The 56429-nt window shown below is 64.6% G+C and carries 55 protein-coding genes (2 of these 55 only partly in view); 30 read left to right on the plus strand and 25 right to left on the minus strand.

Annotated features, from left to right (window positions below):
- The 4 genes in view from paaG to SPO_RS03750 are tightly spaced (at most 15 nt apart) and all read left to right on the plus strand, a layout consistent with a single transcriptional unit that may run on beyond the window.
- Window positions 1-86, plus strand: partial view of a 2-(1,2-epoxy-1,2-dihydrophenyl)acetyl-CoA isomerase PaaG gene (gene paaG / locus SPO_RS03735; RefSeq protein WP_011046489.1) — the final stretch only. The gene continues 700 nt to the left of window position 1, outside the view; only the last 86 of its 786 coding nucleotides appear in the window; its start codon lies beyond the left edge, outside the window; its stop codon occupies window positions 84-86.
- A gap of 2 nt (window positions 87-88) precedes the next feature.
- Window positions 89-517: a hydroxyphenylacetyl-CoA thioesterase PaaI gene (paaI, locus tag SPO_RS03740; RefSeq protein ID WP_011046490.1), complete on the plus strand. Its 429-nt coding sequence runs from the start codon at window positions 89-91 to the stop codon at window positions 515-517.
- 15 nt (window positions 518-532) lie between these two features.
- On the plus strand, window positions 533-1843 hold the full coding sequence (gene paaK / locus SPO_RS03745; protein WP_011046491.1) for a phenylacetate--CoA ligase PaaK: 1311 nt from the start codon (window positions 533-535) through the stop codon (window positions 1841-1843).
- A 3-nt stretch (window positions 1844-1846) separates the two neighbouring features.
- Window positions 1847-2443, plus strand: coding sequence for a TetR/AcrR family transcriptional regulator (locus SPO_RS03750; RefSeq protein ID WP_011046492.1), 597 nt, complete (start codon window positions 1847-1849; stop codon window positions 2441-2443).
- 958 nt (window positions 2444-3401) lie between these two features.
- Here the strand turns inward: SPO_RS03750 and SPO_RS22755 are convergent.
- From SPO_RS22755 to SPO_RS22125, 3 genes are read right to left on the minus strand one after another with little or no spacing between them, the layout of a single operon-like run.
- Window positions 3402-5123: a hypothetical protein gene (locus SPO_RS22755; RefSeq protein ID WP_011046493.1), complete on the minus strand. Its 1722-nt coding sequence runs from the start codon at window positions 5121-5123 to the stop codon at window positions 3402-3404.
- Window positions 5124-7280, minus strand: coding sequence for a hypothetical protein (locus SPO_RS03760; RefSeq protein ID WP_044027903.1), 2157 nt, complete (start codon window positions 7278-7280; stop codon window positions 5124-5126).
- 19 nt (window positions 7281-7299) lie between these two features.
- Window positions 7300-8409, minus strand: coding sequence for a vanadium-dependent haloperoxidase (locus tag SPO_RS22125; RefSeq protein WP_144083952.1), 1110 nt, complete (start codon window positions 8407-8409; stop codon window positions 7300-7302).
- A 242-nt stretch (window positions 8410-8651) separates the two neighbouring features.
- Between SPO_RS22125 and SPO_RS03770 the strand changes: the two genes are divergently transcribed.
- Entirely contained in the window at window positions 8652-10454 is a 1803-nt protein-coding gene (locus SPO_RS03770) for a peroxidase family protein (protein ID WP_144083953.1), read from the plus strand.
- Window positions 10455-10510: 56 nt separating this feature from the next.
- Here SPO_RS03770 and SPO_RS03775 read toward each other — a convergent pair whose 3' ends face one another.
- Window positions 10511-11452 carry a hypothetical protein gene (locus SPO_RS03775; protein ID WP_044027904.1) on the minus strand — a complete coding sequence of 314 codons (942 nt, stop codon included), beginning with the start codon at window positions 11450-11452 and terminating at the stop codon, window positions 10511-10513.
- Window positions 11453-11513: 61 nt separating this feature from the next.
- On the minus strand, window positions 11514-11993 hold the full coding sequence (locus tag SPO_RS03780) for a hypothetical protein (protein ID WP_044027905.1): 480 nt from the start codon (window positions 11991-11993) through the stop codon (window positions 11514-11516).
- Between the two features lie 720 nt (window positions 11994-12713).
- Between SPO_RS03780 and SPO_RS03785 the strand changes: the two genes are divergently transcribed.
- On the plus strand, window positions 12714-13472 hold the full coding sequence (locus SPO_RS03785) for a nuclear transport factor 2 family protein (RefSeq protein ID WP_011046499.1): 759 nt from the start codon (window positions 12714-12716) through the stop codon (window positions 13470-13472).
- 82 nt (window positions 13473-13554) lie between these two features.
- Here the strand turns inward: SPO_RS03785 and SPO_RS03790 are convergent, their stop codons facing one another.
- The 11 genes from SPO_RS03790 to SPO_RS03840 form a co-directional block, all read right to left on the minus strand.
- Complete coding sequence (locus SPO_RS03790; protein ID WP_011046500.1) at window positions 13555-14727, minus strand: adenylate/guanylate cyclase domain-containing protein; 1173 nt, start codon at window positions 14725-14727, stop codon at window positions 13555-13557.
- Window positions 14728-15004: 277 nt separating this feature from the next.
- Entirely contained in the window at window positions 15005-15763 is a 759-nt protein-coding gene (locus SPO_RS03795; protein WP_011046501.1) for a Phenylacetic acid catabolic protein, read from the minus strand.
- Window positions 15764-15773: 10 nt separating this feature from the next.
- Window positions 15774-16847: a 1,2-phenylacetyl-CoA epoxidase subunit PaaE gene (gene paaE, locus SPO_RS03800; RefSeq protein WP_011046502.1), complete on the minus strand. Its 1074-nt coding sequence runs from the start codon at window positions 16845-16847 to the stop codon at window positions 15774-15776.
- A gap of 10 nt (window positions 16848-16857) precedes the next feature.
- A complete protein-coding gene (paaD, locus tag SPO_RS03805; RefSeq protein WP_011046503.1) occupies window positions 16858-17319 on the minus strand; it encodes a 1,2-phenylacetyl-CoA epoxidase subunit PaaD in 462 nt (153 codons plus the stop codon).
- 4 nt (window positions 17320-17323) lie between these two features.
- A complete protein-coding gene (paaC, locus tag SPO_RS03810) occupies window positions 17324-18085 on the minus strand; it encodes a 1,2-phenylacetyl-CoA epoxidase subunit PaaC (protein ID WP_011046504.1) in 762 nt (253 codons plus the stop codon).
- Window positions 18085-18369, minus strand: coding sequence for a 1,2-phenylacetyl-CoA epoxidase subunit PaaB (paaB, locus tag SPO_RS03815; protein ID WP_011046505.1), 285 nt, complete (start codon window positions 18367-18369; stop codon window positions 18085-18087). Before paaB ends, paaC begins: the two co-directional genes overlap by 1 nt.
- A 93-nt stretch (window positions 18370-18462) precedes the next feature.
- The gene (paaA, locus tag SPO_RS03820) at window positions 18463-19455 is read right to left on the minus strand and encodes a 1,2-phenylacetyl-CoA epoxidase subunit PaaA (RefSeq protein ID WP_011046506.1); all 993 of its coding nucleotides are present in this window, start codon (window positions 19453-19455) and stop codon (window positions 18463-18465) included.
- A 15-nt stretch (window positions 19456-19470) separates the two neighbouring features.
- Window positions 19471-20673, minus strand: coding sequence for a 3-oxoadipyl-CoA thiolase (gene pcaF / locus SPO_RS03825; protein WP_011046507.1), 1203 nt, complete (start codon window positions 20671-20673; stop codon window positions 19471-19473).
- A 221-nt stretch (window positions 20674-20894) separates the two neighbouring features.
- Window positions 20895-21113, minus strand: a complete 219-nt coding sequence (locus SPO_RS03830) for a DUF1127 domain-containing protein (RefSeq protein ID WP_051420314.1) — start codon at window positions 21111-21113, stop codon at window positions 20895-20897.
- Window positions 21114-21255: 142 nt separating this feature from the next.
- Window positions 21256-21651, minus strand: coding sequence for a carboxymuconolactone decarboxylase family protein (locus tag SPO_RS03835; protein WP_011046509.1), 396 nt, complete (start codon window positions 21649-21651; stop codon window positions 21256-21258).
- 3 nt (window positions 21652-21654) lie between these two features.
- Window positions 21655-22473 (minus strand): cyclase family protein, encoded by an 819-nt coding sequence (locus SPO_RS03840; RefSeq protein WP_011046510.1) that lies wholly within the window; start codon window positions 22471-22473, stop codon window positions 21655-21657.
- Window positions 22474-22667: 194 nt separating this feature from the next.
- Between SPO_RS03840 and SPO_RS03845 the strand changes: the two genes are divergently transcribed.
- Window positions 22668-23318 (plus strand): GntR family transcriptional regulator, encoded by a 651-nt coding sequence (locus tag SPO_RS03845; protein WP_011046511.1) that lies wholly within the window; start codon window positions 22668-22670, stop codon window positions 23316-23318.
- Window positions 23319-23399: 81 nt separating this feature from the next.
- Here SPO_RS03845 and SPO_RS03850 read toward each other — a convergent pair whose 3' ends face one another.
- On the minus strand, window positions 23400-24113 hold the full coding sequence (locus tag SPO_RS03850; protein ID WP_011046512.1) for a type 1 glutamine amidotransferase: 714 nt from the start codon (window positions 24111-24113) through the stop codon (window positions 23400-23402).
- A gap of 98 nt (window positions 24114-24211) precedes the next feature.
- Between SPO_RS03850 and SPO_RS03855 the strand changes: the two genes are divergently transcribed.
- The 4 genes from SPO_RS03855 (at window position 24212) to SPO_RS03870 (ending at window position 28002) form a co-directional block, all read left to right on the plus strand.
- Complete coding sequence (locus SPO_RS03855; RefSeq protein WP_011046513.1) at window positions 24212-25471, plus strand: cytochrome P450; 1260 nt, start codon at window positions 24212-24214, stop codon at window positions 25469-25471.
- Between the two features lie 39 nt (window positions 25472-25510).
- Window positions 25511-26800: a glutamine synthetase family protein gene (locus SPO_RS03860; protein WP_011046514.1), complete on the plus strand. Its 1290-nt coding sequence runs from the start codon at window positions 25511-25513 to the stop codon at window positions 26798-26800.
- Window positions 26801-26810: 10 nt separating this feature from the next.
- Window positions 26811-27125: a 2Fe-2S iron-sulfur cluster-binding protein gene (locus SPO_RS03865; protein ID WP_011046515.1), complete on the plus strand. Its 315-nt coding sequence runs from the start codon at window positions 26811-26813 to the stop codon at window positions 27123-27125.
- 184 nt (window positions 27126-27309) lie between these two features.
- Window positions 27310-28002, plus strand: coding sequence for an FkbM family methyltransferase (locus tag SPO_RS03870; RefSeq protein WP_011046516.1), 693 nt, complete (start codon window positions 27310-27312; stop codon window positions 28000-28002).
- Between the two features lie 2 nt (window positions 28003-28004).
- On the opposite strand, the gene SPO_RS03875 is transcribed toward SPO_RS03870, so the two are convergent.
- On the minus strand, window positions 28005-28778 hold the full coding sequence (locus SPO_RS03875) for an IclR family transcriptional regulator (protein ID WP_011046517.1): 774 nt from the start codon (window positions 28776-28778) through the stop codon (window positions 28005-28007).
- 169 nt (window positions 28779-28947) lie between these two features.
- Between SPO_RS03875 and SPO_RS03880 the strand changes: the two genes are divergently transcribed.
- From SPO_RS03880 to SPO_RS03925, 10 genes are all read left to right on the plus strand, one after another.
- Window positions 28948-29892 carry a tripartite tricarboxylate transporter substrate binding protein gene (locus SPO_RS03880; RefSeq protein ID WP_044027906.1) on the plus strand — a complete coding sequence of 315 codons (945 nt, stop codon included), beginning with the start codon at window positions 28948-28950 and terminating at the stop codon, window positions 29890-29892.
- Window positions 29893-29949: 57 nt separating this feature from the next.
- Entirely contained in the window at window positions 29950-30480 is a 531-nt protein-coding gene (locus SPO_RS03885) for a tripartite tricarboxylate transporter TctB family protein (RefSeq protein WP_044027907.1), read from the plus strand.
- Entirely contained in the window at window positions 30480-32099 is a 1620-nt protein-coding gene (locus tag SPO_RS03890; protein ID WP_011046520.1) for a tripartite tricarboxylate transporter permease, read from the plus strand. The genes SPO_RS03885 and SPO_RS03890 overlap by 1 nt, the downstream gene beginning before the upstream one ends.
- Before the next feature lie 141 nt (window positions 32100-32240).
- Window positions 32241-34337, plus strand: coding sequence for a 3-hydroxyacyl-CoA dehydrogenase NAD-binding domain-containing protein (locus tag SPO_RS03895; RefSeq protein ID WP_011046521.1), 2097 nt, complete (start codon window positions 32241-32243; stop codon window positions 34335-34337).
- On the plus strand, window positions 34337-35512 hold the full coding sequence (locus SPO_RS03900; protein WP_011046522.1) for an acetyl-CoA C-acyltransferase: 1176 nt from the start codon (window positions 34337-34339) through the stop codon (window positions 35510-35512). The genes SPO_RS03895 and SPO_RS03900 overlap by 1 nt, the downstream gene beginning before the upstream one ends.
- Window positions 35513-35618: 106 nt before the next feature.
- Window positions 35619-36809 carry an acyl-CoA dehydrogenase family protein gene (locus tag SPO_RS03905; RefSeq protein ID WP_011046523.1) on the plus strand — a complete coding sequence of 397 codons (1191 nt, stop codon included), beginning with the start codon at window positions 35619-35621 and terminating at the stop codon, window positions 36807-36809.
- Window positions 36810-36814: 5 nt separating this feature from the next.
- The gene (locus tag SPO_RS03910; RefSeq protein ID WP_011046524.1) at window positions 36815-37942 is read left to right on the plus strand and encodes an acyl-CoA dehydrogenase family protein; all 1128 of its coding nucleotides are present in this window, start codon (window positions 36815-36817) and stop codon (window positions 37940-37942) included.
- A gap of 16 nt (window positions 37943-37958) precedes the next feature.
- Window positions 37959-38348, plus strand: a complete 390-nt coding sequence (locus tag SPO_RS03915) for a PaaI family thioesterase (RefSeq protein WP_230981770.1) — start codon at window positions 37959-37961, stop codon at window positions 38346-38348.
- Window positions 38348-39115, plus strand: coding sequence for an oxepin-CoA hydrolase, alternative type (locus SPO_RS03920; protein ID WP_011046526.1), 768 nt, complete (start codon window positions 38348-38350; stop codon window positions 39113-39115). Before SPO_RS03915 ends, SPO_RS03920 begins: the two co-directional genes overlap by 1 nt.
- A 22-nt stretch (window positions 39116-39137) precedes the next feature.
- Window positions 39138-40628, plus strand: a complete 1491-nt coding sequence (locus SPO_RS03925) for a class I adenylate-forming enzyme family protein (RefSeq protein WP_011046527.1) — start codon at window positions 39138-39140, stop codon at window positions 40626-40628.
- Between the two features lie 255 nt (window positions 40629-40883).
- Here the strand turns inward: SPO_RS03925 and rpe are convergent, their stop codons facing one another.
- Entirely contained in the window at window positions 40884-41573 is a 690-nt protein-coding gene (gene rpe / locus SPO_RS03930) for a ribulose-phosphate 3-epimerase (RefSeq protein WP_011046528.1), read from the minus strand.
- Window positions 41574-41747: 174 nt separating this feature from the next.
- Here rpe and phnC point away from each other — a divergent pair, with 174 nt between their 5' ends.
- From phnC to SPO_RS03965, 7 genes are all read left to right on the plus strand, one after another.
- Complete coding sequence (phnC, locus tag SPO_RS03935) at window positions 41748-42569, plus strand: phosphonate ABC transporter ATP-binding protein (RefSeq protein WP_011046529.1); 822 nt, start codon at window positions 41748-41750, stop codon at window positions 42567-42569.
- A gap of 61 nt (window positions 42570-42630) precedes the next feature.
- Entirely contained in the window at window positions 42631-43533 is a 903-nt protein-coding gene (gene phnD / locus SPO_RS03940; protein WP_044027908.1) for a phosphonate ABC transporter substrate-binding protein, read from the plus strand.
- Window positions 43534-43598: 65 nt separating this feature from the next.
- Window positions 43599-44480 carry a phosphonate ABC transporter, permease protein PhnE gene (gene phnE, locus SPO_RS03945; RefSeq protein ID WP_011046531.1) on the plus strand — a complete coding sequence of 294 codons (882 nt, stop codon included), beginning with the start codon at window positions 43599-43601 and terminating at the stop codon, window positions 44478-44480.
- Window positions 44477-45847: a phosphonate ABC transporter, permease protein PhnE gene (gene phnE / locus SPO_RS03950; protein ID WP_011046532.1), complete on the plus strand. Its 1371-nt coding sequence runs from the start codon at window positions 44477-44479 to the stop codon at window positions 45845-45847. Before phnE (SPO_RS03945) ends, phnE (SPO_RS03950) begins: the two co-directional genes overlap by 4 nt.
- A gap of 21 nt (window positions 45848-45868) precedes the next feature.
- Window positions 45869-46483: a chloramphenicol acetyltransferase gene (locus SPO_RS03955; RefSeq protein ID WP_011046533.1), complete on the plus strand. Its 615-nt coding sequence runs from the start codon at window positions 45869-45871 to the stop codon at window positions 46481-46483.
- Window positions 46484-46560: 77 nt separating this feature from the next.
- A complete protein-coding gene (locus SPO_RS03960; RefSeq protein ID WP_011046534.1) occupies window positions 46561-47415 on the plus strand; it encodes a 2-dehydro-3-deoxygalactonokinase in 855 nt (284 codons plus the stop codon).
- 56 nt (window positions 47416-47471) lie between these two features.
- Window positions 47472-47876 carry an acyl-CoA thioesterase gene (locus tag SPO_RS03965; protein WP_011046535.1) on the plus strand — a complete coding sequence of 135 codons (405 nt, stop codon included), beginning with the start codon at window positions 47472-47474 and terminating at the stop codon, window positions 47874-47876.
- Here SPO_RS03965 and gph read toward each other — a convergent pair.
- Together gph and SPO_RS03980 are read right to left on the minus strand one after the other, a co-directional pair.
- The gene (gph, locus tag SPO_RS03970) at window positions 47858-48514 is read right to left on the minus strand and encodes a phosphoglycolate phosphatase (RefSeq protein WP_011046536.1); all 657 of its coding nucleotides are present in this window, start codon (window positions 48512-48514) and stop codon (window positions 47858-47860) included. The genes SPO_RS03965 and gph overlap by 19 nt on opposite strands.
- A gap of 294 nt (window positions 48515-48808) precedes the next feature.
- Window positions 48809-49729 carry an MBL fold metallo-hydrolase gene (locus SPO_RS03980; protein WP_011046537.1) on the minus strand — a complete coding sequence of 307 codons (921 nt, stop codon included), beginning with the start codon at window positions 49727-49729 and terminating at the stop codon, window positions 48809-48811.
- Window positions 49730-49912: 183 nt separating this feature from the next.
- Here SPO_RS03980 and hemP point away from each other — a divergent pair, with 183 nt between their 5' ends.
- Window positions 49913-50080, plus strand: a complete 168-nt coding sequence (gene hemP / locus SPO_RS22400; RefSeq protein ID WP_011046538.1) for a hemin uptake protein HemP — start codon at window positions 49913-49915, stop codon at window positions 50078-50080.
- Window positions 50077-50520: a hypothetical protein gene (locus tag SPO_RS03985; RefSeq protein WP_011046539.1), complete on the plus strand. Its 444-nt coding sequence runs from the start codon at window positions 50077-50079 to the stop codon at window positions 50518-50520. The genes hemP and SPO_RS03985 overlap by 4 nt, the downstream gene beginning before the upstream one ends.
- Window positions 50521-50524: 4 nt before the next feature.
- On the opposite strand, the gene SPO_RS03990 is transcribed toward SPO_RS03985, so the two are convergent.
- From SPO_RS03990 to SPO_RS04005, 4 genes are all read right to left on the minus strand, one after another.
- Window positions 50525-53581 carry an aminotransferase class III-fold pyridoxal phosphate-dependent enzyme gene (locus SPO_RS03990; RefSeq protein WP_011046540.1) on the minus strand — a complete coding sequence of 1019 codons (3057 nt, stop codon included), beginning with the start codon at window positions 53579-53581 and terminating at the stop codon, window positions 50525-50527.
- A gap of 115 nt (window positions 53582-53696) precedes the next feature.
- On the minus strand, window positions 53697-54569 hold the full coding sequence (locus SPO_RS03995) for an NAD(P)-dependent oxidoreductase (protein WP_011046541.1): 873 nt from the start codon (window positions 54567-54569) through the stop codon (window positions 53697-53699).
- Window positions 54570-54664: 95 nt separating this feature from the next.
- Window positions 54665-55054 (minus strand): Cu(I)-responsive transcriptional regulator, encoded by a 390-nt coding sequence (gene cueR / locus SPO_RS04000; protein WP_011046542.1) that lies wholly within the window; start codon window positions 55052-55054, stop codon window positions 54665-54667.
- Between the two features lie 10 nt (window positions 55055-55064).
- Window positions 55065-56429, minus strand: the 3' portion of a protein-coding gene (locus SPO_RS04005) for a heavy metal translocating P-type ATPase (RefSeq protein ID WP_011046543.1). The gene runs 1122 nt beyond the window's last position; 1365 of the gene's 2487 nt are visible here — the last part of the coding sequence; its start codon lies beyond the right edge, outside the window — the gene reads right to left on this strand; it ends in the stop codon at window positions 55065-55067.

Raw genomic sequence — 56429 nt, forward strand, 5'->3', positions numbered from 1 at the left:
TGAAAACCTGTGGCGAAAGCGCCGATTATGCCGAGGGTGTCAGCGCCTTTCTGGAAAAGCGCGCGCCAAGGTTTCAGGGTAAGTGAGCATGACACCAAAAGAACGGGCGGAACGGTCGGCTGCGGCCATGTGGTCGGACGACAACGCCTCGAAATGGGCGGGGATGGAGATTACCCGCGTCGACGAGGGGCTGGCGGTGCTGGAACTGACCGTCGCCGCGCATCATTGCAACGGGCATGGCATCTGCCACGGCGGCGTGACCTTCATGCTGGCCGATAGCGCATTCGCCTTTGCCTGCAACAGCCGCAACCAGTCGACCGTCGCCCAGCATAACGTGATCAGCTATATCGCGCCGGGCCATTTGGGCGACCGGCTGACCGCCACCGCGACCGAGGTCAGCCTGACCGGGCGCAGCGGGATTTACGACGTGAAAGTGACCAATCAGGACGGCCGCACCATCGCCGAGTTTCGGGGTATGTCCCGGGCGATCAAGGGCCACCTGTTCGACGAGGATTAAGGCGAGGAGGACGTCATGAAGGACCTGAGCCCCAAGAAAGAAGACCTGGATCCGATCGAGATCGCCTCGATCGACGAGATCCGCGCGTTGCAGCTGGACCGCCTGAAATGGTCGCTGCGCCATGCCTATGACAACGTGCCGATGTACAAGAAGCGGTTCGACGAGGCAGGCGTGCACCCCGACGACCTGCAAACGCTGGCCGATCTGGCCAAGTTCCCGTTCACCTACAAGAACGACCTGCGCGACAACTATCCGTTCGGCCTCTTTGCCGTGCCGCGCGAACAGATCATTCGCCTGCATGCCTCCTCGGGCACCACGGGCAAGCCGACGGTGGTAGGTTACACCGCCAATGACATTTCGAACTGGGCCGATCTGGTGGCGCGCTCATTGCGCGCGGCGGGTCTGCGCAAGGGCGACATGATCCACAACGCCTATGGCTATGGCCTGTTCACCGGGGGCCTGGGCGCCCATTACGGGATCGAGCGGCTGGGCGCCACCGTGGTGCCGATGTCGGGCGGCCAGACCGAGAAACAGGTGGGCCTGATCACCGATTTCAAACCCACCGGCATCATGGTGACCCCGTCCTATATGCTCAACATTCTGGAACAGTATCACAAGGTCGGCATGGACCCGCGTGAAAGCTCGCTCCAGGTCGGTGTGTTCGGCGCCGAACCCTGGACCGATGCCATGCGGCGCGAGGTCGAGGAGGCGTTCGACATGCATGCGGTCGATATCTACGGCCTTTCCGAGATCATGGGGCCGGGTGTGGCCAATGAATGCGTCGAGACCAAGGATGGTCCGGTCATCTGGGAGGATCACTTCCTGCCCGAAATCATCGACCCGGCCACCGGCGAGGTGCTGCCCGATGGCGAGATGGGCGAACTGGTGTTCACCACGCTCACCAAGGAAGGCCTGCCGATGGTGCGCTATCGCACCCGCGACCTGACCCGGCTGTTGCCGGGCACCGCGCGCAGCATGCGGCGGATGGAAAAGATCACCGGGCGCAGCGACGACATGATCATCCTGCGGGGCGTCAATGTCTTCCCCAGCCAGGTCGAGGAACAGGTGATGGCCACGGGCGGCCTTGCGCCGCATTACCAGATCGAGCTCTACAAGGCCGGCCGGATGGACGCGATGCGCGTCTTTGTCGAGGCGCTGCCGACCATGACCGATGAACTCAGCAAGACCGCCGCCGCGCGGATGCTGACAAAGCGGATCAAGGACATCGTTGGCGTTTCGACCGAGATTGTTGTAGGCAACCCCGGAGATGTCGAACGCAGCCAGGGCAAGGCCAAGCGCGTCGTCGACAACCGCGACAAGGAGTAGGGTTTGGCCAGAACGATTGCGAAGGACCACGATCAGAAGCGCGCCCAGATCTTGAAGTCTGCGGCGCGCGTCTTCGCGCGCGAGGGTTTCGACCGCGCCTCGATGACCCAGCTCGCGCGCGAATGCGGGATATCAAAGGCCAATATCTATCACTATTACGACAGCAAGGATGCGATCCTGTTCGACATCCTAGAAACCTATCTGCACGAGCTGCGCGACCGCATCTGCGGCATCGATATCGCCGGGCTGAGCGGGCCCGAGCGGCTGCATACCGTGGTGCGGGAAATCCTGCTGGCCTATCAGGGCGTGGATGACGAACACCGCGTGCAGACCAGTGGCATGTCGGCCCTGCCGGACGAGCAGCAGAAACAGCTGCGCGGCTACCAGCGCGACATGATCGGGTTTCTCAGCAATATCCTGAACGGCATCGCGCCCGAGACCTTTGCCGGCAACCCGGGCAAGCTGCGGGGCGCCACCATGTCGGTCTTTGGCATGCTGAACTGGTATTACATGTGGAATTCCGGCGCCGACACCGCCGCGCGCGAGGAATATGCCCGCATGGTCAGCGACCTGACGCTGCACGGGCTAAAAGGACTCTGATCACGGGAAAGAGACGCGCTCCGTACCGTTCTTAACATGCGCGTTTGCGCCCTCCGGGGCGCGAGGAGCAAGAAACTCCGGCTTGGTTTGATGCGCAACACGGTGTTTCTCGCTTTGAAAATTCGCTGTGCGGACGGGGCCGCCCTTCGATTTCCGCACCTGAATGGACGCTATGCGTGGTTTGCCACCTCAGCGAAAACCATGACGGGTGGAATGCCGACCTCGGCGGGGCGGGCGAACGCATCTCTGTCTCAATGCGTAAGTGAACTTTTGGTTAGGCCTTACGGGTGGTGCCAAGATAACCGAAATGAGGGATGGAGAATGTTGAACTCATTGTTCTGCGACTTAAGACCGTGGCGCCATCGAAGTCAGGCCGACAGATGCATTCAAAAGGTATTCGTTAGCAAACGATCAAAGAGAGCAGAGAATGACCCAGAAAATGCGTCGATGGCAGGTATGAAACGCTTCCAAGGCCCATCTTCTTTACTATCTGGCGACGAAAGCTTGGTCTTTTCAGTTCGTTCGAACGTCACCAAACATCATAAAGAATTATCTTGGCACCATGATCACTGTGAAAATTTGAGACCTGCCGAGTTTCATGAACCGATGCCGCGACTGCTGCAGGATTAACACCAACTGGAGAGGGAATCTCTGTGCCAATAGCTTTCATCGCACTGTACTTTGTACTGGGAAATAATTTTGACATTGCCTGCCAGAGCTGGTCAACCGCGGCTCCTGTTTCTCAGTCCTCAGAAACGTGATGAAGCCACTTCCCAAAGTGAAAAAGGCTTGGACGATATCCAAGCTCCAAAACGTCATTCCAACTGATCGAAGAAAACTTCGGCATGAGTATTTCAATTTCGGATAAAGAGTTATCATTTACGGGAATAGCGGGACTACTGATCTGCGACTCAGGTTCAAGTCGAAACGCTTTGCAACGTCAGATCGGGCAACCCGGTTATCCGAGTTCCACATCCATCAGCTTGTGAAGTTGCATTGTGCGGATCGTCGCTGCTGGGAATTCGGGGTTCTCGCGCAGATATTGCATCGAGAACAGGGGGTCCAACCGCCGCAGCGCCCTGAGCGTCTGGCGGGCGGCGGCATAGTCCTTGCGCCGAAGCCGCAGCGCATAGAGATGACGCAGCGGCGGCTGCGAGGTCGGCGCAAGCTCAGCGGCCCGTTGCGCCGCCTGTTCGGCGGCATCGAAGTCTTTGGCTGTCAGATTGGCCACGCACAGCCGCATCAGCGAGAAGACTTCGAGAGAACTGTTGGCCAGTTGCCGTTGTGCTCTGCTGGCGGCGATCAACGCTGCCTCGGCGGCCCCGCGCCGCAGTTCCAGCGCACCGAGGCTTGCATATGCATAGCCAATTCCCGGATTGCTGCGCAGCGCACTTTTTGCGTAGGACAGGGCCGTTTGCGGATCCTCGAATACCAGATCCTGAACATCGGCAAGAAAAGACAGCGCCAGCGCATTCCTGGAGTCGAGCGCCCGGCTTTGCCGGATCAGGTCGGTCACCTCGCCAATCAGATGATCGCGGTCCGTGTTGCGGGTTTCGAGCGCGAGGAAGGCAAGCGCCAGCGCCTTGAGCGCCGGGCGTGGGGCGTGTGGATCAATGTCGTTAGCGCGCCCCAATGTCCGGATGGCCTTGCGCAACCGGTCGGGATCGAAGCTGAAGACGTCCGCCAGCGCCTCGGCCGCCAGGACATTGGCTTGCTGGGCCGGTGACGCGACAAAACTGCGCGCGCCCATTGCCTCGCTCGCTTCGGTTGCCAAGGCTGCCGCGGTGTCCATCATGCTTTCGGTTTCGCGGCTGTCGATGAAGAGTTGGCGCGACCAGAACAGCCTTCCCGCCGGTTCCTCCGTCATGCGCGCGAGGACGGCAAACGCCTTGTTGATCCGGGTCACCCGGATTGCAAAGCGGGCACCGGGTGTCACGATCACGGGTGTCAACGTGCCGTCCAGGGCGCGCACATCAGCACGAAAGTGGCTTTTAACTGTCTGGGTTAGCTGGGTGCTGATCGCATCGGTCAGAAAGCGTTCCAGTTTGTCCGACTCCAACCCCAGGTCTTGATCGAGGAAGAACCTCGGGGGCTCCTGCGTCCAGGACAGGGGGCGTTCCGCCTCGGTAGCGTGGAGCCGTGCAGGCAGAGCCCTCGCAGGCAGTTCTACTTCTGCCATCTGAAGCAGGCTGGCGCGTTCCTGTCTCAGCCAGTCTTCGAAACCTTCTGAGAGAATGTCGATGCCTTCCAGGAAATCCCTTCCAGCTCGCAGGCGCTGCAAAACGCCTTGCTGGTCATCAAGGAGGTCGATTGTCACATCCTTCGAAGTCATCCAGATGTCGGTTCGGTTTGCGCACAGGATGTCTCTGGCATCGCCAAGCTGCCGACGGATGGATGAAAGCGCCTGCCGCAGACTGCCTGACGCCTGATCGGGGCCTCGGTCCGACCACAAGAGCGCTTCTAGCCAGCGCCGCCCGACGGTCATTCGGGGCGACAGCGCAAGGATGACCGGAATGACCCGGTTCCGACTGCCGACCGGGGTCAGGTTCCTGCCGTTCTCATCCGAGATGCGGGGAACGCCGATCGTTTCGATTCTGAGCTTCACCGTTGGCTGCACCGTTTGAGCCCGTTTGGCACCATCCCCGACAGGAAGCACGTCAAAGTTACCTTGCGTCAACATCTAAGTGTCGAATGGCCCAAGGCGCACCCGTCTTTGGCCCGCCGTCCGGGGCGAGGGAATGCGCCCGGCACCGATCACTTCGATCAGTTCCGTGTCGTAGCCGAGGATCTCTGGCACGTGCCTGTTGAGCTCCGAGCTTCGCGCGATCAGCCACAGGGTCTCGCTTGCCGTGGTCTGGGCCGTGCCGTCGTTGATCGCACAGATCAGGCGGCGGCTGGCCTGGGAGGCTGCAAAGCTGGTTCCACGCATCACCACCTGCGAGCCATCGGTCGATCCGGCCGACAGGATGCCGCCATGGGCCGGGCCGTCGTCCGTCGGGAAGGCGGCCGTGGGCGCGCGCTTGGTTTTCGTGCCCTGGGGGCGCGGGAGCGTCGTGCCTGCATCCTTCCCGTCCCGCCGCCCCCGACCGGTGGAGGAGTAGAAGGACGGCCTGCCATCGCTGGCCCGGTATCCACCAACCCGCGCGGCCCCCTTGTGCGCTGCCGAGGCGTTCATGGTGCCGTGCCTGCGCACGGGGGTAACAGCGAGGATATCGTTGTTGATGTAGACGCCGTCCGCATTTCTGGGGTAGCTGTAGCTTTCGAGCGGGCGCCCGTCGCTGTCATTGGTGACGTAACCCGGATCGTCGAAGTAGCTGCGCAGGTTGATGACCCTGTTTGGCGTCAGGCCCTGGTCGGTCTGTATAGACAGGGTGACGAAGTGGCCTTCCCGGCGACGCGTCTGCAAGGAAATCCGCCAGACGCCGCTGTCGGCGACCGACGGGTCGCCATCAAGCCGGTAGGTTGGGGCCACGCAGAGGATATAGCGGAACCGGTTGCGTTCGGTGCGACGTATCTTGCCTTCCCTCACATGGTCTTCGGGGACGGCCCAGGCCACATAGAGGTGGGCAACCGTCACACCGTCACGTTGCAGGGCGCAGAATTGCGTTTCGCCTTTCGTGAGCTTCGGTGGTTGCGGGGTCGGGACCGTCGCGCCGGGCGCGTTGAACGAAAGGCGGATTGCGGGCGTCAGTTCGTCCTTTTGCCGATCTACCTGTTCAAACCAGACTTCGGTGAAGTTCGAGGACTGGTCCTGCGGCAAGACGCGCCAGTTGAGCGCTTTGGGCTGTCCCCGCATCGGTTCGAGAAAGGCGTTGCAGCGGGCAAGGTTGTCGTTGCCCGTCGGCATGACGATGCCGATCCGCGCCTTCCTCTGTTTTTTCACGCGGATGTCTTGAAACTGGTCGAGCGCGGCGGCGAAGCGGTCGTGGATGTCCTTGTACCCCGCGTGTTTGCCGAACGACAGGTTGATCACGATGGGAAAGCCGCCTTCGGGCACGTCCGCCCCTGCGTCCTTCATCTTTTTCCAGATGCCGTCCGCCACATCCGCCACGTGCTGGATCGCGTGCAGCATGTAGCTGTCCAGATAGGTCCCCGAGGCGCCGAAAACCGCACTGGACGGGGCGTTGACGGCGATAATGCGGACCCGTTCATCGAAGTTGTCAGTGGCGCCGGGGTCAGCGCCCGCCACCATGTCGAGCACATGCGCCCCGTGAGAGGCGCGCTGCGCCAGCGAGGTCTGGCGGCTGACCTGCGACAGGTTCAGCGCGCCCAGCCGCTTGTGAAACGCCTCTTCGTCCAGCCGCCCCTTGAACGTGCCGCCGCTGAAGTCCTGCAAGTGTTCGTTGATCTCGTGTTCATAGAACGCGCAGCCGAAGGGGACGTCGGGGAACCGCGCCGGATTGAGACTCCAGTTGCCGATCATCTGCCAGGCGGACAGGATGCGCGTCTTGCCATCGGCGAAGCGCAGCCGCCGGTGGCCCAGCGGCATGCCGACGTCGATGACCCCGGCGATGATGGTCTTGGGGTCGATCACAGTCGACAGCGTGCCGTCCTCGCCCGACGGCAGGTTCGCTTGCTCGGGTTGCTTGACGCCGACATCGCCGTCCGGGTTCAGGGCGAGCGTGGGCACCACGATCTGATCGAGGTGCTTGAAGTGATACCAGGTATCGTCTGGTAGGAAACGCTGCGGGATGAACTTCAGAACATTGTCACCGTCCCGCAGATCGCTTTCATCCTCGCGCTTGATCTGGTCTTCGCCGGGGCCGACCGTTGCCCAGTGAATGTAGGGGTCGATATCGTCTTTGGGCTTGTCCCAATTTGTCCATGTGTATGTCATTGCAATCCCTCCAGGCCCGTCAGGCCCATTCGTCCACGGCATCGGCCCAGAGCGCCGCAAAGAGCTTGATGCGGGGGTTTTCTACCTCATCGGAGGCAGGGGTCGGATGCAGGCTGGCCTTGATCCAGACGAGGTCGAAGTCCCGCTCGGGGGCAAAGTCCGATGTCGCTGCCGCGTCAGGTTCAAATTCCAGGGCCCCCGGCGTCAGCGCCGTGCCGTGCCCTGCCGCGGCCATGTCGCAGATCGCTTCGCCCAAGGCAGCGCCAAGGCATGCGCCTGCCGCTGAATCCACCGGGAAGTGGACACCGGCAACCGTGCGGTTGACCGCGATGCGATGGGCGATGCGGAAGACCATGGGCAGGTCGGGTTCTGTCATCGCCTGGCCGAGTTTCTGCCCCGTCATCAGCCTGTGCAGCACGGTCGCCAGCGCAAAGGCTTCGGTTGCGTGGCCGGATGGATAGCTGGAATGGTCAGGCGTCGGGATGATGGGCTGGACCTGGGCCGCGTATTCCGAAGGCCGGGGCATCCAGGTGTGGTGCTTGGCCTGCATCGAAAGGCTGATCACCACCGAATGAACGGCTGACAGGACGTGCAGCGTTGCTTCGCGGCGGTTCAGGTTCATGTGATGCGCGGCCTCGAAGAACGAGATGATGTCGTCCATTTGGCGGTAGATTTCCGGGATCCGGTCCGCCCGCAGGTCCGAGTAGCCGCGCAGCAACTGCATCTGCGGGCGCAGACCGTTGCCCGCAGCGTAGGTCGGGATCTTCAGCGTGGCGACCGGTTCTCCGCACAGCTCGACCCTGGCCCCGTTACCGCCGTCTGCCTCGACCCTGAAGTTCGACAAGAGCTCGCCCGTCAGGATTTGCTGGCGCCGCAGGTCGGAGAGGTATTTCAAGTCATCGCCGACGCCGTTGCAATTCGGCGCGTTCAGGTCGGTGCCTTCCACATCCCAGAAGCCGGTGATAGCGTCCTGCTGAACCATCAAAGCCGAGGAAACAAGCGGCGACGTGCCGCCGCCTGCGTGAGTGCCGCCGTGGGTCCCCCCGTGTGTTCCACCATGAGTGCCGCCGTGTGTTCCGCCATGAGTGCCACCATGGGTTCCACCGTGGGTGCCGCCAATCAATGCCATTTGTCTCTCCTTCCTCTTCGGCGCGCCGTCGCGCGGCGCGCATTTCTTTTTCAACTTGCACGTGCGACATGGCCACCCTGCACCGGGCATGACATCGATGTTCCATCCTATCGCAATTCTTCCGCAATTCCCGCGTGAATCGGGCCAGGAATGCCCCGGGTATCCTGCGCGGGGTGCCAAACCTATGTTTGAAAAGTATTTTTTGAATTGACCAGACAGAGGGCTGAACGCGAACAGCCGCCGTGGTGATTCCGAATTCACCGCACGATACCGCGGAATTTCTTCAGCCTTTGCGTGAAGTGGCCAGTCTTAGGGGTGTGACATGTCCAACAGAGGAGAGTTTTGATATGTACTGTCAGCCCGACCACGGAGGCCCCGCCGGCCCTTACGGAAACATCTACCGTTCAACAATGTCCGCGTGCCGGTCCTTCGACTATTTCTTTCCCGATGCACCTGTTCAGGTCGCCGATCCCGCGAGAGTGAAGGCGCTTGATGCGCTGGGGTTGGCCATGGTCAAACGGGATCCTGTCGCTGGTGCGAATTCGGCCCTTGCGCCGGTCCTGACTTACTTCGGCCAGTTCATCGACCACGACATCACGGCCGGAACCGACCGCGACGGCGCGAACGAGATGATCGACGCGCCTGATCTGGCCCCGCGTTCGCGCGAAGCGGTGCGCACCGAAAAGCAGAATATGCGGTCGGGTCGGTTGGACCTCGACAGCCTTTACGGGGGGCTGCCCGACGGTGTTCCGCAGAACCCGGCCGACAAGGCTTTTCTGGACAAGCTGGTTTCAGCCATGCGGTCAAAGACCTTTCGAGGTCAGATGCGGATCGACGTCTATTCCGAAGACACTCCCGACTCTGCGGTTCCTTTTCCGACAACTGACCGGGCTGGGGATCTGCTGCGTCTGGGGGCGTTGGAGCGGGACAAGTTGGTCACAGAAGACGAGATCCTGGGCCTGTCCGACGGCATGAGGAAGATGTTCACCCGCAAGGATGGCAAAACCCTCAATCCCACGCGGGCGATCATCGGTGATGCCCGCAACGACGAAAACCTGATCATCGCCCAGTTTCATCTGGTGTTCCTGCGCTTGCACAACCGGCTGGTCCAGAACCGGCCCGGGCATGTCAAAGCGTCGAAAGCCTTCGACTGGGCGCGGGATCGCACGCGCTGGATCTACCAATGGCTGGTGGTCAACGAATACCTGCGCAAGATCTGCCAGGAAGACATTCTGGACGACATTCTGGCCGCCGGTCCCGGGCTTTACCAGAACTTCCTGGCCAACAGCGGATGCACCGATGGCAAGCTGCCCTTGCCGATCGAGTTTTCCGCCGCCGCGTTTCGTTTCGGCCATTCGATGGTGCGTGACGCCTATGACTGGAACACGTTCTTCGGGACCAAAACGACCCATGATCCAACCCTGCCTGAGGCGGGTTCTCAGTTGCTTTTCGCCTTCACCGGCGGCGGCGAGATGAACGGCTTCCCGGTCGATCGTCTGCCCGGCAACTGGGGGGCGGACTGGCAACGGCTGATCTTTGCCGGGGCCGGGGCGACGCCGACCGAGTTCGCCCGCAAGATCGACACGCATCTGGCGCTGGAGCTGGGCGCGCTGCCCGGCGGCACCGCGGGCACGATCATGGCGCACCTGGCGCGGCGCAATCTGCGGCGTGGGCATATGCTGAACCTGCCGTCGGCACAGGACTGCGCGGGCGAACTGGGCCTGGTCCCGCTCGGCACCGCCGAACTGGGCGAAGGCGAGATCGCGCAGGTCCTGTCGCAAGGCGGGCTGAGCGAGGCGACGCCGTTGTGGTACTACGTCCTGCGCGAGGCGGAGGTACGCAACAGCGGAGAGGCGCTCGGCCCGTTGGGCACGAACCTCGTCGCCCAGACCCTGCTGGGGTTGGTGCAGTCCGATCCGGGGTCGTACTGGCACCAGACCGGAACCGGCGGCGCACGCTGGACTCCAGCGGACCTCGTGGCGGACGGCTTGCCCGACCTGTCCTCGATCGAAGCGGTGATGCGATTCGGCGGACATCTTAGGTGAACGGCAAACGGCGGCCCCTTATCCGGGCCGCCGTTAATTCGCGCGGGGTTGGACACCTAGTTTGATTGCGCTGCAGCAATCTGAGCGTCGATCAGGGCCTGCTGGGCCTCAAGCAGCGCCTTCTGTTGTTCGAGAACGCCCTTCTGAGCCCTCAGTCGCGCGCTGCGGCCGCTCAGCGCGTTGACCGGTGCCGCAATGATGGCCGAGATCACATCGAGCGGGATCGACAGGCAGGCCGCGACCTCGCTGGGTTTCTCGACATCGAACTTTGAGATCATCCCGGCTTTGAAAGTCAACGTCGCGATCGATCTGACGCAGGGGCGGCGGTCGATCCGGATCCCCATCACATGGCGGGGGTGCGCAACGGTCGCAATGTGTTCGAACTTGGCTTTGTCGTCCTTGATCGTGATCGTCACCGGCACCAGAAGCGGCACGCAGACCGCCGCCGCCGCGGGGCAGGGGGTGGTCGGCCCTTCGAGAACGGAGGCATCGTAGGAGGTGCTGAGGGTCATCCCGTTGCCAAGTGATTTGCCCGAACCGCGATATTCGCTGGCGAAAGGATTGATCATGATGCTGAACGCATCAGTGCTTGCATCGCGCAAAGAAATCTCGGCGTCTTCGCCCGACAGGATCGCCGTCACCCGTGAGGTCGCCGCTTTCACGATCTCGTCGGATTGTTCGTCAGTATCGACCTTGACGGAGGCCAGCAGTCCGTCCGCGGTCGTTTCGATCGTGTATAGATCGTTGCTGAAGGCGGAATAGCCGGCCCGGGCCACAAATGCGCGCGACAGGTCAGGTCTATTTTCAACGACGATTGTCGCGTCAAGCAATTTTGCGCGCTCGAATGTGACGCGCAGGAACGATTTGGGCAGGTAATAGGGCATCCCGCTGGCCAGGTTGCCCGGTGACAACGCCGCGCTGTTCAGCGGGGCTTGCTGCGCGCACCCGACTGCAAGAAAAAGGGCACCGCAAAGTGCCGCGGCATGAATATGCTTCATGGTCGTTTCCTTTTTCGGTTGGGGTGCAGCCGGGGCCGATGCCGCCCCGGCTGCAGTTCTGTCACGCAGACGTACGGACACGGCGCTTGCGCGCGCGCGCGGGATTGGTCACGGCCAGCGTAGCGGCCGGTCCGACCGCATTGTACTGTCCGCCGATGGCCTCGTACCTGGTCTTGTTGCCGGCCTCATCCGTGCCGACGATCACCCGAAGGCCGTCCACGATTTCATCCAGAACCTGCACGCTCGCCGACGGCGACAGGAAGCCTCCATCGGCGGGCACGCCCTCCCGGCGCAGGACGATGTCAAGAAACCCGTCGCTCTGGTTGACGAAAATCAGGTCAAGGTCTTCCTTGCTGCCCGGTGCGTCCCCTTCATGCAGCCAGACAGAGGTGAACTTGCCGCCGACGTATGCGCCAAAAGTCTGGCCGAAGTCGTTCGTCAGATCCTGCAGGATCCGCAGAACATCGTCGCTCCGCTCAAACGGCCGGACCTGGTCACCCCATTCGGCGAAGGTGCGCAGAAACTTGATTGAGTTTGCCATTGTCTTGTTCCTCCAAAATGATGTGTGCCGTGTGATCCGGCACAAATTGGAGTAGGGGACACTCGTGAATGGCCCGTGCGTCCACCGCAAATGACAAGGGAAAAACGCGTGACTGTCCCCGCCATGCTGTTCAGCGTCACATTATTTAAAGTCCGAGGCTTTCGGCCAGCACGGCCAAGGCCCGTGCGGTTTCGAGGCTGTTGCCGATACGCTTTGCCAGATCGAGGCTGTTGTGTGCGTAGCGGCAATCACGGAGGCCGTCATCGGCCGATTTGGGCCGTCTTCGCTATGGTCGATGACAGCAACGCGCGGTTCGCACCCGTTCATGCGAAGCGCAGCATCCGTCACGCTGGGCTCTACTCCGCCATTCGCTATCCAGTCGTAGTGTATCCGGGTCCGCTCTCGTCGGGATAGTCAAAGACATAGAGGACGTAAGCGTCCGGCGCGCGTGGCGCCACCATCCTCGCAGAACCGAGGGGGCGTTAGGGGGGACCGGCTCGTCGGTCGGCCCGATAGTGCCATACCGGGGCGCCCCGGCGGCAATTCACGGGTGTTTCAGGCCCAGGCTGTCCAGCAGGTTGGCGGCTTCGGCCTCCCAGCGGGAGCGCATCTCGGCGTTCCCGGGACTGCGTTTGATATCCGGCCCGTATGATGCTCAATTTGCGCTTGCCCTGTGATGCCCACAGCGGCAGGCGCAATTGCCATTCAGAGGTGGGTCACATGTTATCGAACCGAGAGCTTCTGCAGAAACTCCTCAAGGGCATCGAAACCGGTGATCCGGCGGCTGCGGCTGTTGTCAACGAAGAGAAATACATCCAGCACTACCCTCAGACCCACGAGGGCAGCGAAGGATTGGCCGTTCTGTTCGCCCGCCTTGCCAAAACCAACCCGCGTGTCCGGTTCGTGCGCGTGTTCGAAGATGGTGATTTTGCCTTTGCCCATAACGAGTATGATTTCGCCAGCCTTCGGGTCGCGTTCGAGGTGTTCCGCTTCGAGAACGGCAGGGCGGTCGAGCATTGGGACAACATTCAGCCCATGTTGGGGCCAAATCCCTCGGGTCGCGGAATGCTGGATGGTGTGACGCAGATAACCGATCTGGAAAGGACAGAGGCGAACCGGGCGTTGGTGCGGGATTTTGCCCAACGGGTTCTTGTCGGTCGGCAGCTCGATTTTCTGGGGTCTTGTGTCGATGACGGGTTGATCCAGCATGACCCCGAGATTGCGGACGGGCGCGCCGCCTATCGCGCGGCGCTGGAGGCCGTAACGAATGGTCAGCCGCGCCTCCACTACACAAGGCTTCATCGGGTGTTGGCAGAGGGCAACTTTGTCCTGTGCATGTGCGAAGGAGAGCGCGACGGGGTCCATTCCAGTTTCTACGATCTCTTTCGCGTGGAAAATGACACGATCATCGAACACTGGAACACGATCGAGGCGATTGCGCCGCGAAATGAGTGGAAGAACGAGAACGGAAAGTTCTAGAGCTTGCCCCGATCCGGTCGGACGGAAACCGGGCGGGGTGGTAGGTATGGCCTGAGCCGGGGCGTGACCGTAAAGCCGTGCCTCACGGGGAGGTTTCGACAAGACCGAAGATCTCGACCGTGTCCACCAGTCCGCGAACCTCATGCCGACCGTGCGAGGCAAACAGGTCCGGGGCGTGCTGCGCCACCGAAGCCGTGGCAAGAACCGGGGCGCCGATGGTCTTGGTCAGCCCCTCAACGCGGCTTGCGACATTCACTGCTCCGCCAAGCACGGTGAAGTCAAGCCTGCCCTGGCTGCCGATATTGCCATAGCTGACCTGGCCTGCATTCAGGCCGATACCGATATCCAGCCTCGTCTTGCCCTGGGCGGCACGGTGTTCATTCAACGTGGCGAGGCCGGCAAGGACAGCTTGCGCCGCCAGGGCGGATTGCCGGCACCGCGCGGCCTTGTCCGCGCGGCCAGAGATCGGGAAGACCGACAGAACACCGTCGCCCATAAACTTGAGCACATCACCGCCGTTGCCTTCGACCGATTGCACGACCACTTCGAAATAGCCGTCCAGCGCGTCGAAAACCTCTTGCTCGCTTTGGGTGTCGGAAAAGGCCGTGAACCCGCGAAGATCGGAAAACATGATGACCGCCTCAAGCGTGCTGCGCTCGCTGCGCTTGATGGCGCCGTTCCAGACCGCGCTGGAGGGGCCATCGCCCAGATACGTGCGCAAAAGGCTTTGTGTCGACTTGCGCATGGTGATCGGCTCCATCGCCGAGGACAGCCCCGGCTTTATGGCTTCGATCAGGGCCAGATGTTTCGGCGAAAACCCATCCTCGGCCCGCGTCGCAAAGGTGCAGCCGTGTTGCGACCCGTCTCCATAGTCAAGCAAGGTCGCATAATAGTCGGTGCCGCCCTCGGCCGCGAACTCCAGATACGAGGCATGGTCTCGTGCCGGGTCCAGACCGCGCAGGCTTTTGTGCAGAGGGCGCTGATTTTCAAGGATGTATTCAAAGGCGCTGCCGATATAGCCGTCGGTCAGCATTCGCGCGTGAGTCACGTCATAGACTTCGGTGCCGTCCGGCGTCCAGACCACGCCCCAGGCGATCAGCAGCGGGTTGGCAAAGCGTTGGCCGATGTTGACGCGCCAGAGCGGGACGCCGGCATCGACCAGGCTCGCGCAGAGATGTGAGACGATCCCGACCGGATCCCCCGAACGACGCCCGGTCGTCATCATCCAGTTGTTAAGTGCGGCGGCCGCTTCCATACCCTCTGACTATCGCAAGGTGAGATTGATGCAAAGTCTCGCCGACTTGGCACCTCATCAAGCGGAAACAGCAAAAGCGTGCCCGGGAAGGTTTTGGCGACACTCTTCAGGCGCTCAAATCTGCGGGCTTGAGCTGGCCGATGCCAGACGGCACGGTGCAGTCCGAAGCTTGACCTATCACAATCACGGAGAAACCAGCAGGCCACAAACCTGTCGGGCCTCAGCCGGGTTGCTCTTGTGGGGCCGAGCGGGGCGCCCGGGGCGCCCCGGCGGGTGTTCAGGGGCGTTTCAGGCCCAGGCTGTCCAGCAGGTTGGCGGCCTCGGCCTCCCAGCGGGTGCGCATCTCGGCATTGCCGGTGCGGCGCAGGCCCATGGCGCGCAGCGCCTCGGTCCGACCCGCGCTGCCGGTGCCAAAGCTGGCCGCGACGCGCGGCCACCAATAGGCCGCCGAGGCTTGCAGTGCTTCGACCTCGCCGTCTTCGACCAGCTTTGCCGCGCCTTCCAGCGCCAGTTCGCCATGGCGGGTCTCGATCGGGGCAATGGCGCGGAATGCTTCGGCCAGCGGCTGATACGAGATCATGGTAAAATCGGCCAGTTGCACCACCACGGCGCGTGCCATCAGCAGGTTCATCATCACCGCGTCGGCCCAGCCCTCGATCGGGTAGTTGAACACCGCCAGCCGCATGTCCCGCTCGGTCCGGGCGGCGCCGATATCGGCGTCCCGCTCCAGCCGCGCGGTCCAGGGGTGATGGGTGGCATAGCGCTGGGTATCCGCCCCGAACTCGCCCATGATCCGCAGCACGCGGTCGGCATTGTCGGTCTTTTCCAGCACGATCTTGGCGGCGGCGATGCGCTCCTTGATGCCCGGTCCCTGGTTGATGATTTCCGCAAACCCCGCCGCACCGGCCAGTTCGCTGTCCACGAAAGTGGCCATCAGCTTCATCAGCTCGGCGCGATAGCGCGCCGGTACGTTGGTTGGATTGGTCAGCATCCCGCCAGCGGCGAGGTAGCTGTCGATCGTCATGTCTTCGGCCATGTCACTCTCCTCACTGGTCGTAGTCGACAACAACGGTGTCGGTCAGCGGATAGGCCTGACAGCTGAGCACATAGCCCTTCTCGACCTCGTAATCCTCAAGCGCGTGGTTGGCGACCATCTCGACCTCACCTTCCAGCACCCTACAGCGACATGTTGAACAAACTCCTGCCTTGCAGGCAAAAGGCGCGTCCAGGCTGTTTTGCAGGGCTGCATCCAGGATCGACAGGTCCTTGGGCATGTCAAAGCTCTGGGTGGCGCCGTCCAGCGTGATGGCGGCGCGGGTCTGGTTGGCCCCCTTGGCAGCTTCGCTCGAAACCGCCTTGCGCTTGGCCCGGCCGGGCTGGGCGCTGGCGAACAGTTCGAACTTGATCTGCGCATCGCTCAGCCCGTGTGCGCGAAGTGCTGCGGCAATGCCCAGCATCATCGGCTCAGGCCCGCAGATAAAGGCGGTGTCGACATGCTGGATGTCGATCCAGTGTTCGAACAGCTGGCCGCATTTCTCTTCGGTCACCAGACCGGTGAACAGTTCGATCTCCTGCGCATCCGTCTCCAGGATATGCAGCACGTTGAACCGGCCCATGTAGAGGTTCTTCAGATCCTCCAGCTCTTCGCGGAACATGATCGTGTTCACGCCTTTGTTGGCGTAGACCAGCGTGAACTGCGACCGGGGCTCGCGCGCCAGCGTGGTCTTGATGATCGACAGCACCGGGGTGATGCCCGAACCGCCGGCAAAGCCCAGATACTGTTTCTCGGCGCCGGGATCGAGCGGGGTGTGGAACCCTCCCATCGGCGGCATGGCCTGAACCGTATCGCCCACCTTCAGCTCTTCGTTGGCCCAGGTCGAGAAGGCGCCGCCATCGACGCGCTTGATCCCGATCTGCAGCACGCCGTCATCCTTGCCCGAACAGATCGAGTAGGAACGGCGCAGCTCTTCGCCCTCGAACGCGCGGCGGAAGGTCAGGTATTGGCCTTGGGTGAAATCGAACTCGCTGGCCGCGCCATTGGCGGGTTTCAGCGTGACCACGACAGCGTCGCGGATCGTCTTGTGGATGTCGGTGACTTCCAGATCGTGAAAGCGTGCCATCCGGTCCTCCTCAGATACATTTGAAATAGTCGAAGGGTTCCAGGCAGTCGGTACAGCGCCAATGGGCCTTGCACGGGGTCGAGCCGAACTGGCTCACCTTTTCGACCGCCTTGCTGCCGCAGCGCGGACAGCGTTCGGGGCCGCCGGCAGGGCGGGGCGGGGCGATGCCGTATTCCTCCAGCTTCACCTTGCCCTTCTCGCTCAGCCAGTCAGTGGTCCAGGCGGGCGATATCTGGGTCTTGATCCGGATATCCTTGACCCCCCGGTTGCGCAGTGCGGTCTCGATATCCATCGAGATGATCGCGGTCGCGGGGCAGCCCGAATAGGTGGGGGTGACGGTCACCGTCAGTGTTTCCCCCTCCCAGGCGACATCGCGCACGATGCCCAGATCGACGACCGAGATCACCGGGATCTCGGGGTCTGGAACGGTATCGAGCCAGTCCCAGACCTGCTGTTGCGACGGCTGGTCCATGGTCTTACCAGCGCGCGCCGGGATAGGCGCGTTGCAGCCATTGCATGCTGGTCAACAGATGGCCCAGATGCTCGGTATGCATGCGCCCGTCGCGGCCGCCCTTGTGGGCGAAACCCGATTTCGGGATGCTCAGCGTGGCGGCCTTCATCACCTCGGTCAGGATCGCGTCGTAATCGGCGCGCAGGCTGGCCGGATCGGGGGCGATACCCGCCGCGACCATCTCGGCATCGACCGCGTCGCCTTCGAACAGCTCGCCCACATAGGGCCAGAGGTAATCCAGTGCCTCTTGCATGCGCGCATGGCTTTCCTCGGTGCCATCCCCCAGACCGATCACCGTGTCACGCGAGCGCTCGACGTGATAGGTGACCTCTTTCATCGCCTTCTCGGCGATGGCGGCGACACGTTCGTCCGCAGAGCCCTTGAGCCGCTCAAGCATCAGCTTGTGCCAGCTGTCGAACAGGAACTGGCGCATCAGGGTACGGCCGAAATCGCCGTTGGGCACCTCGACCAGCAGCGCGTTGCGGAAATCCCAGGCGTCGCGCAGAAAAGCCAGGTCATCGGCGCTCTTGCCTTCGCCCTGTACCTCGCTGGCAAGGGCCAGCCACATCTGCGTCTGGCCGATCAGGTCCAGCGCCGTGTTGGCCAGCGCGATATCCTCTTCCAGCACTGGCGCGTGACCGCACCACTCGCTGACCCGGTGGCCCAGGATCAGGGTATTGTCCCCCATCCGCAGCAGGAATTGCAGGAAAGCTTGGTCGCGGGTCATTACATCGCCCCCACTTCTTCGGGAATGTCGAAGAAGGTCGGGTGACGATAGACCTTGCTTTCGCTGGGCTCATACAGCGGACCCTTGTCACTGGGCGAGCTGGCGGCGACATGCTGTGCCTCGACCACCCAGATGCTGACACCTTCGTTGCGGCGGGTATAGACGTCGCGGGCGTTCTTGATCGCCATTGCCGCGTCGGGGGCGTGCAGGCTGCCGACATGGCGGTGGCTCATGCCGTGCTGACCGCGGATAAAGATTTCCCACAGGGGCCATTCGTTTTTCATCAGTCGATCTCCTCCTGACTGGGCGCGGGGCAAGAACCCGGTGGCATTACCCCGGAGCCGCGCGCTGCGATGCTTTGCGTTTTGTCTTCGGTCTTACTCGGCCGCCATGCGGGCGGCCGCTTTCTTGCGGGAATGGGCCAGCAGTCCGTCGCGCACCCATTGGCCGTCGTCCCAGGCCTTGCGGCGGGCCGCCAGGCGGTCGGTGTTGCAGGGGCCGTTGCCCTTGATCACGTTGAAAAATTCCGACCAGTCCGGATCCGAGAAATCGTAATGGCCGCGCGCCTCGTTCCAGGTGATGTTCGGATCCGGCAGCTCAAGGCCCAGATACAGGATCTGCGGCACCGTCTGGTCCACGAACTGCTGGCGCAGCTCGTCATTGGTCTTGACCTTGATCTTCCAGGCCATCGACTGTTCCGAATGGATCGAGTCCTTGTCCGAGGGGCCAAACATCATCAGTGCCGGGAACCACAGCCGGTTGACCGCGTCCTGTGCCATCTTCTTCTGCTCGGGCGTGCCGAAGGCCATCGCCATGATCGCGTGATAGCCCTGACGCGCGTGAAAGCTCTCTTCCTTGCAGATGCGGATCATCGCGCGGCTGTAGGGCCCGTAAGAGGTCCGCTGCAACGCCACCTGGTTGATGATCGCGGCGCCGTCGACCAGCCAGCCCACCGCGCCGATATCGGCCCAGTTCAGGGTGGGATAGTTGAAGATCGAGGAGTATTTCATCCGGCCTTCGTGCAGCAGGTTGATCAGGTCGTCCCGGCTCTCGCCCAGGGTCTCGGCGGCGGAGTAGAGGTAGAGGCCATGGCCCGCCTCGTCCTGCACCTTGGCCAAGAGGATCGCCTTGCGCTCCAGCGTCGGCGCGCGGGTGATCCAGTTGCCTTCGGGCAGCTGGCCCACGACCTCGGAATGGGCGTGCTGGCCGATCTGGCGGATCAGGGTGCGGCGGTAATCGTCCGGCATCCAGTCCTTGGGCTCGATCTTGATGTCATTGTCGATCTTGTCCTGGAACGCGCGTTCCTCGTCGGACATGTCCTCGCGGGATTTCACACCATCGCTGGCGGTCTTGATCATCTGCGCATACATTCGGGCTCTCCTCCCTTACACACGTTCCAGGATCAGGGCGGCGCCCTGTCCAACTCCGACGCACATGGTGCAGAGCGCATAGCGCCCGCCGGTGCGTTTCAACTGATAGGCGGCGGTCATTACCAGACGCGCACCCGACATTCCCAGCGGGTGGCCGATGGCGATGGCGCCGCCGTTGGGGTTCACATGCGGCGCATCATCGGCAACCCCCAGCGCCCGCAGAGTCGCCAGACCCTGCGAAGCGAAGGCCTCGTTCAATTCTATCACATCCATCTGCCCGATGGTGAGCCCCGCGCGCGCCAGAACCTTGCGGCTGGCGGGAACCGGGCCGATGCCCATCACCCGCGGCTCGACACCGGCGACCGACATGCCCACCACGCGCGCGATCGGGGTAAGGCCGTTTTTGACAGCAGCAGCCTCGCTCGCCATCAGGATCGCGGCGGCACCGTCATTGACGCCCGAGGCATTGCCAGCGGTCACGCTCTTGTCGGGGCCGTTCACGCCCTTGAGCTTGCCCAACTGCTCGGCAGTGGTGCCGGGGCGGGGGTGTTCGTCGGTATCTACAACGATCGCATCGCCCTTGCGCTGCGGGATGGTCACGGGGGTGATTTCGTCGCCAAAGACGCCGGCGGCGTGGGCGGCGGCCCAGCGGGCCTGGCTGCGGGCGGCAAATGCGTCCTGATCGGCGCGCGAGATATCGTAATCCTCGGCCACGTTATCGGCGGTCTGCGGCATCGAGTCGGTGCCGTACATCTCGTGCATCTTCTTGTTGACGAAGCGCCAGCCGATGGTGGTGTCATAGACCGCATTGGCGCGGGTAAAGGCGCTGGTGGCCTTGGGCATCACGAAGGGCGCCCGGCTCATGCTTTCGACACCGCCTGCGATGGCCATGTCATAATCGCCGGCCTTGATGGCGCGTGCGGCCATGCCGACCGCATCCATGCCGCTGGCGCAGAGCCGGTTCACCGTGGTGCCGGGCACGTCGACCGGAAGCCCGGCCAGCAGCGCGGCCATGCGGGCGACGTTGCGGTTGCTTTCACCGGCCTGATTGGCATCGCCATAGATCACATCGTCAAGGCTGGCCCAGTCCACCTGCGGGTTGCGCGCGACCAGGGCGGCCAGCGGCACCGCGGCCAGATCGTCGGTGCGCACCTGGCTCAGGGCGCCACCATAGCGTCCGATCGGGGTGCGCTGTGCATCGCAGATGAAGGCGTCCATAAGTATTTCTCTCCGTCTCCTGCATCACCATTAGGTGACCGATTGGTCGGGTAATACGCGGGAAAATGATTCGCGGCAAGTTAAATGTAACAGATGGTGATCATGATTATAATTTCGGTAACATATAAGGGGGTGCAAACCCGGGCCGCGGACGGCGCCAGAAAATTCGACGAATTTTCTGGGCAAATTTTCTGCGAAAATTTGGACGCGTTGCCTGTTGCTCAGACGCGGTCGCTCAGCACGCGCCGGATGATATCCGCGCGCCGCAAGCCGCGTTCGGCCAGCTCCGCGTCGCTCAGGGCGGAGAGCGCATTGATTTGGCGGATCTTGGCGTTTGCCTCGCCGACGCGGACCAGTGCGTCGAAAATGCCCGCCAGAATGTCCGCCAATGCATGGGGCAGGGTGACAAGCGAGCGGAAGTGAAGGGTCGATTGGGCCATGACGCAATCCCGATATCTGGGCAAACTGAACTGGTCGGCTCTATAAGCCAGCCAGCCCCGAGAAACCATGTCACGGAGTTCATAGCCGCTGTGCGGCAGATGCAAATCTGCGCCGGAAACCCTTCTTTTGCGGGCGATACGCTCAGGCCTTGAAGGCCTCGTCCACCGGCACCTGCATCCCGGTCACCATGCCGTTGGTCTGCATCGCCATGCCAATCACGGCCAGCAACTCGCCATATTGCGCCTGCGTCATGCCCTTGGCCCGCGCCGCCGCCGTATGGGAATGCACGCAATAGGCGCAGCCATTGGCGGTCGAGACGGCGACATAGATCAACTCCTTGACCAGCGGGTCAAGCGTGCCGGGCCCCATCACCACCTTGAGTCGCTCCCACGTCGCCTGCAGCAGGGCCGGGTCATGTGCCAGGGCCCGCCAGAAATTGTTGACGTAATCGGTGCCGCGGGTGGCGCGGATGTCGTCGAAGACGGCCAGCGCCTGGGCGCTGGCCTCCTCGTCACTCAGCAGAGGGACAGTTGCCATGGATCAGACCATGGCAAAGATGCGGGCAGGCCCGCCCGAGCCGCCGCGATGATTGGGTGCGCCCACAATCAGGGTGGCGCCGCTGGCGGGTACCTTGTCGAGATTGGCCAGGTTCTCGATGCCATAGCGGTTGGTCGGCAACCAGGCGTAGTGGGTGGCGAAATCGGCTGAGGGACCGTGATCGAGCGACAGCGTATCCACCGCCATCGCCACCGCGCCGGTCTCCTCGATCAGCATCTGCGCTGCCTCGACATGGAAGCCGGGGAAATGCATCTTGCCTTCGCTATCGGCGTTGCGATAGCCGGCGCCGCCGGTCTTGCCAGCCCAACCCGAATGCATCGCCACGCAGGCCCCATCCGGGATCGGGCCATGGGCGCTGATCCAGGCCTTGAGGTCATCGGGCGTGACTTGCGCATCGGCGTCTGCCGCCGCCTTTTCATGGATATGCACGACGCAGAGCGGGCAGACCAGGTTGCCAACGGGGATTTCGTCCACCGACTGGCCATCCGCCGAGAAATGCAGCGGCGCGTCCACATGGGTGCCGGTATGTTCGTTCAGCGTAAGCGTGAACAGGTTGAACCCGTGTTCCTTGAAATTGAAGTTCTGCACCGCCTCGATCCCGGGCGCCCCGAAATAGGTGGGGAAATCGGCGTCATAGACATGGGTCATGTCCCGCACTTCGCCAATGCCGGCGGCCATGGCGGGGGGCGCCGCCACAGAGCCAAGCGCCGCCCCGGCGGCGACCACCGCCCCGGTGCGGAACAGATCCCGGCGGCTGAGCATCCGGTCCTTCACGGCATTCATTACGCAAATATCACACATATGTCGTCTCCCTGTCTGGTGGTGATCCGGCGTCTGCTGCGCCCTGTTACCAGGGCCTAGCCTAGCATAGTTACTTTGGTTTCGGGCCAAGTCTTTGGTGCTGGCCGCGCTGGTGGTCACATTTGCGTGCACCCCCGCGTTGCACCCCGCGCGCGCCGGTCCTAGGGTTGGCACATCAAGGCAGGGTGAAGGCGATGGCGGGACAGACCGAACAGGTTTTGAACGGGGTGCTCGAGGATATCGAGCATGGCCGCCTGGGGCCTGGCGATCTGCTGGAAGAGGCCGCGCTGACCGAGCGGCATGGCGTGTCGCGCACCCCTGTGCGCGAGGCGCTGATCCAGCTGGAAACCCAAGGCCTGATCCGGCGCCTGCCGCGCAAGGGCGCGGTGGTGTTCAAACCGACGCTGGAAGAGTTTTTGGCCATTCTCGAAGTGCATGCCCGGCTGGAGGGGCAGGCGGCGGGGCTTGCCGCGCGGCGCATGAATGCCACGCAGGCGGCCGAGCTGGAGGCGGTGGTCGCTGCCTGCGAGGCCCATGCCCGCGACAAGGGCGATGGCGATCCGTTCGGCTATTACCGGCTGAACCTGAGGTTTCACGAGACCGTCGCGCTGGGCGCGGGCAATCCCTATCTGGTCGAGATGATCAAGACCCATGCCCGCAAGCTGCTGGCCTATTACCGGGCGCGTTACAGCTATCCCGGCTCGATCCCGGCCTCGGCGCGCGAACATCGTCAGATCGCCACGCTGATCTTTGATCGGCGGCGCGAAGAGGCCGAGGCGGCGATGATCCGCCATGTGCAGTTCGATCAGGTGACGGTGATGGACCTGCTGGCCGCGCTGGGGTGATCCCGCTGCACGGCGGCGCAGAGCGCGCTGTCGGGATTTGAGTATTTATGACCAGAAAGAAGCGGCAGGCGGGTGCCGTTCCTAGCGCTGGTGCGCCTGTTCGAAGAAGCGCGCGACGCTTTCGGCAAAGGCGGCCATGTCCGATCGCTCGGAAAGCGAGGCCAGGGCGCTGGCGCAAGCTGCTTCCCCCAGTTCCTCGGCCATTTCCTCGGTCAGGGCCTCGACAAAATCATGGGTCATCTCGGGGTGGTGCTGGGTGGTATAGATATGCTGGCCAAGCACGAAGCCGGTGACCGGGCAATCCGGCCCCTCGGCGATCGCGCGCGCGCCCTTGGGCAGGGCGGTCACCTGTTCCATGTGGCAGCCATACAGCCTGACCTCGTCCGGCAGGTCGCGCGTCCAGTCGGGGCGATCCAGCATCCGGTTGCGGGTCAGCCCGTGCACCCAGCCGCCCGGATTGCGCCCGATGGTGCCACCCAATGCCAGCGCGATGGCCTGATGGCCAAAACAGGCGCCAAAGACTGGCAGGCGGCGGGCGTGCATATCCCGGATCAGCTGGAGCAGTTGCGCGATCCAGGGCGCGTCATCCAAGGTCGAGGCGGGACTGCCGGTGATCATCGCGCCGTCGATCCCGTCCAGCGTTGTGGGGAAGTGCCCGTCCTTGACCACAAAGGCTGAGGTGGTCCAGCCGGGCCGCGCCAGCCCGATCAGCTCGGCGAATTTCTGGTCGTCCTTGGGGTGGCGTTGGGCGAAATCGCTTTCGTCGGTGTTTGTCATCAGGATCGCCAGGTGCATGATTTTCCCCGAGAGATTTTCGTCTGTATATTTTCGTTTACATATTTAGAGCCTCTTATAATATACATATGTTCGTGACATGAGGGAAGGTGAAAAACATGACGGTCTGGACCCCCACCGATGACGGCTATGCCGATCTGACCAGCCATGACGCCTTTGCCGGGGGCGCGCCGCACAACACCTTTGCCCGGTTGCGCCGCGAGGATCCGCTGCACTGGACCGAATATGCCGATGGGCAGGATTTCTGGTCGGTCACCCGCCATGCCGACATTGCCGAGATGAACAGGAACACGGCTGTTTTCTCCTCGGCCCGCGGCATCCGGATGGAGGATCAGAGCTATGAGGAATACCTGGCCCGCCGCACCTTTCAGGAGACCGACCCGCCCGAGCACAGCCAGACCCGGATGCTGCTGATGAAGGCCTTCTCGCGCACCACCATGGCGCAATACGAGGACGACATCCGGGCGATTTGCGTCGATATTCTGGACGAGGTGCTGGACAAGGGCACGTTCGACGCCACCAAGGAGATCGCGCGCCAGTTGCCGATGCGGATGCTGGGCCGCATCGTCGGCCTGCCCGATGCCGATCTGCCCTGGCTGGTGGAAAAGGGCGACGCGCTGATCGCCAATACCGATCCCGATTTCACCACCCATGTGCTCGACAAGCTCGACACCGACGAATACCGGATGATGCCCTTCAACTCGCCCGCCGGGGCCGAGCTGTACCTCTATGCCAAGGACCTGATGGAGCAGAAGGACAAGGCCGGCGATACCTCGGGCGTGCTGCACATGATCCTGCAACCCTCCAAGGATGGTTCGGTGATCAGCGATACCGAGTTCCGCAACTTCTTCTGCCTGGTGGTGGCGGCGGGCAATGACACCACCCGCTATTCCATCGCCGCCGGTATCCAGGCCATGTGCCACCAGCCCGAGTTGCTGGAACAGATGCGGGCGGGTGGCGACATCTGGGAGACTGCCCCGGACGAGATCATCCGCTGGGCGACGCCCGCGCTCTATTTCCGACGCACCGCGCTTCAGGATCACGAGATGCATGGCAAGACGATCCGGGCAGGCGACAAGGTGCTGTACTGGTGGTCCTCGGCCAATCGCGACGAGACGGTGTTCGACGACCCGTTCCGGGTCGATCTGTTTCGCAACCCGAACCGGCATCTGAGTTTCGGCCAGGGTGGCCCGCATGTCTGCCTGGGCATGTGGCTGGCCCGGCTCGAGGTCAAAGTGCTGTTCCAGGAGCTGGCCAAGCGGTTAAGCTCTATCGAACCAGCCGGACCGCACAGGTTCCTGCGCTCGAATTTCGTGGGCGGGATCAAGGAACTGCCGGTCACCGTCCGCCGCGCCTGACCCGGCACCAGAACAGGCTCAACAGGGAGGAGCCCCGACATGAAAGACAGATTGCGCGCGATGTTCTGCGACCATCTCAGCGTGATGCGGGGCAAATACCTGCCCAATTCCAAGATCGCCGACAGTTCCACCCGGTTCTGCCGCTCGACCTTTGGCGTGCACTACGACCGCGACCTGCTGGACGCACCCGGCGCGATGATGAAGCAGGGCCTGCCGGATATGGAGCTGAAATGGGTGCATGACGATATCCGCGACAGCTGGCACAGCGGTACCAAGGTGGTGCTGGGCGACCTTTACGATGATCACGACCAGCCGCTGCCGCTCTGCCCGCGCGGGGCGCTGAAACGGGCGGTGGCCGCCTGGCAGGCGCACGGTCTCAGCCCCAAGGTGGGGATCGAGCTGGAATGTTTCGCGCTTCAGGCCGACGATAACGGGCGGCTGGTGCCCTATGACGCGCCCGGCGGCGTGGTCTATGGCACCGGTCCCTTTGCCGATCCGCTGCGGTTCAATGACCGGATCTGGGCGATGGCCGAGGAGATGGGATTCTCGCTCGACATGATCACCGCCGAGTTCGACAGCCCGCAGTTCGAATATACGCTGACCTTTGACGATGCGCTCAAGGCGGTGGACGATATCGTGCTGTTCCGCCTGATGGCGCGCGAGATCGCGCTGGAATATGGCATCGTGCTGACCTTCATGCCGAAACCGATCGCCGAGGCGGGCGGATCGGGCATGCATATCAACTTCTCCTTCCAGGACGAGACGGGGGCAAATGCGCTGTCCTCGGGCCCGCGCGGTGGGCCCGAGCATATGAACGATCTGGCGCGCGGCTGTCTGGCGGGCCTGTTGCACCATCACAAGGGGCTGGCGGGGCTGATCGCGCCGACCGCCAATTCCTACATGCGGCTGCAACCCGGCTCGCTCTCGGGCTATTGGCAGAACTGGGGCGGCGATCATCGCAACGTCACCACCCGCATCAGCTCCGAGGGCGGCGCCAAGGCGCGGCTGGAACACCGGATGGCCGATGCCTCCGCGAACCCATATACCGCCGTGGCCGCCGTGTTGCAGGCGGCAAGGTTGGGGGTCGAGAACGGCCACACCCTGCCGCCGATGGAGACCGGCGACGGCTTCGATCAGACCGATGCCAAGGAGGGCACTGCCATCGACCTGGCCGGAGCGGTCCGCGATCTGGAACGCGACAGCGTACTCACCGAGGCGGTGGGCGCCGAGCTGGTCGCCAACCATGTGTTCATGAAACAGAAGGAAGTGCGCAAGACCCGCGACCTCGAAGGTGATGCGCTGCGCGATTTCTATGTCTATTTCATCTGAGGAGCTTGCCATGCGCGTGACCTGGAAACTGGCCGACGGCCGCGAAATCGCGGCCGAGGTCGCCCCCGGCCTGTCGCTGATGGAAGCGGCGCTGGCCAACAACGTGCCCGGCGTGATCGGCGAATGCGGCGGCTGCCTGAGCTGTGCAACCTGTCACGTGGTGGTGGATGCGGCCTGGTCCGAGCGCACGGGCGCACCGGGCGAGTTCGAGGATGCCATGCTCGACATCACCGCAGCCGAGCGGCAACCAAGGAGCCGCCTCAGCTGCCAGATCGAGGCGCATCCCGATCTTGACGGGCTGGTGCTGCACGTACCCGAGGCCTGACATCTGCGAACACCTGTCCAGCGTGCAGGCCCATCCCTTTCACTTTGCCGAAAATACGCCCGCCGCAGGCACCCAGGCCCGGCGGCAGGCGCCTCGTGGCCCGGGGCGACCGCCGCATAAGACTTGCCTTTTCGCCCTTCAATGAACAGGATGCGCCCAATACGAGCAAAGATGAGGCAAGGCAGTGCCCGAAACAAAATCCGTCGCCGCAGAGTGTCTGGGCGTCAAGGTTCCGGCCTCCCGGTTCCTCAACGAAACCCGGATCGAACGCATCAACGCCGCCCGATACGAGGGGCAGGAGATCGCCGGTGCGCTGCATGTCACCGGCCCCAAGGACGTGGTGCTGGAAATCGGCGCCGGGCTTGGCATTGTCGGCGCGGTGGTGGCCAAGAACGCCAAGCCGAAATCGGTGACCTCGTTCGAGGCCAATCCCGAACTGGTGCCCGAGATCGAGGCGCTTTATGCGCTCAACCGGCTGGGCAAGAAGATCAGCCTGCGCAACCAGATCCTGATCAGCGCGCCGGACCGGCCCGAGAGCATGCCGTTTCATATCCGCAGCAGCTATCTCGGCTCGTCTCTCCTCAACCCGACCGAGCGGCCCTCGACAGTGGTTGACGTGCCCACCGCCGATTTCGCTGAGGTTTGCGCCGAAACCGGCGCCACCGTTCTGATCATGGATATCGAGGGGGGCGAACTGGAGCTGCTGCGTCACGCGGATCTGAGCCAGTTCCGCGCCGTCGTGCTGGAGTTCCACCCCGAGGCCTATGAGATCGCCGGCATGCGCGAATGCAAGGGAATCCTGAACGCGGCCGGGTTCGAGAAGGTGAACGAGAAATCTACCCGCACGGTCTGGACCTGCCTGCGCCCTGACAGCTGACTCTAGGCTGCGCCGGGATAGCCCGGCGGGCAGAACCCGCCGGTGCGCTGAGTCAGGTCGAGCGCGGCCTCCTTGAGGGCGGCGCGCACCCGGGATTTCAGCTCTGCCGTCATCCGCGAGACCGGTGCCGCCACCGCCAGCGCCCCGATCGGGCGCTGATCGGCGCCAAAGATCGGCGCCGCGTGGGAATGCACATCCGCCTCGAACCCGCCTACCGATTCCGCGACGCCGCTTTGCTGTGCCTCGGCCAGCGCCTGGCGCAGGCGCGCGGGGTCGGTCTCGGTCTGCGGTGTATGCTTGATCAGTGGCGCAGACAGGGCGTGTTCCACCACCTCCTCGGACGAGAAGGCGAGAAAGGCCAGGCCCGACCCGGTGGCGTGCAGCGACAGGATCTCGGCATCCTCCATCGCCACCCGGGTGCCGTGGTGGCTGCTATAGGCATGGGTCAGCGTGGTCAGCTGCCCGTTGCGCTGGATCGACATATGCGAGGTCTCGCCGGTCTCGTCGCACAGGCGCCGCAGCACGTCGCGCGACACCGATAGCAGCGGCACCGCCGCCTCGCGCAACGCCGCCAGCCGCAGCACTTCGGGACCCAGCCGATAGGCCCGGTCGCCGTTCATCTGTTCGACGAATCCCGCCGCCTGAAGCTCGGTCATCATCCGATAGACCGTCGCCTTGTTCATGCCCGACAGGCGCGTCAGCTCGCTCAGGCCCATTTCGAGCCGCCCGTGGTTGAACAATGCCAGCAGGGACAATGCCTTGGAAACCGTTCCCATCCTGCCCTTCCGTCACCGATCTGTGCGAAACAGGGGTGTTTCGCGATTTCAGGGCGCCTTTTGGCAGAAATAGTTGACAGATGGTAGTCTCGCCTGTCAATCTGTATTTAAACCGCAGGTTCAAATAATGAACCAATCCTGCGGAAGAGTACCGAACAGGGAGGACAACATGACGATCAAGACCAAGATCGCGGGCGCCTTTGCGACCGCAGCGATTGCGCTGACTGCCGGAATGGCAGTGGCGGAATATCCCGAAAAGCCGGTGAACTTCATCGTGCCCTGGCCGCCGGGCGATCTGGAGGATGTGCTGACCCGCATGATCGCCGACGATTTCCAGGAGAAATACGGTGTCGCGGCGGCCGTTGTGAACAAGCCCGGCGGTGGCGGTGGCCCCTTCCCGGGCGCCATCGAGGTCGCAAACGCGCCCGCCGACGGCTATACCATCGGGTCTTTCGTGATCGGGGTGCCGGTGATGGGCCACCAGATCGACATCGCGCCGCTGACGCCCGCGAAATTCGATCCGCTGGGGATTTTCCTGACCTATCCCTTTGTCATCGCCACCTCGGGCGACGCGCCTTACAGCAGCATGGCGGAACTGGCCGAATATGCGAAATCCAACGAAGTGGCGCTGGGCCATTTCGGCGATGTGCTGACGCCGACGCAGGTGACCAAGGCTTTCGCCAAGAATGCCGGTTTCGAATGGGGCTCGGACGCGGCCTTTGACGCGCTCGACTGCAACACGCTGGCCTCGGGCGACGCGGATGTGATCAACACCACGCTGCAACTGATCCTGCCCTGTCTCGACAGCGTCAAGGTGCTGACCTCGATCACCGACCAGCGCATCCCGCTGGTGCCGGATGCGCCTGCCATCGGCGAGCTGGACGCCGATCTGAACATCGCGCTGTGGAACGGGCTGTTCGTGACCAAGGACACGCCGCAGGACGTGCGCGACAAGATCATCGCGGTGGCCAAGGAATCGATGATGAGCGAACGCGCCCAGGCGGTGGCCAAGGAGACCGGCGCGCTGGTCTATTGGCAGGACGCGGGCGACAGCGCCGCGCGCATCGAGAATGACATCGCCACCATGGCCCGTATCGGCGGCCTGCTGGAATAACCCTGACCGGGCCGGGGCCGCGTGCCCCGGCCTCTTTCTCTGCCGGAACCCTGCCACATGCCCACCGAACGCGAGCGCCGCTTTGTCGGTCCCCGGCGCGCCCAGCTGATCTTTGCCCTGTTCTTTGTCGTGGTCTCGATCCTGCTGCTCAGCCAGATCGGCAGCCAGACGAAATGGGTCGAGAAATCCAAGCTCTTTGCCCAGCCTCGGTTCTGGCCCGCGGTCGGCCTGGGGGGCATGGCGGTGCTGGGTACGATGCACCTGTACCTTTTGCCCTGGCGCAAGGTGACCCGCTATGACTGGTGGGAGCTGCGCAAATGGACGCAGGTTCTGGAGTTCGCGCTCTGGTTCCTGGCCTATGTGCTGCTGGTCCCGATGATCGGCTATCTTCCGGTGACGCTGGTCTTTGTGCCGCTGCTGGCCTGGCGGATGGGCTATCGAGACCGGCGGATGCTGGGCCTGTCGGTCCTGTTCGCGGTTGCGGTGGTGGTGCTGTTCAAGGGGCTGTTGGGCGTCAAGATCCCCGGCGGCGCGATCTACGAATACCTTCCCGGCGCGTTGCGCAGCTTCTTTATCCTGTATCTCTGATGGACCTGCTTCTTTCCGCTCTCGACATCCTGATGCGCTGGGACGTGGCGCTGGCGCTGCTGACCGGCTCGGTCGGAGGCGTGCTGATCGGTGCCATTCCCGGTGTCGGACCCGCCGTGGCCATCGCCATCCTGCTGCCGGCCACCTTCTCGATGGACCCGATCGTCGGGCTGACGGTGCTGTTGGGCATCTATGGCAGCTCGATGTATGGCGGCGCCATTCCCGCCATCCTGATCAACACGCCCGGCACCGCGGTGAACGCGCTGACCACCTATGACGGCTATCCGATGACGGCGCGCGGAGAGCCGCGCCGGGCGCTGAGCCTGGCCTATTCCGCCAGTTTCTTCGGCGGCATCTTCTCGGTGATCTGCCTGATCCTGTTTGCACCCGTGCTGGCGCGGGTGGCGCCCTATTTCGGCAGTCGCGAGATCTTTCTTGCCGCCCTTCTGGGGATCATCCTGATGGTGGTGGCCCATCGCGGGCAGACACTGATCGCGGGCGCGCTGGCGGCCTTTGGCATCTTCATCCAGACGATCGGGCTAGAGCCGGTGAAATACACCTCGCGCTATACGTTCGACCAGCCGTTCCTGTCGGGCGGCATCAACCTGATCGTGGTGGTGCTGGGTCTTTTTGCGCTCAGCCAGGCCTTTGTCCTGCTCACCTCGGAGGATGAGAAAATCCGCATGACCCGCCTGCGCGGCGGCATGTTCCAGGGCCTGCGCGAGTTGGCGCGCCACCCGCGCGTGGCGACCGTTTCGGCCAGTTTCGGCGTCGTGATGGGGATGATCCCCGGCGTCGGCGAGTTCACCGCGCAGTTCATGTCCTATACCTATGCGCAGCGCTCGTCCAAGCGGCCGCAGGATTTCGGCAACGGCTCTTCCGAGGGGCTGATCGCCGCCGAGACCGCCAACAACGCGGTGCCCGCCGCCGCCATGGTGCCGCTGCTGGCCCTGGGCATCCCCGGCGAGGCGCTGACCGCAATGATGCTGAGCGTGTTCTACGTGCATAACGTGGTGCCCGGCCCGGGCCTGTTCCAGAACCAGATGGATTTCGTGGTGGCGCTTTATCTGTCGCTGCTGATCCTCAACGTGCTGGTTCTGGTGTTCCTGCTGTTCGCCACCCGCTCGCTGATCCAGGTGGTTCGGATCCCGAACCGCTTTCTGGGGGTCTGTATCCTGACGCTCAGCTTTGTCGGGGTCTATTCGCTGCGCAACTCGGCCACCGATTGCGTGATGGCGGCGCTGTTCGGGGTGCTGGGCTATGTCTTGAAACGCCTCTCGATGCCTTCGGTGCCAATCATCCTGGGCATGGTTCTGGGCGGCATCATGGAGGTCAAGCTGCGCGCCGGCATGGCCCGCGTCAAGGAACCGCTCGATTTCATCGACCGCCCGGTCGCGTTCCTGCTTTTCCTCGCCATCGTGCTGGTGCTGATCGGCCATTTCCGCCGTGTGCTGCGCGAGCGGGCCGAGATCAAGGCCGCCGAACGGGGCGCGCTGAAATCGGGGCACCGGTTCGGCCAGATGCTGGGGCGGCGGCGCGGGCGCTTTGTCAAGGACCGGTTCAAGCTGGTGCGCGCCCGCCATGCCAAGCGGCTGCGCGCCCTCAAGGACCTGTTCTAGGGTGCCGTCCGGTGCCCGGGCAGACTCCGACCGGACCCTACGTCGCTTCGGCCATTCCCCCTTGATCTCAGGTGCGCGGCGGATCACGCTGCTAGCGCGCGGAATACCATTCCGCAGATTGAAACAGGGAGGAGAGGCCCCATGCCCGAGGCCATCGGATACGAACGCGTTGGAGATATCGTCATTCTGGCGGCCGACAATCCGCCGGTCAATGCGCTGGGTCATGCGGTGCGTCAGGGGCTGGCTGTCGGGCTTGACCGGGCCGAGGCCGAGGGCGCGCGCGGGGTGCTGATCTACGGCACCGGGCGGACCTTTTTCGCCGGGGCCGATATTCGTGAATTCGGCAAGCCCCCGAAGGAACCGCACCTGCCCGAACTGTGCAATCGGATCGAGGCCTCGCCGCTGTTGGTGGTGTCGGCGCTGCACGGCACCGCGCTGGGTGGCGGGCTGGAAGTGGCACTGGCCACCCATTACCGGATCGCGGTGCCGCAGGCCAAGGTTGGCCTGCCCGAGGTGCATCTGGGGATTCTGCCGGGTGCCGGTGGCACCCAGCGCCTGCCGCGTGTGGCGGGGGTAGAGGCGGCGCTTGACATGATCACCACGGGCCGCCATGTGCGCGCCGACGAGGCGCTGCGTCTGGGTGTGATCGACCGCGTCGCCGAGGGCGAGCCGCGCGAAATCGGCCTGAGCTACCTGCGCGAACTGCTGGACGAGGGCGCCCCGCGCCGCCCGGTGGGCGAGATGCCTGCGCCCGCGCCGGTCGATTTCGACGCGATTTATGCGGCGGTGCTGAGAAAGGGCCGCGGCCAGCTGTCGCCCGCCACCGCGGTGCGTGCGGTACAGGCGGCGTGCGAGGCCGAGAGCTTTGCCGCCGGGCTGAAGCGCGAACGCGAGTTGTTCATGGAGCTGATGAACTCGGACCAGCGCGAGGGGCTGATCCATGCGTTTTTCGCCGACCGCGCGGTGGGCAAGCTGCCGGAACTGGAAGGTGTGGCGCCGCGCCCGCTGGCGGCAATCGGGGTCATTGGCGGCGGCACCATGGGCGCGGGCATCGCCACCGCCGCGCTCTTGTCGGGGCTGAGCGTCACCATGCTGGAGATGACGCCAGAGGCCGCCGAGGCCGCCAAGGGCCGGATCGAGGGCAACCTGTCGGGCGCGCTGAAGCGCGGCAAGCTGACGGCGCAGCAATTCGACAACCTGACCACCAAGGCGTTGACGCTGGCCATAGATTACGACGCGCTGGCCGATGCCGATCTGGTGATCGAGGCGGTGTTTGAGGATATGGAGGTCAAGAAACAGGTGTTCACCAAGCTCGACGCCGTGTGCAAACCGGGCGCGGTGCTGGCCTCGAACACCTCGTATCTCGACATCAACCAGATCGCGGCAGTGACCAGCCGTCCGCAGGATGTGCTGGGCCTGCATTTCTTCTCGCCCGCGCATGTGATGAAGCTTTTGGAGGTGGTCATCGCCGACCAGACCGCGCCCGATGTGGCGGCCACCGGCTTTGCGCTGGGCAAGCGGCTGGGCAAGGTCTCGGTCCGGGCCGGGGTCTGTGACGGATTCATCGGCAACCGCATCCTGTCGGTCTATCGTACCTGCGCCGATCACATGATCCTGGACGGGGCCTCGCCCTATCAGATCGACGAAGCGCTGGAAGAGTTCGGATTTGCCATGGGGCCCTTTGCGGTGGCCGACCTGGCGGGGCTGGATATCGGCTGGGCCGTGCGCAAGCGCAAGCGGGCCGAAGGACTGGACCCGCGCGCCCGCGACAGCGCCTATGCCGACAAGCTGTGCGAGGCGGGCCATTTCGGACAGAAGACCGGCAAGGGCTATTACGACTATGCCGCAGGCGCCAAGGCGCGGGTGCCGAATCCCGAGGTGCTGCCGTTGATCGAAGCGGAGCGCGCCCAGCAGGGGATTACCCCGCGTGCGTTCAGCAAGGACGAGATCGTGCGCCGGTACATGGCGGCGATGGTCAACGAGGCCGCCAAGGTGGTGGGCGAGGGCATCGCGCGCCGTCCGCTCGACGTGGATGTGACCCTGCTCTACGGTTACGGCTTTCCGCGCTATCGCGGCGGGCCGCTGAAATGGGCCGACATGCAGGGGCTGCCTGAGTTGCTGGCCGATATCAAACGCTGGGCGGCGGAGGATGCCTATTTCTGGCAACCCGCGCCGCTGCTGGAACAACTGGTGGCCGAGGGCCGCACTTTCGACGATCTGAACAAGGAAGCCGTCTAATGAAACAAGCCGTTATTGTCTCCACCGCCCGGACCGGGCTGGCGAAATCCTTTCGCGGGTCGTTCAACGTGACCCATGGGGCCACCATGGGTGGCCATGCGGTGCAGGCCGCTGTCGCGCGGGCGGGTCTCGATGGTTCGGAGATCGAGGATTGCATCATCGGCTGCGGGTTCCCCGAGGGCGAGACAGGCAGCAACATCGGCCGCCAGATCGCCATTCGCGCGGGCCTGCCGGTGACGGCCTCGGGCATGACAGTGAACCGGTTCTGCTCGTCTGGCCTGCAAACCGTTGCCCTGGCGGCGCAGGCGATCACCGAGGGCGGCTCCGGCCCGATGGTGGCGGGCGGGGTCGAAAGCATCTCGATGGTGCAACCCAAGGCGCGCCCGGCGCCCGAGGCCTGGATTCAGGAGCACAAGCCCGCCATCTACATGGCGATGATCGAGACGGCGGATATCGTGGCACAGCGCTATGGCCTCAGCCGCGCGTATCAGGACGAATACTCGCTGCGCAGTCAGCAGCGCATCGCGGCGGCGCAGGCCGAGGGCAAGTTCGCCGACGAGATTGTGCCGATGCAAACCAAGATGGCAGTGAAGGACAAGGAAAGCGGCGAGGTCTCGATGCACGAGGTCACCGTGGACCGCGACGAATGCAACCGGCCCTCGACCACGCTGGAGGGTCTGGCGGGGCTGGAGCCGGTGCGGGGCGCGGGCAATTTCGTGACCGCCGGCAATGCCTCGCAACTGAGCGACGGTGCCGCGGCGCTGGTGCTGATGGAGGCGGCAGAGGCCGAGCGTCGCGGGCTGGAGCCGCTGGGTGCGTTCAAGGGATTCTGCGTCGCTGGCTGTGAGCCGGACGAGATGGGCATCGGGCCCGTGTTCGCGGTGCCGCGCCTGCTGGAGCGGCATGGGCTCAAGGTCGACGATATCGACCTGTGGGAGCTGAACGAGGCGTTCGCCAGCCAGTGTCTTTACAGCCGCGATAGGCTGGGCATCGACCCGGAGAAATACAACGTGAACGGCGGCTCGATCGCCATCGGCCACCCGTTCGGCATGACCGGGGCCCGGATGACCGGGCATCTGATGCTGGAAGGCAAGCGGCGCGGCGCCAAGCTGGGCGTGGTCAGCATGTGCATTGGCGGCGGCATGGGCGCGGCCGGGCTGTTCGAGATCTTCTGAGCGGGCGTGTGCGTCCGCGCGGGCCATCGAGGCCCGCCCGGACGCGGCCCGGCGCGGGGCGCCGGGCTGAGCCGCCCGAAACGGGCGGCAAGGGAGGAAAGCGGATATGGACCTGAACTACAGCGACGAGGAACTGGCGTTTCGCGCCGAGGTGCGCGCCTTTCTGGCCGAGAACCTGCCGGCGGAGGTCTCGGACAAGGTGCGGCGCGGCATCAGCCTGGGCAAGGAAGGCCACGAGAAATGGCATGCCACGCTGAACGCACGCGGATGGCTGGCCTATAACTGGCCGCGCGAATTTGGCGGGGCCGAGTGGAACGCGGTAGAGCGGCATATCTTTGAAGAGGAATGCGCCGCCGCCTATGCGCCCCGCATTGTCCCCTTTGGCCTGTCGATGCTGGCACCGGTGTTGCAGAAATTCGGCACCAAGGAACAGCAGGACCATTACCTGCCGCGTATCCTGTCGGGCGAGGACTGGTGGTGTCAGGGCTATTCCGAGCCGGGCGCCGGGTCCGATCTGGCCTCGCTGAAAACCCGCGCAGTGCGGGACGGTGACCACTATGTCGTCAACGGGCAGAAGACATGGACGACGCTCGGCCAATACGCCAACTGGATATTCTGCTTGGTGCGTACCGACCCCGAGGCCAAGCAGCAGGAAGGCATCAGTTTCCTGCTGATCGACATGACCACGCCGGGCATCACCGTGCGCCCCATCGTGCTGCTGGATGGCACGCCCGAGGTGAACGAGGTGTTCTTTGACGACGTGCGGGTGCCGGTCGAGAACCTGGTGGGCGAGGAGAACAAGGGCTGGACCTATGCCAAGTACCTGCTGACCCATGAGCGTACCAATATCGCGGGCGTGGGCTTCAGCCAGGCGGGGCTGGACGCGGTCAAGCGCATCGCCCGGATCGAGACGGCCAATGGTCGTCCGCTGATCGAAAACCCGCATTTCGCGGCGCGTCTGGCGCAGATCGAGATCGACCTGATGGCTATGGCCACCACCAACATGCGCATCATCAGCCAGGCTGCCAGCGGTCAGGCGCCGGGCGTCGAAAGCTCGATGCTCAAGGTCAAGGGCACCATCATCCGGCAAGAGATCAACGACCTGACCCGCCGCGCGGTGGGGCCCTATGCGATGCCCTTCGCCTCGGAGGCGATCGAGGGCGACAATGCACCCATCGGCCCCGATTATGCCGGGCCGGTGTCGGCGCAGTATTTCAACAATCGCAAACTGTCGATCTTTGGCGGATCGAACGAGATCCAGCGCGGGATCATCGCCAAGGTCAAGATGGGGGGCTGAGGGACATGGATTTCAACCTGACCGAAGAACGCCAGATGTTGCAGGATACCCTGCGCCGCTATCTGGCGGATCGTTACACGACATCCGTCCGCAACACGATCCTGGACAGTGACAGCGGCATGAGCGCGGATATCTGGGCCGGGCTGGCAGAGCTTGGCGTGATCGGAGCGCTATTCTCGGAGGAGGACGGCGGGTTTGGCGGCGCAGGCTTCGACATCGCCACCGTGTTCGAGGAACTGGGCCGCGCGGGCGTGGTCGAGCCGATGCTGGATAGTGCCATTCTGGGCGGGCGGCTGATCGCGGCGCTGGGCGACGAGGCCCAGCGCGGGCTGCTGGAGGAGATCATCGGCGGGGCGGCGCATCTGGCGCTGGCGCATGGCGAACCCGCCAGCCGCTATGACCTGACACGAGTGGAGACCAGCGCCCGCGTTGACGGCGACGGGATCGTTCTGAATGGTCGCAAGGCGGTGGTGGTGAATGCCGAAGCTGCTGGCCACCTGATCGTCTCGGCCCGCGAAAGCGGCGGGATCTTTGACCTGGACGGTATTTCGCTGTTCCTGGTGCCTGTAGGAACGCCGGGCGTGACGCAACATGGCTATCCGATGTTGGCCGGGGGCCGCGCCGCCGAGGTGACGCTGGACACTGTCCACCTGCCGCAGTCGGCGCGGCTGGGCGCGGCGGGGGAGGGGCTGGCGCCGCTGATGGACGCGATTGCCGCCGCCAATGTGGCGCTCTGCGCCGAATGCGTCGGCGCCATGCAAAGCGCAGTGGAACTGACGCGCGGCTATCTGATGACGCGCAAGCAGTTTGGCCGCCCCATCGGCACGTTCCAGGCGCTGCAACACCGGTTCGCCGATATGCTGATCGAGCTGGAACAGGCGCGCTCGGCCCTGATCAACGCGAGCGGCCACCTGGACAGCGCCGACCGCGACCGCCAGATTGCCGCCGCGCGCAACCTGATCGCGCGAGTGGGCCGATTGGTGGCCGAAGAGGCGATCCAGATGCACGGCGGCATCGCCATGACCCAGGAATACGAGCTGGCCCATATCGCCAAGCGCATCGTGATGGCCGATCACCGGTTCGGAGATGCCGATTACCATCTGGAGCGGTTCATTGCCCTCAGCGCAGCCTGATCCGGCTGGCCCGCGCGTGCGCGCCTCGGGCTGTCAGCAGATGGTCGGGTTCCGCATCGACCTGAGCCATGCGGACGGGCACGCGCGCTGTCACCTCGATATCGGGGCGCAGCATCTGAACTCGCAGGATGTGCTGCATGGCGGCATCATCGCGATGGTGATGGATGTGGCCTGCGGCAACGCTGCCTCGGCCTATTTCGACCGGCAGGAACATCCGCCCGTCGTGACAGTGTCGCTCAACACCAACTATCTGGCGGCGGTGGACCGGGGCCGGGTGACGGGGATCGGGCGTGTCACCGGCGGTGGGCGCAAGCTGGCCTATGTGAACGGAGAGTTGCTGCATGAGGACGGAACCTTGATCGCCACCGCCACCGGGGTTTTCAAGCGTCACCGGCTGGTGCGCTGATGCTGGCCCGCGTGGATGACCGGGGCGACCGGCTGGTTGTGGTCAACATGAACGGCGCCCGGCGCGGCGCGCTGTCGCCCGATCTCTATGCCGCGATTGCCGAGGCAATGGAACAGGCGGCGGACCCGCGCATTCGCGCGGTGATCCTGTCGTCCGAAGGCGGGTTCTTCTGCGCGGGCGGCGATCTGAACGTGCTGATCGAACGGCGCCAGCTGAGCGAGGCAGAACGGCGCGAAAAGGTCGATCTGTTGCACGACCTGATCCGTGCCATCCGCGCCTGTCCGGTACCGGTGATTGCGGCGGTGGAAGGGGGCGCAGCCGGGGCAGGGGCCTCGCTGGCGCTGGCCTGCGACCTGCTGGTGGCGGCCGAGGATGCGAAATTCACCGCCGCTTATGTCAAGGCGGGGCTGGTGCCCGATGCCGGGCTGACCTCGGCCTTGGCGCGGATGCTGCCCCGGCAACTGGCGATGGAGATGTGCCTGCTGGCCCGCCCGGTCACTGCGGCACGCATGGCCGATCTGGGGGTTGTCAATGTGCTCGCCACGCCGGGCGAGGCAGAGACGCAGGCCCATGCGCTGGCCGATGCGCTGGCGCAGGGGCCGCGCGGCGCGCAAGGCGTGATCCGGCGGCTGGTGGCCGAGGCTTATGAGGCGAGCGAGGCGCAGCAACTGGATGCCGAACGCGACGCCATGGCCCGCGCGGCGGGCGGGGACGAGGCCGCCGAAGGCATCGCGGCCTTTTTGGACAAGCGCAAACCCCGGTTCTGACCGGGCAACAGGGGAACAGGCGATGGAGAAATGGCACGACTACCCCGGCGCACAGATCGCCAGCCGCCCCGATGCGCCCGCGTTTTCCGACAGTGGCGGCGCGGACTGGAGCTATGGCGATCTGGACCGCGCCATTTCGGCGCTGGTGGACGTGCTCTCGGCAAAGGGCGTGCACGCCAACGACCGGGTGATGATCCTGGCCGAGAATTGCTGTGCGGTGGTGGCCGCGCTCTTTGCCGCTTCGCGGCTGGGTGCCTGCGCGGTACCGATCAACGCGCGCCAGACCGGGCCCGAGGTGAACAAGATCATCGCCCATACCGAACCCGCCGCGATCCTTTGCGCCTCGGACATTTCGGCGGATGCCGCCGCCCATGCCCCGCGTCTGGACGCGCAGCTGGTCGAGGGCGCCTTTGGCCGGATGCATCTGGCGACACCCCACCCCAGCAAGCCCGATCCGGTGCTGAGCGATGTGGCGGTGATGCTGTTCACCACCGGCACCACCGGCACGCCCAAGGGGGTGATGCTGACCCATGGCAATCTGCTGTTTGGCGGGCGCAGCTCGGCAGAGCTGCGCGGCATGACAACGGATGACGTGATTTATGGCGTGCTGCCGGTGACCCATGTGTTTGGCCTCGCCTCGGTGGTGACGGCGGCCACCTGTATCGGTGCTCCGGTACGGCTCGATGCGCGGTTCACCGCTGCGCGCAGCTACGCGGCGCTGACCTCGGGGGTGACGCTGTTTTCCGCCGTGCCGCAGATGCATGCGCTGTTGATGCAACATGCGCGTGAACAGGGGTATGACCACCTGCCGGGTGGCACGCTGCGCTATACCTCCTCGGGCGCGGCCCCGCTCGACCCCGCATGGAAGCGCAAGGCCGAGGCGTTTTATGGCGTTGCCCTGCAAAACGGGTATGGCCTGACCGAGACCACCGCCGGTGTCTCGGCCACGCGCAATCCGATCGGTCTGCCGGATATCTCGGTCGGCCGCCCCCTGCCGCAGGTCGAGGTACGGCTGGACGAGGCGGTCATCGGCGGCGGCGATGGCGTGGGCGAGGTGCTCACCCGCGGCCCCCATGTGATGAAGGGCTATTACCGCAACCCGCAGGCGACCGAGGCCGCGCTGCACGACGGCTGGTTCCGCACCGGCGATCTGGGCCGCCATGATGCCGAGGGCAACCTGCATATCGCCGGGCGCTGCAAGGAGCTGATCATTCACGGAGGTTTCAACGTCTACCCGCCCGAGGTCGAGGCCGCGCTGAACGATCACCCGCAGGTGATCCAGTCGGCGGTGGTCGGGCGCATGATAGAGGGTGACGAAAAGGTGGTCGCCTTTGTTCAGGTCGCGCCCGCAGATGCGCCCGACCCTGACGAGCTGCGAGCTTTCGCCGCCGCGCGCCTTGCCGGTTACAAGCGCCCCAGCCAGATCGTGCTTGCCACGGCGCTGCCCGCCGCGCCCACCGGCAAGATCCTCAAACACAAGCTGCTCGACCATTTCGCCGATCAACTCGATTGAGCATGGCGACACAGCCAAATGGGCGTCCCTTGCGGGCCGCCCATGCCTCCGGCGGGAGTATTTTGAACCAGAAAGAAGCGCAGGCCGGCGCAGGCCTCCTTCATTTCGCCGCAAATACTCCGGGGGAGGTACGGTTTACCGTGCCGGGGGCAGCGCCCCCTGCGCCGCGCAGCGCGCGGCGCCCGGCCCAACGGGAGGCGGCGTTTTCGTCAGAAAACGCCAACGACGGGCGGGAGCGCGCCGCTTGCCGAGTGGTCAGGCCCAGACGCCTTCGGCGGCGGCGCGGATCTCGGCGATGTTCTGGCCATAAACGCCCGGATTGTCGACCGAGCCGCCGCGGAACACCGCCGAACCCGCGACCAGCACATCGGCCCCGGCCTGTGCCACCAGTGGCGCGGTCTTCGGATCGACGCCGCCGTCGATCTCGATATGCACCGGTCGGTCGCCGATCATCTGACGCAGGCGGGCGATCTTGGCGGTCATGTCGATGAATTTCTGCCCGCCAAAGCCGGGGTTCACCGTCATCACGCAGATCAGATCCGTCAGGTCCAGCAGATGCGCCACCGACTCGGCAGGCGTGCCTGGGTTCAGCGCCACACCCGCCTTCATCCCTGCGCCCCGGATCGCCTGAAGGGTGCGGTGGATATGCGGCCCGGCCTCGATATGCGCGGTCAGAACATCGGCGCCCGCGTCGGCATAGGCGTCGATATAGGGATCGACCGGCGCGATCATCAGATGCACGTCCATCACCGTCTTTACATACGGGCGGAACGCCTTCACCGCCATCGGGCCAAAGGTCAGGTTCGGCACGAAATGGCCGTCCATCACGTCCACATGCACCCAATCGGCGCCCTCGGCCTCGATGGCGCGGATCTCGGCGCCGAAATTGGCGAAATCGGCGGACAGGATCGACGGGGCGATCTTGATCTTGCGGTCAAAGCTCATGGCGGCCTCACGGTGGATTGCAGAGTCGCCCGCCCTATACAGGCTCTGGCCCCCGATGGGTAGGGTCCGACGCCCGTTGCCAGGCGGGGTGCGTTACAAAACTTTCACCCCGCTGACACATGGGTTTCGTCTGGCGGGCATAGCACCCCCCCTCAGCAAGACCGGGGGAAACACGTGCTGCGGATTGACAAACTGACCAAGCGTTTCGGCGACAATATTGCGGTGAATGCCGCGACGCTGGACGTGGACAAGCCCTGCATGATCGGCATCATCGGTCGCTCGGGCGCGGGGAAATCGACGCTGTTGCGGATGATCAACCGGCTGAGCGACGCCACTGATGGCCGCATCCTGTTTGAGGATCGCGACGTGACCCGCCTGCGCGGGGCCGAGAAACGGGCCTGGCAAGCGCAATGCGCGATGATCTTTCAGCAGTTCAACCTGGTGCCGCGCATGGATGTGGTCTCGAACGTGCTGCACGGCACGCTCAACCGCCGCTCGACGCTGGCGACCATGTTCAACCTCTACCCGACCGAGGATATCCACCGCGCCATCGACATTCTCGACCGGCTCGGCATCGCGGCCCATGCGGCAAAGCGGGCCGAGGCGCTGTCGGGCGGCCAGCAACAGCGCGTCGCCATCGCCCGCGCCCTGATGCAGGACCCGGCGATCATCCTGGCCGATGAACCCATCGCCTCGCTCGACCCGATGAACGCGCAGGTGGTGATGCAGGCCCTGCGCCGCATCCACGAAGAGGACGGCCGCACCGTCATCGCCAACCTGCATACGCTCGACACCGCGCGCCGCTATTGCGACCGCGTGGTCGGCATGCGCGACGGGCGCATCGTGTTCGACGGGTTGCCCGAACAGCTCACCACCGGTGTCGCGCGCGAGATCTATGGCGCCGATGCCAGCTTTTCCGAGGCCGCGACCTCGACCGAGATCGACACGCTTGATGCGGCGCTGCCGGCGCGTCAGCGCGCCGGGGCCACGGCCTGACCCTATCCACCCCGATCCCGGCCTTGGGATGGGCCGGACCAACCAACCGGAGAGACCAAAGATGAAGAAGTTTGTTGCCGTTCTGGCGGCCACCACCGCCCTTGCCACCCCGGCGCTGGCGCAGGAGATCACCGAATTCCGCATCGGCATCCTCGGCGGCGAAAACGCCCAGGACCGTCTGAACTCCAACGAATGCCTGCGCGAAAAGGCCGAGGATCTGCTGGGTGTCGAAACCAAGCTGTTCGCCCCCGCCGACTATAACGGCGTCATTCAGGGCCTCTTGGGCGGCACCATCGACATGGCCTGGCTGGGCGCCTCGGGCTATGCCAAGACCTATCTGAGCGACCCCGAAGCGGTCGAGCCGATCCTGGTCAAGGTCAACAACGATGGCGGCTATGGCTATTACTCGATCGGCTTCGCCCGCAAGGACAGCGGTATCACCTCGCTGGCCGACATGAAGGGTAAGGTGTTCGGTTTTGGCGATCCGAACTCGACCAGCGGCTTCCTGATCCCCTCGATCGAGATCCCGCAGGAAACCGGCGCCACCATGACCTCGGGCGATTATTTCGGCGAGGTCAAGTTCACCGGTGGCCACGAGCAGACCATCGTTGCGGTCGGCAATGGCGAAGTTGACGGCGGCGTGACCTGGGCCGACGGTCTGGGCGCATGGGAAGACGGGTTCAACTCGGGCGCGCTGCGCAAGGCGGTCGATGCCGGTCTGGTCGACATGAACGATCTGGTGCAGATCTGGCAGTCGAAACCCATCCCCGAAGGCCCGTTTGTCGTCCGCAAGGCGCTGCCCGCCGATGTAAAGGTCAAGATGACCGGCCTGCTGGCCTCGCTCAAGTCGATGGACGAGGACTGCGCCTATGGCGTGCTGCAGGGCGATGCCAAGGGCTTCATGCCGATCACCCATGACGCCTATGAGGTGATCATCGAGGCGCGCAAGCTGAAGTCGAACTGATCCGGGTTCATCCTCAAGGCGGGGTCCGCGCACAGCGGGCCCCGTTCCTGCATCGGGAGCATTCCATGACAGACCTGACCGCCGGGCAAGGCGAGCTTGCCCGCATCCGCGAGGACTATACCGCGCTCACGCAGCGCAAACGGGTCTATGGCGGTATCCTCCTGATCCTCTTCGTCTCTTTAATGGCGGCGGGGTTTCACACCGCCGACGACCGCAACGCGGGCGGGTTCGTCGATGGCTGGCGGCGCATCTTCGACTATCCGGCCGAGGTGCTGTCTGAGGCGCTGGAGAAATCGGCGCAGCTGCCCGGCCATCTGGTGCATTTCCTGCCCGCGCTGGTCGAGACGCTGAACATCGCCGCCGCCGCCACCCTGATCGGCACGCTTGGCGGCACCGCTCTGGCGCTCCTCTCGACGCGCGGTCTGGCCTATTGGCCGCGCCTCATCCCACTTTTCCGCCGCATCGCCGATATCTGCCGCGCGGTGCCCGAGATCGTCATCGCGCTGGTGCTGATCTTTGTGCTGGGCGGCGGCCCGGTGCCCGCGATGATCGCCATCGCCATCCACACCGCCGGGGCGCTGGGCAAGCTCTTCTCCGAGGTTGCCGAGAATGTCTCGCTGAAACCGGTCGAGGGGCTGGAATCGACCGGCGCCAACTGGGCGCAGCGGATGTATCTGGGCGTGATCCCGCAAGTGGGCCCCAACTTCGTCAGCTACGCGCTGTTGCGCTTCGAGATCAACATCCGCGCCTCGGCCATCCTGGGTTTTGTGGGCGCGGGCGGCATCGGCTATGAGCTGCGCAACGCGATGTCCTGGGGGCAGGGGCGTTACGACGAGGCGGCGGCGATCTTCCTTCTTCTCTTTGTCACCATCGTCGCGGTGGATCAGATCTCGGACCGCCTGCGCGCCCGGCTGACCCATGGCGCCCGGGCAGGAGCCACGGCATGAGCACCGCCACCACCGATCTGGAATTGAACCATCTGAAAGAGCGGGCCGATGGCCTGTTCGCCCGCAAGCGGCTGCTGGCCCTTGGCCTGCCGGCGCTGGTGCTGGCCTATCTGGCCTATATCTTCTTTGCTTTCGACATGCCGGGGCTGGCCGCGCGGGCCAATTGGGACAACGGCCGCACGCTGGTTGCCGACAGCTACAGCTACAAGACCCATGTCACCCGCGACAACCGCACGGGCGACGTGTCGGTCGCGGTCGAGGGCGAGCGCAAGGGGAGCTATCCCGAAGGCACCGGACCCGGCTGGGTCGCCTTGGGCGAGACCACGGTGATCGACCTTAAGGACGGCCATGTCGTCCGCTTCGGCCCCGAAACCGTGGAATACGACATTCCCGGTTACGGCACCCTGCGCGCCACCCCGACTCGGGGTCAGGGCGTGGTGACCGAACTGCCGCCGGGCGCGTTGCCCGACTGGATCAACATGTCGAAGAACCGCATCACCGTCACCACCGAGGCCGGGCGCCTGACGGTGACCCGCAACCGCTCGGAAGTGTTCCGCTATTTCACCGGGTGGGAGCTGTTCTGGTTCACCCTCGACAGCCCTTATCACGGCCTGTCCCCCGCCGAACTGGCCCGCCGCGCGACACAGGGCGAGGCCGGGGCGATCTGGCACGATTTCTGGAACAACAACATGTGGCGGCATGGCGATGTGGCCTGGGCCATTGGCGAGACCATCCTGATGGCCTTTCTCGGCACCTTCGGCGCGGCCATCATCGCCCTGCCGCTGGCCTTTCTCGCCGCGCGCAACTTCAATCCGCTGGCGCCGTTCCGCTTTGCGGTGCGCCGCGTCTTTGACTTTGTGCGCGGGGTCGATGCGCTGATCTGGACCGTGGTGCTGGCCCGCGCCTTCGGCCCCGGCCCGCTGACCGGCGCGCTGGCGATCCTGGTCACCGATAGTGGCACCTTCGGCAAGATCTTCTCCGAAGCGCTGGAAAACGTCGATGACAAGCAGATCGAGGGTGTGCAATCCACCGGTGCCAATGCCGCGCAACGCTACCGCTTTGGCGTGATCCCGCAGATCACCCCGGTGCTGCTCAGCCAGGTGCTCTATTTCCTCGAATCCAATACCCGCAGCGCCACCATCATCGGCGCCATCACCGGCGGCGGCATCGGCCTGCTTCTGACCCAGGCGATCATCACCCAGAAGGATTGGGAAGAGGTCGCCTATTACATCCTGCTGATCGTGCTGATGGTGATGCTGATGGACTGGCTTTCGGGTTGGCTGCGCGCCCGCCTGATCCGCGGCGGGTCGGACAAGCCGCGCAAAACGCGCACCGCCCCCCAGCCCGATCCGTTTCTGTTACCTTGATCCCCGCAAGGACCCGACCCAATGGCCCGTCTAAGCGCCGACACCCCCTTTGTTCATCCCGGTTGCCAGATCACCGACAGCAGCTTTGGCGCCTTTGTCGAGATCGGCGCCAATAGCCGCGTCGCCAACAGCACATGGGGCGATTACAGCTATTGCGACCGCACCTGCGACATCGCCAATGCCCGAATCGGCAAGTTCGCCAATATCGCCAGCTTCACCCGCATCGGCGCCACCGATCACCCGATGGAAAAGGCTTCGCTGCATCATTTCCACTATCGCTCGGCCGATTACTGGGACGATGCCGAACACGATGCCGACTGGTTCGCGCACCGCGCCGGTCGCACCGCCACCATCGGCCATGATACCTGGATCGGTCACGCCGCCATCATCAAGCCCGAGGTCACCATCGGCCATGGCGCGGTGATCGCCTCGGGCAGTATCGTGACCAAGGATGTGGCGCCCTATACCATCGTCGGCGGCAATACCGCGGGCCTCATTCGCCGCCGCTACCCCGAGGATGTGGCCGAACGGATGATGGCGCTGGCCTGGTGGGACTGGGACCATGCCCGCCTGCGCGCCGCGCTGCCCGATTTCCGCAGTCTGCGGGCCGAGGAATTCCTGGAGAAATACCTCTGACTTCAAAGGCTGGTCCCTGCCCGCTTGGCGCTCCCCGGCTGCTGGACTATGCAGGGGGAAACAAGGAAGAGGGTGACATGGGCCGGGACTGGATCGCACTGGATTGGGGGATGACCGCACGGCGCATTTGGGTGATGCGTGGGCGCGATCCGCTGGACGAGATTGTCGAAACCGGCCCGCGCGCGCCCGACCGGGCGGCGATCCTGTCGCTGGTGGCGGGGCGTCATGCCGGGCAGGGGGTGCCGGTCGTGGCCTGTGGCCCGCTTGGCCCGGTGCGCGAAACGGTGCCCTGCGCGCCGCTTTCGGGCGGGCTCTGGCAGATCGATCTTGGCGATCCGCGCGTTCTGCTGCATGCGGTGCCGGGCCTGGCCCAGACCGAACCGGCCGACATGATGCAGGGCGACGAGACGCGGATCGCGGGGTTTCTGGCGCTCAACCCGGATTGGGACGGGGTGATCTGCCTGACCGGCGAGACCAGCCGCTGGGCGCATGTGAGCGCCGGTGAGGTTGTCAGTTTCCGCAGTTTCCTGTCGGGCGCCATGCTGGCGGCCTTGGCCGGGGGAACGGTCCTGGGGCGCTGGCTGGCTGCGCCGGATCTGGACAAGACCGCGTTTGAGGCGGCCGTTGCCGATGGCCTGTCGCGCCCCGAACAGATGTTGGCCCGGCTCTGGAGCGCCCATGCCGCCGCCACCCTGCAGGGGCTGCCCGCAGGCATCGCCCGCGCCCGCATTCTGGGCGGGCTGATCGGCGCGGAACTGGCCGCGACCCGCCCGTTCTGGCTGGGCCAGCAGCTGGCGGTGATGGGAGAGGGCGAGATGCCCCGCCTCTATGTCGATGCGCTGGGTGCACAGGGGGCACCCGCCACCCAGGCCGATGCGGCGCGGATGACGCGCGCGGGGCTGGTCGCGGCCTGGGGCGCAATGACCGCTTGAGGCATGGCGGGGATGCAGGCAAACAGGCAAACAGACGTCACGAGCGAGAGGGCAGGATGAGCTTCAGCACCGAAATCGAAGTCCGGTTCAAGCATTGCGACCCGGCGGGCATCGTGTTCTTTCCACGCTACTTCGAGATGATCAACGACGTGGTCGAAGACTGGTTCGCCAACGACCTTGGTTGCCCCTTCCACGAACTGGTCAAGGAAAATGGCGCGCCGACGGCGCAGATACAGGCGCGTTTCACCGCGCCCTCGCTGCATGGCGATGTGCTGAGCTTTCGGCTGACACCCACCCGGATCGGCAATTCGAGCCTCGATTATGATCTGACAGCCCATTGCGGCGATGAATTGCGCCTAAGGGCGACGGCGACGCTGGTGCATGTGGCCCGGCTGGGCCGGTCACAGCCCTGGCCCCAGGCCATCCGCGAGCGTGTCGCGGCTCAGATCGACAGCGCCTGAGCAGCCAACCCGGGCAGGGCCGCGTAATCGGCAAAGGCCGCCCGATGCGGCAGCTCGGCCACCGGGCGCTTGCGATAGCCTTGGGTGAACAGCAGAAACGGGATGCCGGCGTTCTGTGCGGTCTCGGCGTCGACCTCGCTGTCCCCAACAAAGAGGCGCGGCAGATCGGGCAGGGCGGCAAAACTGGCCTGCAGCATCTGGGGGTCGGGCTTGCGTGTGGGCAGGCTGTCACCGCCGATCACCACGTCAAAGAAACCGGCAAGCCCGAGATCGGCCAGAACATGGCGCGCGGGCTCTTCGGGCTTGTTGGTGCAGATGCCCATAACGGCGCCTTGCGATTTCAACAGGTCGAGCGCCTCGATCACGCCGGGATAGGGGCGCGTCAGCGCAGAGGCGGCCCGGTTGTACTCGGCCAGCGTCGTGGCGGTCAGCGCGTCATGGCGCGCCATGTCCAGCCCCAGATGGTCGATGACCCGGGCGACCAGATGCGGCAGCCCATTGCCGACAAAAGAGGTGACGGTGGCCAGATCGAGCGCGGCCTGACCCTCACCCGCAAGCATTCGGTTCACGGCGGCGGTGATGTCGGGCGCGCTGTCCACCAGCGTGCCGTCAAGATCGAAGACTAGGGCAAGGGGCATGGGCAAACTCCGGCTGTGCCCCGATCCCTGTCAGAGCGCGGAGGTGACGGCAAGCCCATATGCGCGGTTCTGACGAACCGCCCATGCCTCCGGCGGAGGTATTTTTGAACAGAAGAAAGGGTTTGTTAACGTTAATGCGCCAGTTTGACGGGGCGGTACAGGCGGAGGCGCCGATGGCCGTAACAGGAGAAGGCCCCCTGCCATGCGCGGGGGGCTGACTTCTTTTGCTCCCGGTCTTCTTCTGTTTCAAAATACCTCCGCCGGAGGCAGTCCGCGCAGCGGGCTTTGTCGCGCTCACCCCTCCAGCGGGACGAACCTGTAGCCGTCTTCGGCCGCTTCCACATGTCCCATGCCCCCCTCGGGCAAGTGATAGCCGATCATGGTCATGTGTTCGGAGGCAAGGCGCTGCATCAGGCGGACCCGGGTCTCGGCCCCCATCTCGAGGTCCTGATCCGCGCCCGAAGGCCAGTGCGGTCGGGCAAAGGCCAGGTGATGATTGCCGATCGCGTCTCCCACCACCATCAGCGCCGCGTCGCCTGCGCGGATCTCGAAGGACATGTGCCCGGGTGTGTGGCCGAAACTTGCCACCGCCGCAACGCCGGGCAGGATCTCGTCCCCATCCTCGAAGGTCTCGAGGGTTTCCAGCGCCTCCAGCCGCCGCGCGGCGCCCACGGCGAAAGAGGCCCGGTCGGCGCCGATCTGATCGACAGTTTCCGGGTCGAGCCAGTAATCCCGTTCGACCCGCCCGATCAGGTGGCGGGCATTTGCGAACAGCGGATCGTCGAAATCGTCGAGCACGCCCCAGAGATGGTCCGGATGGCCATGGGTGAACACCACGTCGGTGATATCGTCGGGGGCAAGGCCGATGGCGTCCAGCGCGTCGACAAGGTCACCAGCGCTGTCCTGAAAGCTCGTACCGGACCCTGCGTCGAACAGGATGTTGCGCCCCTCGCTCTGCATCAGTGTGATATTGCAATCGGGCCGCAGCGTCGCGCCTTCCAGCCCATAGCGCGCCCGTAATGGCGCCAGATCTTCCTGCGGCATCGGGTCGAACAGGAAACCGGCCGGCAGGACCAGATGGCCATCCGACAGGCTGGTGATGCGCGCGGCGCCGATGCTTGTCTCGGTCGCCGACCACAGCCGCAGCGGGGTAGTGGCGGTCAGGGCAATGCCGGCGCCGAGCCGGCCGAGCAGGGTGCGTCTGGTCAGGGTCATGAAGGTCTCCTCTGAATATATTCTGACATTCACGGACGTGAATTACAATTGGTGAGATTGGCGAGTGCAGAGCGACTTGACAAAGGCGACAAAAATAGTCAGGTTTAAGGCGCGCGCAGCCACCGGAGTCTCCGTCAGCCAGCGATCCAGAGCGACCCCATTTGCCGATACGGAGACAGTGACATGACGATCCACAGCGCCACCCCCACCGCCGATCCGGCGTTCCAGATCCTGCCCTCGCACAAGGCCGAGGAGCTGACCAAGGGCGGCAATCTTGCCCATATCCGGCTGGGCGACCAGCTTTACACCCTGCGCATCACCCGCGCGGGCAAGCTGATCCTGACGAAATGAGCGCGGCGGTACATCGCGGCGGCGCTGCCGTCGGGCATCTGGCCGATCTGCCCACGCTCGAGGCCTCGGCGGTGCATTGCCTGCGTTTGTGGAGCGATGCGACCGAAGGGCGCGCGGCGCTGCCCGAGGGACGCTCGGCCGAGTTGTTGAAACAGATTTGCGGGCTTTGCGCCTCTTACGGGCGGCGCCCGTTGATGCGGCATGGTCTTGGTTGCGCCTGTCTCGGCGCGGACGAAGCCTGTTTCGCCCATATGGTGGCCGCGGCTGCCACCGGCGCGCGCGAGGACGCGCTGATGCTGGCCGCGCTGATCGTGCGGCCCGATCTGGCCCCGGCACTGGTGGCGCTGAGCGAACAGCTGGGTCTGGCGCTGCACCGCCGACCGATGGTCGGGGCGGCGCAGTATCGCACGTTAGAGAGCCGGGCAGGGCGCTTGCACTAGCCCGCTAGCAGCAGCCACAGCCCGTATGGTGATGATCGTGATCGCAGGCAGGGGCGGGCGCCCAGTCGCCCACTTCGGCCAGTACCTCGCGCAGCGCCCACAGGATCATGTCCACATCCTCGGCCTCGATGGTCAGGGGGGGGCGGATCTTCAGGATGTTGTCCTTGGGCCCTTCGCTGCCGATCAGGATGCGGTGGTCGCGCATCCTGTTCTTGACGTATCGGCAGATCTCGGTCCCCTCGGATCCGTCCGGGTTGATCAGCTCGACCCCCAGGAACAGCCCCATACCGCGCACATCGCCGACACAGCCAAATTCACCCTCCAGAACGCGCAAACCGGTCATCAGCCGCTCGCCCATCAGGCGCGCGTTTTCCTGCAGGCCCTCGTCATCGACGATATCCAGCACCTCCTTGCCGATCCGGCAGGACAGGGTCGAGCCGCCAAAGGTCGAAAAATACTCGATCCCGTTGTCGAAACTTTGAGCGATCGCCTTCGTCGTCACCAGCACGCCCAGCGGATGGCCGTTGCCGATGGGCTTGCCCATCACCACGATATCGGGCTCGGCGCCCTGATGTTCAAAACCGAAGTAGTAGTCACCGAGCCGCCCCAGGCCGGTCTGCACCTCGTCGGCGATGCAGACCCCGCCCGCCGCGCGGATCTTGTCATAGACCGCCGCCAGATAGCCCTTGGGCGGGATAATCTGGCCGCCGACGCTGGGAAAGGTTTCGGCGATGAAACCGGCGACGCCGTGGCCCATTTCCTGCAACCGGGCGATGGCGGGGTCCACAAAATCCGCGAATTTTGTGGCCCGTTCCGCATCGTCGCGCCTGAAACTGCCGCGATAGTCGTCGGCCACCTCGACCAGTTCGACCCAATCGGCCTGACCCACGCCGCCCGGCTTGTTGAACTTGTAGGCCGAGATGGCAATCGCGCCGGTGGTATTGCCGTGATAGCCGTGATCGGGCGTCACCATGCCCATGTTGCCTGTATGCGCCCGCGCCAGACGCAGCGCCAGCTCGTTGGCCTCGGTCCCCGAGTTGACGAAGAAACAGACCTCGAACCGCGCGGGCAGTTTCGACAGCACCTTTTCGGCGAAGGCCAGTTGCGCCGGATGCAGATAGCGGGTGTTCGAATTCATCCGCTGCAGCTGATCTGCCGCCACCGCCTGAATACGGGGATGGGCATGGCCCACATGCGGGACGTTGTTATAGGCGTCCAGATAGGGGCGGCCCCATTCGTCGAACAGGTGATGTTTCCAGCCGCGCACCAGCATCACCGGATCGTCATAGGTCAGCGACAGGTTGCCGCCGAAATGCGCCCGCCGCCCGGCCAGCACGGCGGCCTTGTCGCTGGGGCGATAGAACACCTTGTCATCGGGCAGGTTCAACAGCGCCGCCGGGTTCGGGCAGACCGCATGCCACAGGTCCATCTCGTCCGGGTCGCCGACGCCAGGCCAGTCGGTCTCCATGCCCTGCGTCGTCAGGGCCAGCTGGAAGTGAACATGCGGCGCCCAGCCGCCATTCTGGCCGGCATCGCCCAGCCGGGCAAAGCCCGCGCCCTGCGCCACCGGGTCGCCCGGTTTCAGGCGGTCGCAGACCTCGGGGTCGAGATGGCCGTAAAGCGTATAGAAGGCATCGCCCTGCGGCGTTTCGTGATGCAGGATCACCACGCCGCCATAGTCCAGATGCCCGGTGCGGTTCTCCACCGCCTCGACCCGCCCGCTGAGCGGCGCGTGCAGCACGGTCCCGGCCGGTGCGAACACATCCACCGCCAGATGCACGGTGCGCCGGTCGCTGGCCTTCCACGGCCCCTTGCGAAAACCCGGTTCGGCATAGATCAGGCGCGGTTCGTTGTAATAGCCCAGCCACAGGCCGGTGCCGAATTCCTCGCCCACCCGCGCGGCTTCCTCTATGGGCATGTGAAACGGGTTCTGCGGCCAGGTCGAATTCTCGACCGACAGCGAACCCATCGGTGCCTCGCCCAGATCGGTGCCGAACATGGCGGCGAACCGGCCCCGGTTCTGGTTCAGATAGGCATGCACCCGCTCGGCCCCGTCGGTCACCGGCAAGCCGCAGGCCACCCGCAGCCGCGCCGCCATCAGCCCGCCATTGACCGAAGCGTTTTCCAGGAACCGCCAGGCGGGGGCCTGGCTGATCGTCACATAGGGGTCGTCCGGGTTCTGGGCCGCCATCAGGGTCGAGTTCACCACCGATACCGCCAGCCGCATTCGGAGAAGCGGCCAGATCAGGTCCACCTCGGCCGCGCTCAACCGGTTGGCCGCGTGATAGCCGCGCACCAGCGCCGCCAGCGCGCGCTCGGGCTTGGGATGGTCCAGCACCACATAGGCCCCGGCAATCGCCAGGTCGCACACGCGGGGCGCTGCGCACATGTCGCCCAGGTCGATCAGGCCCGAGACCCGGCGGGTCTCGTCCAGCCCGCCCTTGACCAGGATGTTGTAATCGTTGACGTCATTGTGGATCGCCTGAACCGGCAGGGCGGCCAGCCGGTCGCGCAGTCCGGAGAACTCCGCCGCGATTTCCCTCAGCAGTGCCCGCCGTGCCGGATCGGCAATCGCCTGCAACTCGGCACCGATCCAGCCCGCCTGCATCAGGTTCCATTTGAAGTTGCGCGCCAGCCCGTCATGCGCAAACCCCTCCAGCGCCCGGTCGGTGGCCCCCAGCACCCGGCCGAGTTTCAGGATCAGCTCTTCGGAATGCGGCTTGGCCCGCGCATAACAGCGCCCCGGCAAACGCTCGAGCAGCCAGGCCAGGCGCGGCGCGCCCGCCTCATCCGCGATCTCGGGCAGCATCGCGCCATCGAGCGCGGCAAACACCTTGGGAAAGGGCAGGCCCGGCGCCACCTCGGCGATGTGATCCAGCGCGGCGACCTGCATCTCTACCAGCCCTGCCTCGCAGCCGGGCCGCATCACCTTCAGCACATAATCTTGCCCGTTGCGGGCCCGGGCCAGAAAGTTCAGGTCATATTCGCCATCGAGCCGTTCCAGAACCGCCTCGATCCCCCAATGCACCCGCAGGGCCTCTGCCCAGAACTCTGTCAGCACCGCCGTTCTCCCATCACATTCGTGCCGAGGCGGCCCTTGCCCCCCGGTTCTTCATTTCGCCAAAAAACACTCCGGGGGGGTCCCCGCAGGGGACGGGGGCAGCGCCCCCTTTCCCTCAGTCCAGCTTGCGCAGGCGTGCCAGCAGGCTCGACGTGTCCCAGCGCCCGCCGCCCATCTTCTGCACATCCTTGTAGAACTGGTCGACCAGCGCGGTGACCGGCAGGCTGGCGCCGGTCTCGTTGGCGGTGTCCAGACAGATGCCCAGATCCTTGCGCATCCAGTCCACCGCGAACCCGTGGGTCCAGTGATCGTCCAGCATGGTCTCGTACCGGTTGGCCATCTGCCAGCTGCCGGCGGCGCCCTGGCTGATCACCTCGACCACCGCGCGCCCGTCCAGCCCCGCCTTCTCGGCGAAATGAAGCGACTCGGCGAGGCCCTGTACCAGGCCCGCGATGGCGATCTGGTTGCACATCTTGGTAACCTGGCCAGCGCCGCTTTCGCCGATGCGGCGGCAGATGCGGGCATAGGCGGCGATCACCGGTTCTGCCCGGTCATACTCGGCCTGATCGCCGCCGCACATGACCGACAACACGCCGTTTTCGGCCCCCGCCTGACCGCCCGAGACGGGCGCGTCGACAAAGCCCACACCGCCGTCCCTGGCGGCGGCATAAAGCTCGCGGGTGACCTTGGCCGAGACCGTGGTGTGATCGACAAAGACGCTACCCGCAGCCATCCCCGCCAGCGCGCCATCCGGCCCGGCGCAGACGCTGCGCAGATCGTCGTCATTGCCGACGCAGGCCATGACGAATTCGGCGCCTTCGGCGGCCGCGCGCGGCGTTGTGGCCATGGCGCCGCCATGCTGCGTCACCCATTTTTCGGCCTTGGCGGCGCTGCGGTTATAGACGGTGACGTCGTGCCCGGCGGATTTCAGGTGCCCCGCCATCGGATAGCCCATCACGCCCAGGCCAAGGAATGCTACTTTTGCCATGTCCGGATCCTCTCTCGTTATCCGGCGGCGTGTCTCCCCCGGCTTGTTCCCGACAGAGACAAAGCAAAGCTTGTGGCAAAGGGCAAGCCCGCGCGTCAGACAGCCCCGCCCAGATCACGCAGGATCGGGCAATCGGGCCGGTTGTCGCCCGCGCAGGCATCGACCAGTTCGGTCAACGTATCGCGCATGGCGATCAGGTCGGCGATCTTGGTCTCGATCCGGGCCAGATGATCGCGCGCCACCTGTTTGACGTCGGCGCTGGCGCGGCTCTGATCCTCGTAAAGCGCCAGCAGGGTGCGGCAATCCTCGATGGTGAACCCCAGCGCCCGGGCGCGGCCCAGAAAGGTCAGCTTGTGCAGGTCCTGTTCGCGAAACCGGCGATAGCCGTTCAGGTCGCGCTGCGGTGTGATCAGGCCGATCTCCTCGTAATAGCGGATGGTCTTGGCGGGCAGGCCGGTGCGGCTGGCGACATCTCCGATATTCATGCGGGTCTCCTTACTCTGCCGGGGCGGGGGCGGCCGCCGGGGCCGGGGCCGCTGCCTGCCGCGTGGCGGGCAGGGCAGCGCGCACCCGGCGCAGGCGCAGGGCGTTGGTGACGACAAAGACGCTCGACAAGGCCATCGCGCCCGCCGCCAGCACCGGCGACAGCATCGGCCCGCCAAACGGATAGAGCACGCCCGCCGCCACCGGGATCAGCAGCACGTTATAGCCAAAGGCCCAGCCCAGGTTCTGGCGGATGTTGCGCATGGTGGCGCGGCTCACCTCCAGCGCGTTGGCCACGCCGCGCAGATCGCCCGACATCAGCACCACATCGGCGGCCTCAATGGCCACATCGGTACCGGTGCCGACAGCGATGCCGGTATCGGCATGGGCCAGCGCGGGCGCATCGTTGATGCCATCGCCGACAAAGGCCAGCGCGCCATGATCCGCCCGCAGCGCGTCGAGTGCCGCAACTTTGCCCTCGGGCATCACCTCGGCGGTGACCGCGTCGATGCCAAGCTTTGCCGCCAGCGCCTGTGCCGTGCGGGTATTGTCGCCGGTGATCATGGCAACGCTCAGCCCCATCCGGTGGAAACGCTCGATCGCCTCTGCGGTGCCCGGCTTCACCGGGTCCGAGACCGCCAGCACCGCCGCCGCGCGCCCGTCGATGGCGGCATAGAGCGGCGTCTTGCCCTCGGCGGCCAGTGCCGCGCCGGTCTCGCGCAGCGGGCCAAGCGCGATACCCTCGCGGTCGAACAGGCGGTCGGCGCCGATCAGCACGTCCTGCCCGGCGACGCGGGCACGGGCGCCCAGGCCGGTCAGGCTCTCGAACGCCTCGGCGGCAAGCAGATCGCCCTCTGCCGCGCGGGTGATTGCCTCGGCGATGGGGTGTTCTGACTGTGCCTCGACCGCGGCGGCCAGGCGCAGGACGCTGTCGCGCTCAAATCCATCGGCAGTGGTCAGGTCGGTCAGTTCGGGACGGCCCAGCGTCAGAGTGCCGGTCTTGTCAAAGGCGATGACGCGCGCCTCTTGCAGACGTTGCAGCGCGTCGCCCTTGCGGAACAGTACGCCCAGTTCGGCGGCCCGTCCCGTGCCCACCATGATCGAGGTCGGGGTGGCCAGACCCATGGCACAGGGGCAGGCGATGATCAGCACCGCCACGCCCGCGACCAAGGCATGACCCAGCGCGGGCGAGGGACCAAAGGCCAGCCAGACCAGCACCGTCAATGCAGCAACCCCCATCACGATGGGCACGAACCACAGGGTGATCCGGTCGACCACCGACTGGATCGGCAGCTTGGCGCCCTGTGCCTGTTCCACCATGCGGATGATCTGGGCCAGCACCGTGTCCGCGCCCACCTTTTCGGCGCGCGCGCGCAG

This window comes from Ruegeria pomeroyi DSS-3, assembly GCF_000011965.2.
Lineage (GTDB): Bacteria > Pseudomonadota > Alphaproteobacteria > Rhodobacterales > Rhodobacteraceae > Ruegeria_B > Ruegeria_B pomeroyi.

Coding starts and splice junctions, on each gene's coding strand:
- phnE (WP_011046532.1), top strand. CDS start 44,477: ATGAGCACCGCCACCACCGATCTGGAATTGAACCATCTGAAAGAGCGG.
- SPO_RS03960 (WP_011046534.1), top strand. CDS start 46,561: ATGGGCCGGGACTGGATCGCACTGGATTGGGGGATGACCGCACGGCGC.
- SPO_RS03835 (WP_011046509.1), bottom strand. CDS start 21,651: ATGGCAACTGTCCCTCTGCTGAGTGACGAGGAGGCCAGCGCCCAGGCG.
- SPO_RS03900 (WP_011046522.1), top strand. CDS start 34,337: ATGAAACAAGCCGTTATTGTCTCCACCGCCCGGACCGGGCTGGCGAAA.
- SPO_RS03865 (WP_011046515.1), top strand. CDS start 26,811: ATGCGCGTGACCTGGAAACTGGCCGACGGCCGCGAAATCGCGGCCGAG.
- SPO_RS03760 (WP_044027903.1), bottom strand. CDS start 7,280: ATGACATACACATGGACAAATTGGGACAAGCCCAAAGACGATATCGAC.
- gph (WP_011046536.1), bottom strand. CDS start 48,514: ATGCCCCTTGCCCTAGTCTTCGATCTTGACGGCACGCTGGTGGACAGC.
- rpe (WP_011046528.1), bottom strand. CDS start 41,573: ATGAGCTTTGACCGCAAGATCAAGATCGCCCCGTCGATCCTGTCCGCC.
- cueR (WP_011046542.1), bottom strand. CDS start 55,054: ATGAATATCGGAGATGTCGCCAGCCGCACCGGCCTGCCCGCCAAGACC.
- paaI (WP_011046490.1), top strand. CDS start 89: ATGACACCAAAAGAACGGGCGGAACGGTCGGCTGCGGCCATGTGGTCG.
- SPO_RS03965 (WP_011046535.1), top strand. CDS start 47,472: ATGAGCTTCAGCACCGAAATCGAAGTCCGGTTCAAGCATTGCGACCCG.
- SPO_RS03880 (WP_044027906.1), top strand. CDS start 28,948: ATGACGATCAAGACCAAGATCGCGGGCGCCTTTGCGACCGCAGCGATT.
- SPO_RS03895 (WP_011046521.1), top strand. CDS start 32,241: ATGCCCGAGGCCATCGGATACGAACGCGTTGGAGATATCGTCATTCTG.
- paaC (WP_011046504.1), bottom strand. CDS start 18,085: ATGACCCGCGACCAAGCTTTCCTGCAATTCCTGCTGCGGATGGGGGAC.
- hemP (WP_011046538.1), top strand. CDS start 49,913: ATGACGATCCACAGCGCCACCCCCACCGCCGATCCGGCGTTCCAGATC.
- SPO_RS03775 (WP_044027904.1), bottom strand. CDS start 11,452: ATGAAGCATATTCATGCCGCGGCACTTTGCGGTGCCCTTTTTCTTGCA.
- SPO_RS03925 (WP_011046527.1), top strand. CDS start 39,138: ATGGAGAAATGGCACGACTACCCCGGCGCACAGATCGCCAGCCGCCCC.
- SPO_RS03795 (WP_011046501.1), bottom strand. CDS start 15,763: ATGGCCGAAGACATGACGATCGACAGCTACCTCGCCGCTGGCGGGATG.
- SPO_RS03905 (WP_011046523.1), top strand. CDS start 35,619: ATGGACCTGAACTACAGCGACGAGGAACTGGCGTTTCGCGCCGAGGTG.
- paaA (WP_011046506.1), bottom strand. CDS start 19,455: ATGTATGCGCAGATGATCAAGACCGCCAGCGATGGTGTGAAATCCCGC.
- SPO_RS03875 (WP_011046517.1), bottom strand. CDS start 28,778: ATGGGAACGGTTTCCAAGGCATTGTCCCTGCTGGCATTGTTCAACCAC.
- pcaF (WP_011046507.1), bottom strand. CDS start 20,673: ATGGACGCCTTCATCTGCGATGCACAGCGCACCCCGATCGGACGCTAT.
- SPO_RS03790 (WP_011046500.1), bottom strand. CDS start 14,727: ATGGAAGCGGCCGCCGCACTTAACAACTGGATGATGACGACCGGGCGT.
- SPO_RS03855 (WP_011046513.1), top strand. CDS start 24,212: ATGACGGTCTGGACCCCCACCGATGACGGCTATGCCGATCTGACCAGC.
- phnD (WP_044027908.1), top strand. CDS start 42,631: ATGAAGAAGTTTGTTGCCGTTCTGGCGGCCACCACCGCCCTTGCCACC.
- SPO_RS03830 (WP_051420314.1), bottom strand. CDS start 21,113: ATGGCCCAATCGACCCTTCACTTCCGCTCGCTTGTCACCCTGCCCCAT.
- SPO_RS03845 (WP_011046511.1), top strand. CDS start 22,668: ATGGCGGGACAGACCGAACAGGTTTTGAACGGGGTGCTCGAGGATATC.
- SPO_RS03885 (WP_044027907.1), top strand. CDS start 29,950: ATGCCCACCGAACGCGAGCGCCGCTTTGTCGGTCCCCGGCGCGCCCAG.
- SPO_RS22755 (WP_011046493.1), bottom strand. CDS start 5,123: ATGTTGACGCAAGGTAACTTTGACGTGCTTCCTGTCGGGGATGGTGCC.
- paaK (WP_011046491.1), top strand. CDS start 533: ATGAAGGACCTGAGCCCCAAGAAAGAAGACCTGGATCCGATCGAGATC.
- SPO_RS03860 (WP_011046514.1), top strand. CDS start 25,511: ATGAAAGACAGATTGCGCGCGATGTTCTGCGACCATCTCAGCGTGATG.
- SPO_RS03985 (WP_011046539.1), top strand. CDS start 50,077: ATGAGCGCGGCGGTACATCGCGGCGGCGCTGCCGTCGGGCATCTGGCC.
- SPO_RS03910 (WP_011046524.1), top strand. CDS start 36,815: ATGGATTTCAACCTGACCGAAGAACGCCAGATGTTGCAGGATACCCTG.
- SPO_RS03920 (WP_011046526.1), top strand. CDS start 38,348: ATGCTGGCCCGCGTGGATGACCGGGGCGACCGGCTGGTTGTGGTCAAC.
- SPO_RS03995 (WP_011046541.1), bottom strand. CDS start 54,569: ATGGCAAAAGTAGCATTCCTTGGCCTGGGCGTGATGGGCTATCCGATG.
- SPO_RS03955 (WP_011046533.1), top strand. CDS start 45,869: ATGGCCCGTCTAAGCGCCGACACCCCCTTTGTTCATCCCGGTTGCCAG.
- SPO_RS03980 (WP_011046537.1), bottom strand. CDS start 49,729: ATGACCCTGACCAGACGCACCCTGCTCGGCCGGCTCGGCGCCGGCATT.
- SPO_RS22125 (WP_144083952.1), bottom strand. CDS start 8,409: ATGGCATTGATTGGCGGCACCCACGGTGGAACCCATGGTGGCACTCAT.
- SPO_RS03780 (WP_044027905.1), bottom strand. CDS start 11,993: ATGGCAAACTCAATCAAGTTTCTGCGCACCTTCGCCGAATGGGGTGAC.
- SPO_RS03850 (WP_011046512.1), bottom strand. CDS start 24,113: ATGCACCTGGCGATCCTGATGACAAACACCGACGAAAGCGATTTCGCC.
- SPO_RS03840 (WP_011046510.1), bottom strand. CDS start 22,473: ATGTGTGATATTTGCGTAATGAATGCCGTGAAGGACCGGATGCTCAGC.
- SPO_RS03785 (WP_011046499.1), top strand. CDS start 12,714: ATGTTATCGAACCGAGAGCTTCTGCAGAAACTCCTCAAGGGCATCGAA.
- phnE (WP_011046531.1), top strand. CDS start 43,599: ATGACAGACCTGACCGCCGGGCAAGGCGAGCTTGCCCGCATCCGCGAG.
- SPO_RS03890 (WP_011046520.1), top strand. CDS start 30,480: ATGGACCTGCTTCTTTCCGCTCTCGACATCCTGATGCGCTGGGACGTG.
- paaB (WP_011046505.1), bottom strand. CDS start 18,369: ATGAAAAACGAATGGCCCCTGTGGGAAATCTTTATCCGCGGTCAGCAC.
- paaE (WP_011046502.1), bottom strand. CDS start 16,847: ATGGCACGCTTTCACGATCTGGAAGTCACCGACATCCACAAGACGATC.
- paaD (WP_011046503.1), bottom strand. CDS start 17,319: ATGGACCAGCCGTCGCAACAGCAGGTCTGGGACTGGCTCGATACCGTT.